General features: G+C 51.4%; 56 protein-coding genes (2 of these 56 cut by a window edge). 35 read left to right on the forward strand and 21 right to left on the reverse strand.

Annotated elements, in window-relative coordinates:
* The 3 genes from dgcJ to yeaG all read right to left on the reverse strand — a co-directional run.
* On the reverse strand, positions 1 to 537 hold the beginning of the coding sequence (gene dgcJ, locus OGY33_RS19915; protein WP_103014578.1) for a diguanylate cyclase DgcJ. Its footprint begins 954 nt before the window's first position; 537 of the gene's 1,491 nt are visible here — the first part of the coding sequence; it begins with the start codon at positions 535 to 537; its stop codon lies off the left edge, out of view.
* A gap of 154 nt (positions 538 to 691) precedes the next feature.
* Complete coding sequence (locus OGY33_RS19920) at positions 692 to 1,975, reverse strand: YeaH/YhbH family protein (protein ID WP_048214373.1); 1,284 nt, start codon at positions 1,973 to 1,975, stop codon at positions 692 to 694.
* A gap of 121 nt (positions 1,976 to 2,096) precedes the next feature.
* Positions 2,097 to 4,031 carry a protein kinase YeaG gene (gene yeaG / locus OGY33_RS19925; protein WP_003030707.1) on the reverse strand — a complete coding sequence of 645 codons (1,935 nt, stop codon included), beginning with the start codon at positions 4,029 to 4,031 and terminating at the stop codon, positions 2,097 to 2,099.
* A 433-nt stretch (positions 4,032 to 4,464) separates the two neighbouring features.
* Here yeaG and OGY33_RS19930 point away from each other — a divergent pair, with 433 nt between their 5' ends.
* From OGY33_RS19930 to OGY33_RS19945, 4 genes are all read left to right on the forward strand, one after another.
* Entirely contained in the window at positions 4,465 to 5,211 is a 747-nt protein-coding gene (locus tag OGY33_RS19930; protein ID WP_149608241.1) for a MipA/OmpV family protein, read from the forward strand.
* Positions 5,212 to 5,781: 570 nt separating this feature from the next.
* Positions 5,782 to 6,024, forward strand: coding sequence for a hypothetical protein (locus OGY33_RS19935; RefSeq protein ID WP_149608242.1), 243 nt, complete (start codon positions 5,782 to 5,784; stop codon positions 6,022 to 6,024).
* 10 nt (positions 6,025 to 6,034) lie between these two features.
* The gene (locus OGY33_RS19940) at positions 6,035 to 6,385 is read left to right on the forward strand and encodes a hypothetical protein (RefSeq protein ID WP_103014579.1); all 351 of its coding nucleotides are present in this window, start codon (positions 6,035 to 6,037) and stop codon (positions 6,383 to 6,385) included.
* A gap of 179 nt (positions 6,386 to 6,564) precedes the next feature.
* Entirely contained in the window at positions 6,565 to 7,419 is an 855-nt protein-coding gene (locus OGY33_RS19945; RefSeq protein WP_048214369.1) for an aldo/keto reductase, read from the forward strand.
* 747 nt (positions 7,420 to 8,166) lie between these two features.
* On the opposite strand, the gene OGY33_RS19950 is transcribed toward OGY33_RS19945, so the two are convergent.
* Both OGY33_RS19950 and gapA read right to left on the reverse strand, forming a co-directional pair.
* A complete protein-coding gene (locus tag OGY33_RS19950; protein ID WP_191238597.1) occupies positions 8,167 to 9,051 on the reverse strand; it encodes a D-hexose-6-phosphate mutarotase in 885 nt (294 codons plus the stop codon).
* A 72-nt stretch (positions 9,052 to 9,123) separates the two neighbouring features.
* Positions 9,124 to 10,119 (reverse strand): glyceraldehyde-3-phosphate dehydrogenase, encoded by a 996-nt coding sequence (gapA, locus tag OGY33_RS19955; RefSeq protein ID WP_003030697.1) that lies wholly within the window; start codon positions 10,117 to 10,119, stop codon positions 9,124 to 9,126.
* A 341-nt stretch (positions 10,120 to 10,460) separates the two neighbouring features.
* Between gapA and msrB the strand changes: the two genes are divergently transcribed.
* Together msrB and OGY33_RS19965 are read left to right on the forward strand one after the other, a co-directional pair.
* Positions 10,461 to 10,874 carry a peptide-methionine (R)-S-oxide reductase MsrB gene (gene msrB, locus OGY33_RS19960; protein ID WP_003832475.1) on the forward strand — a complete coding sequence of 138 codons (414 nt, stop codon included), beginning with the start codon at positions 10,461 to 10,463 and terminating at the stop codon, positions 10,872 to 10,874.
* A 42-nt stretch (positions 10,875 to 10,916) separates the two neighbouring features.
* A complete protein-coding gene (locus OGY33_RS19965; RefSeq protein ID WP_003030693.1) occupies positions 10,917 to 11,192 on the forward strand; it encodes a YeaC family protein in 276 nt (91 codons plus the stop codon).
* A gap of 44 nt (positions 11,193 to 11,236) precedes the next feature.
* Here the strand turns inward: OGY33_RS19965 and yajD are convergent, their stop codons facing one another.
* Together yajD and chiD are read right to left on the reverse strand one after the other, a co-directional pair.
* Positions 11,237 to 11,581, reverse strand: coding sequence for an HNH nuclease YajD (yajD, locus tag OGY33_RS19970; protein ID WP_191238596.1), 345 nt, complete (start codon positions 11,579 to 11,581; stop codon positions 11,237 to 11,239).
* Between the two features lie 92 nt (positions 11,582 to 11,673).
* Positions 11,674 to 12,927, reverse strand: a complete 1,254-nt coding sequence (chiD, locus tag OGY33_RS19975; protein WP_191238595.1) for a chitinase ChiD — start codon at positions 12,925 to 12,927, stop codon at positions 11,674 to 11,676.
* Positions 12,928 to 13,223: 296 nt separating this feature from the next.
* Between chiD and OGY33_RS19980 the strand changes: the two genes are divergently transcribed.
* From OGY33_RS19980 to OGY33_RS20015, 8 genes are all read left to right on the forward strand, one after another.
* Entirely contained in the window at positions 13,224 to 14,300 is a 1,077-nt protein-coding gene (locus OGY33_RS19980) for a zinc-binding dehydrogenase (RefSeq protein WP_048214366.1), read from the forward strand.
* 27 nt (positions 14,301 to 14,327) lie between these two features.
* On the forward strand, positions 14,328 to 15,707 hold the full coding sequence (locus OGY33_RS19985) for an MFS transporter (RefSeq protein WP_191238594.1): 1,380 nt from the start codon (positions 14,328 to 14,330) through the stop codon (positions 15,705 to 15,707).
* 18 nt (positions 15,708 to 15,725) lie between these two features.
* Positions 15,726 to 16,769: an NAD(P)-dependent alcohol dehydrogenase gene (locus OGY33_RS19990; protein ID WP_149608243.1), complete on the forward strand. Its 1,044-nt coding sequence runs from the start codon at positions 15,726 to 15,728 to the stop codon at positions 16,767 to 16,769.
* A gap of 24 nt (positions 16,770 to 16,793) precedes the next feature.
* On the forward strand, positions 16,794 to 17,630 hold the full coding sequence (locus OGY33_RS19995) for a ketose-bisphosphate aldolase (RefSeq protein WP_003832486.1): 837 nt from the start codon (positions 16,794 to 16,796) through the stop codon (positions 17,628 to 17,630).
* A gap of 4 nt (positions 17,631 to 17,634) precedes the next feature.
* Positions 17,635 to 18,582: a carbohydrate kinase family protein gene (locus tag OGY33_RS20000; RefSeq protein WP_008784533.1), complete on the forward strand. Its 948-nt coding sequence runs from the start codon at positions 17,635 to 17,637 to the stop codon at positions 18,580 to 18,582.
* Positions 18,583 to 18,591: 9 nt separating this feature from the next.
* Positions 18,592 to 19,575, forward strand: coding sequence for an NADH-dependent methylglyoxal reductase (ydjG, locus tag OGY33_RS20005; RefSeq protein ID WP_032943118.1), 984 nt, complete (start codon positions 18,592 to 18,594; stop codon positions 19,573 to 19,575).
* A gap of 136 nt (positions 19,576 to 19,711) precedes the next feature.
* A complete protein-coding gene (locus OGY33_RS20010; protein WP_032943120.1) occupies positions 19,712 to 20,470 on the forward strand; it encodes a DeoR/GlpR family DNA-binding transcription regulator in 759 nt (252 codons plus the stop codon).
* Between the two features lie 141 nt (positions 20,471 to 20,611).
* Entirely contained in the window at positions 20,612 to 21,970 is a 1,359-nt protein-coding gene (locus tag OGY33_RS20015; RefSeq protein WP_191238593.1) for an MFS transporter, read from the forward strand.
* Positions 21,971 to 22,007: 37 nt separating this feature from the next.
* Here the strand turns inward: OGY33_RS20015 and pncA are convergent, their stop codons facing one another.
* The gene (pncA, locus tag OGY33_RS20020; protein WP_410739377.1) at positions 22,008 to 22,646 is read right to left on the reverse strand and encodes a bifunctional nicotinamidase/pyrazinamidase; all 639 of its coding nucleotides are present in this window, start codon (positions 22,644 to 22,646) and stop codon (positions 22,008 to 22,010) included.
* 14 nt (positions 22,647 to 22,660) lie between these two features.
* Entirely contained in the window at positions 22,661 to 23,677 is a 1,017-nt protein-coding gene (gene ansA / locus OGY33_RS20025) for an asparaginase (protein WP_003832492.1), read from the reverse strand.
* Positions 23,678 to 23,878: 201 nt separating this feature from the next.
* Here ansA and OGY33_RS20030 point away from each other — a divergent pair, with 201 nt between their 5' ends.
* On the forward strand, positions 23,879 to 24,799 hold the full coding sequence (locus tag OGY33_RS20030; RefSeq protein WP_048214359.1) for a DMT family transporter: 921 nt from the start codon (positions 23,879 to 23,881) through the stop codon (positions 24,797 to 24,799).
* Between the two features lie 12 nt (positions 24,800 to 24,811).
* Positions 24,812 to 25,879, forward strand: a complete 1,068-nt coding sequence (locus OGY33_RS20035; RefSeq protein ID WP_191238591.1) for a GlxA family transcriptional regulator — start codon at positions 24,812 to 24,814, stop codon at positions 25,877 to 25,879.
* A 34-nt stretch (positions 25,880 to 25,913) separates the two neighbouring features.
* Here OGY33_RS20035 and sppA read toward each other — a convergent pair whose 3' ends face one another.
* The gene (gene sppA / locus OGY33_RS20040) at positions 25,914 to 27,770 is read right to left on the reverse strand and encodes a signal peptide peptidase SppA (protein WP_032943122.1); all 1,857 of its coding nucleotides are present in this window, start codon (positions 27,768 to 27,770) and stop codon (positions 25,914 to 25,916) included.
* 175 nt (positions 27,771 to 27,945) lie between these two features.
* On the opposite strand from sppA, the gene OGY33_RS20045 reads away from it, so the two are divergent.
* The 3 genes from OGY33_RS20045 (at position 27,946) to topB (ending at position 31,608) form a co-directional block, all read left to right on the forward strand.
* A complete protein-coding gene (locus OGY33_RS20045; protein WP_048226791.1) occupies positions 27,946 to 28,497 on the forward strand; it encodes an NAD(P)H nitroreductase in 552 nt (183 codons plus the stop codon).
* Positions 28,498 to 28,613: 116 nt separating this feature from the next.
* Positions 28,614 to 29,657, forward strand: coding sequence for a selenide, water dikinase SelD (gene selD / locus OGY33_RS20050; RefSeq protein WP_003832497.1), 1,044 nt, complete (start codon positions 28,614 to 28,616; stop codon positions 29,655 to 29,657).
* Between the two features lie 4 nt (positions 29,658 to 29,661).
* Entirely contained in the window at positions 29,662 to 31,608 is a 1,947-nt protein-coding gene (gene topB / locus OGY33_RS20055) for a DNA topoisomerase III (protein ID WP_032934436.1), read from the forward strand.
* An 80-nt stretch (positions 31,609 to 31,688) separates the two neighbouring features.
* Here topB and gdhA read toward each other — a convergent pair whose 3' ends face one another.
* Positions 31,689 to 33,032 carry an NADP-specific glutamate dehydrogenase gene (gene gdhA / locus OGY33_RS20060; protein ID WP_003832501.1) on the reverse strand — a complete coding sequence of 448 codons (1,344 nt, stop codon included), beginning with the start codon at positions 33,030 to 33,032 and terminating at the stop codon, positions 31,689 to 31,691.
* Between the two features lie 252 nt (positions 33,033 to 33,284).
* Here gdhA and OGY33_RS20065 point away from each other — a divergent pair, with 252 nt between their 5' ends.
* Positions 33,285 to 33,545 carry a YnjH family protein gene (locus OGY33_RS20065; protein ID WP_171846094.1) on the forward strand — a complete coding sequence of 87 codons (261 nt, stop codon included), beginning with the start codon at positions 33,285 to 33,287 and terminating at the stop codon, positions 33,543 to 33,545.
* Here OGY33_RS20065 and OGY33_RS20070 read toward each other — a convergent pair.
* Complete coding sequence (locus OGY33_RS20070) at positions 33,505 to 33,918, reverse strand: pyrimidine (deoxy)nucleoside triphosphate diphosphatase (RefSeq protein WP_048216321.1); 414 nt, start codon at positions 33,916 to 33,918, stop codon at positions 33,505 to 33,507. The genes OGY33_RS20065 and OGY33_RS20070 overlap by 41 nt on opposite strands.
* 79 nt (positions 33,919 to 33,997) lie before the next feature.
* Between OGY33_RS20070 and OGY33_RS20075 the strand changes: the two genes are divergently transcribed.
* Both OGY33_RS20075 and OGY33_RS20080 read left to right on the forward strand, forming a co-directional pair.
* The gene (locus OGY33_RS20075) at positions 33,998 to 34,567 is read left to right on the forward strand and encodes a carboxymuconolactone decarboxylase family protein (RefSeq protein WP_136391779.1); all 570 of its coding nucleotides are present in this window, start codon (positions 33,998 to 34,000) and stop codon (positions 34,565 to 34,567) included.
* Positions 34,560 to 35,183, forward strand: a complete 624-nt coding sequence (locus tag OGY33_RS20080; RefSeq protein WP_048214353.1) for a CDP-alcohol phosphatidyltransferase family protein — start codon at positions 34,560 to 34,562, stop codon at positions 35,181 to 35,183. The genes OGY33_RS20075 and OGY33_RS20080 overlap by 8 nt, the downstream gene beginning before the upstream one ends.
* 99 nt (positions 35,184 to 35,282) lie before the next feature.
* Here the strand turns inward: OGY33_RS20080 and OGY33_RS20085 are convergent, their stop codons facing one another.
* The 7 genes from OGY33_RS20085 to xthA form a co-directional block, all read right to left on the reverse strand.
* Positions 35,283 to 36,590, reverse strand: a complete 1,308-nt coding sequence (locus OGY33_RS20085) for a sulfurtransferase (RefSeq protein WP_168978345.1) — start codon at positions 36,588 to 36,590, stop codon at positions 35,283 to 35,285.
* Positions 36,591 to 36,678: 88 nt separating this feature from the next.
* Positions 36,679 to 37,311 carry an ATP-binding cassette domain-containing protein gene (locus tag OGY33_RS20090; protein ID WP_191238590.1) on the reverse strand — a complete coding sequence of 211 codons (633 nt, stop codon included), beginning with the start codon at positions 37,309 to 37,311 and terminating at the stop codon, positions 36,679 to 36,681.
* On the reverse strand, positions 37,311 to 38,846 hold the full coding sequence (locus OGY33_RS20095; protein ID WP_048214350.1) for an ABC transporter permease family protein: 1,536 nt from the start codon (positions 38,844 to 38,846) through the stop codon (positions 37,311 to 37,313). Before OGY33_RS20095 ends, OGY33_RS20090 begins: the two co-directional genes overlap by 1 nt.
* The gene (locus OGY33_RS20100; RefSeq protein WP_286572210.1) at positions 38,819 to 39,988 is read right to left on the reverse strand and encodes an ABC transporter substrate-binding protein; all 1,170 of its coding nucleotides are present in this window, start codon (positions 39,986 to 39,988) and stop codon (positions 38,819 to 38,821) included. Before OGY33_RS20100 ends, OGY33_RS20095 begins: the two co-directional genes overlap by 28 nt.
* A gap of 32 nt (positions 39,989 to 40,020) precedes the next feature.
* Positions 40,021 to 40,731, reverse strand: coding sequence for a TVP38/TMEM64 family protein (locus OGY33_RS20105; protein ID WP_191238588.1), 711 nt, complete (start codon positions 40,729 to 40,731; stop codon positions 40,021 to 40,023).
* Complete coding sequence (locus OGY33_RS20110) at positions 40,728 to 41,384, reverse strand: TVP38/TMEM64 family protein (RefSeq protein ID WP_191239024.1); 657 nt, start codon at positions 41,382 to 41,384, stop codon at positions 40,728 to 40,730. Before OGY33_RS20110 ends, OGY33_RS20105 begins: the two co-directional genes overlap by 4 nt.
* Before the next feature lie 223 nt (positions 41,385 to 41,607).
* Entirely contained in the window at positions 41,608 to 42,414 is an 807-nt protein-coding gene (gene xthA / locus OGY33_RS20115) for an exodeoxyribonuclease III (RefSeq protein ID WP_048214346.1), read from the reverse strand.
* Positions 42,415 to 42,858: 444 nt separating this feature from the next.
* Between xthA and astC the strand changes: the two genes are divergently transcribed.
* The 7 genes from astC (at position 42,859) to ves (ending at position 50,647) form a co-directional block, all read left to right on the forward strand.
* The gene (astC, locus tag OGY33_RS20120) at positions 42,859 to 44,079 is read left to right on the forward strand and encodes a succinylornithine/acetylornithine transaminase (protein ID WP_048214345.1); all 1,221 of its coding nucleotides are present in this window, start codon (positions 42,859 to 42,861) and stop codon (positions 44,077 to 44,079) included.
* A complete protein-coding gene (gene astA / locus OGY33_RS20125) occupies positions 44,076 to 45,110 on the forward strand; it encodes an arginine N-succinyltransferase (RefSeq protein ID WP_048214344.1) in 1,035 nt (344 codons plus the stop codon). The genes astC and astA overlap by 4 nt, the downstream gene beginning before the upstream one ends.
* Positions 45,107 to 46,585, forward strand: a complete 1,479-nt coding sequence (gene astD / locus OGY33_RS20130) for a succinylglutamate-semialdehyde dehydrogenase (RefSeq protein ID WP_103014595.1) — start codon at positions 45,107 to 45,109, stop codon at positions 46,583 to 46,585. Before astA ends, astD begins: the two co-directional genes overlap by 4 nt.
* The gene (gene astB, locus OGY33_RS20135; RefSeq protein WP_149607148.1) at positions 46,582 to 47,925 is read left to right on the forward strand and encodes an N-succinylarginine dihydrolase; all 1,344 of its coding nucleotides are present in this window, start codon (positions 46,582 to 46,584) and stop codon (positions 47,923 to 47,925) included. The genes astD and astB overlap by 4 nt, the downstream gene beginning before the upstream one ends.
* A complete protein-coding gene (gene astE / locus OGY33_RS20140) occupies positions 47,918 to 48,883 on the forward strand; it encodes a succinylglutamate desuccinylase (RefSeq protein WP_149607149.1) in 966 nt (321 codons plus the stop codon). Before astB ends, astE begins: the two co-directional genes overlap by 8 nt.
* 349 nt (positions 48,884 to 49,232) lie before the next feature.
* Positions 49,233 to 49,718 (forward strand): ATP-independent periplasmic protein-refolding chaperone Spy, encoded by a 486-nt coding sequence (gene spy, locus OGY33_RS20145; RefSeq protein ID WP_003832537.1) that lies wholly within the window; start codon positions 49,233 to 49,235, stop codon positions 49,716 to 49,718.
* A 353-nt stretch (positions 49,719 to 50,071) separates the two neighbouring features.
* Complete coding sequence (gene ves / locus OGY33_RS20150) at positions 50,072 to 50,647, forward strand: environmental stress-induced protein Ves (RefSeq protein ID WP_032943147.1); 576 nt, start codon at positions 50,072 to 50,074, stop codon at positions 50,645 to 50,647.
* Here the strand turns inward: ves and cho are convergent.
* Together cho and nadE are read right to left on the reverse strand one after the other, a co-directional pair.
* On the reverse strand, positions 50,607 to 51,494 hold the full coding sequence (gene cho, locus OGY33_RS20155) for an excinuclease Cho (protein ID WP_048226765.1): 888 nt from the start codon (positions 51,492 to 51,494) through the stop codon (positions 50,607 to 50,609). The genes ves and cho overlap by 41 nt on opposite strands.
* A 131-nt stretch (positions 51,495 to 51,625) precedes the next feature.
* Positions 51,626 to 52,456 (reverse strand): NAD(+) synthase, encoded by an 831-nt coding sequence (nadE, locus tag OGY33_RS20160; protein ID WP_032943150.1) that lies wholly within the window; start codon positions 52,454 to 52,456, stop codon positions 51,626 to 51,628.
* A 210-nt stretch (positions 52,457 to 52,666) separates the two neighbouring features.
* Between nadE and osmE the strand changes: the two genes are divergently transcribed.
* The 6 genes from osmE to OGY33_RS20190 all read left to right on the forward strand — a co-directional run.
* Entirely contained in the window at positions 52,667 to 53,008 is a 342-nt protein-coding gene (osmE, locus tag OGY33_RS20165) for an osmotically-inducible lipoprotein OsmE (protein ID WP_003030621.1), read from the forward strand.
* 298 nt (positions 53,009 to 53,306) lie between these two features.
* Entirely contained in the window at positions 53,307 to 53,627 is a 321-nt protein-coding gene (chbB, locus tag OGY33_RS20170) for a PTS N,N'-diacetylchitobiose transporter subunit IIB (protein ID WP_003832547.1), read from the forward strand.
* Between the two features lie 87 nt (positions 53,628 to 53,714).
* The gene (gene chbC, locus OGY33_RS20175; protein WP_006684840.1) at positions 53,715 to 55,073 is read left to right on the forward strand and encodes a PTS N,N'-diacetylchitobiose transporter subunit IIC; all 1,359 of its coding nucleotides are present in this window, start codon (positions 53,715 to 53,717) and stop codon (positions 55,071 to 55,073) included.
* A 54-nt stretch (positions 55,074 to 55,127) separates the two neighbouring features.
* Positions 55,128 to 55,475 (forward strand): PTS N,N'-diacetylchitobiose transporter subunit IIA, encoded by a 348-nt coding sequence (gene chbA, locus OGY33_RS20180; protein ID WP_048214339.1) that lies wholly within the window; start codon positions 55,128 to 55,130, stop codon positions 55,473 to 55,475.
* A 10-nt stretch (positions 55,476 to 55,485) separates the two neighbouring features.
* The gene (gene chbR, locus OGY33_RS20185) at positions 55,486 to 56,328 is read left to right on the forward strand and encodes a transcriptional regulator ChbR (protein ID WP_085951046.1); all 843 of its coding nucleotides are present in this window, start codon (positions 55,486 to 55,488) and stop codon (positions 56,326 to 56,328) included.
* 124 nt (positions 56,329 to 56,452) lie between these two features.
* Positions 56,453 to 57,671 carry the 5' portion of a 6-phospho-beta-glucosidase gene (locus OGY33_RS20190; RefSeq protein ID WP_048214338.1) on the forward strand. The gene runs 137 nt beyond the window's last position, so only the first 1,219 of its 1,356 coding nucleotides appear in the window; the start codon lies at positions 56,453 to 56,455; its stop codon lies beyond the right edge, outside the window.

The following is a 57,671-nucleotide window of genomic DNA, read 5'->3' on the forward strand; positions in this document are numbered from 1 at the left end:
GTGTATCGCAAATTTCCGTGAATCGATCAGATTATAAAAATAGACGTAGTTATTCTTGAGATCGACGTAGTAGCGAAATTTATACTCCAGCGTTCCTAATCCCTGCCCGTAATCTTTTTGCAGGCGATTGACGTTCACCGCCCGGTCAAAAGAGGGTAACAGGAATACGTCTTCGAGTTGCCCGCTGCATTTGGTTGAGGTGGTCTGCAGCGTACCGTGTAATGGCAGGTAATTATGCGTTGTGAGATTGAGCCCATGTGTACCGTTAACGCTATCGAAAGCATCGCAGAACGCTTTTTGTTGTTCGACAGATGCGGGCTCCTTAGGGGATGAAAAGGTGCGCATCAGATGGGCTGCAATACTCTGATTGGTGTACTTATCATAGAGAAAGGAGGAGTCGGCTTTCTCATTGATATAGCGCATATAGGCATTCATTGCCTTATCACTGGCAATGAGTTCATAAACCAAAAAAGAAGATGTCAAAACAATAACGCTGACTGAGATAAAGAGCCTGAGCGCTTTATGATGCAACTTCATAATGAATTACAGCCCATAGGTTAGAGATGCGATTTTACCACATGCTCCACATTCGCTCTAACGAAGCGGCGGGATAAACCATTGCAAAATGTCACGATCATGATACAGGGTAATGTAATCAGCCGAAGCCGAAGCCTCGGCCGAAAGTGGTCGCTTAATTATTGCTGGTCGTACTTTGTTTATGAAACAGTTCGCGGAATACCGGGTAAATATCATCCTGGTCGCGAATATGTTGCATCGCAAAGTTATCAAAAGTTGATTGCAGATGTTCGTATTCACGCCACAAGGTTTGGTGAGCGCGGCGAGTGATTTCGATATAGCTGTAATAGCGGACCACTGGCAGCAGTTTTTTCGCCAAAATCTCATGACACAGTGGTGAGTCATCCGCCCAGTTATCACCGTCCGATGCCTGTGCAGCATAGATGTTCCACTGGGCAGGGTTGTAGCGCTCTTTCACCACTTCATCCATTAACTTCAGCGCACTGGAGACAATGGTTCCCCCGGTTTCCTGAGAGTAGAAGAACTCATGCTCATCCACTTCTTTCGCCTGGGTATGGTGGCGAATATAAACCACCTCCACGTTCTTATAGGTCCGGCTTAAGAACAGATACAGCAGGATATAAAAACGTTTAGCCATATCTTTGGTCGACTGATCCATTGAACCAGAAACGTCCATCAGGCAGAACATTACCGCCTGGCTGGAAGGGTCGGGGCGTTTTTCATAATTCTTGTAGCGTAAATCAAAGGTGTCGATAAATGGCACGCGTTCGATTTTTGCCCGTAGTTCGGCAATCTCTTTGCGTAACCGTTCCTCTTCCAGCAACTGTGCTGGTTCGCTTTTCGCGATGGTTTCCAGATCCGCTTCGAGAGCATGCAGTTCGCGACGCTTACCCGCTGTCATCGCCGTGCGGCGCGCCAGTGAGTTTTGCAGGGATCGCACCACGCTGATGTTGGCAGGCACACCGTTAGAGGTAAAACCTGCCCGGTGCGTTTTGTACTCCGTTAGCTGACGCTGCTGATTCTGCTTCAGGTTAGGAAGTGCTAAATCTTCGAACAACAGATCGAGATATTCATCTTTAGAGATCTGAAAGACGAACTCATCCTGACCCTCACCATCCTGGCTGGCCTGGCCTTGTCCGCTTCCTGAACCGCCACCGCCGCCCTGTGGGCGTTCAATGCGGTCATTCTGCACAAAATGGTCATTACCCGGATGCACGCGATGGCGCAGGCCACCACGTCCCTGATGAAACATTGGTTCGCTAATATCATCAGTCGGAATAGAGACAGATTCGCCGCTATCCACATCAGTCACCGAACGCTTGTTAATGGCCTCGGAGATCGACTGTTTAATTTGCGATTTATAACGGCGTAAGAAGCGCTGGCGGTTTACCGTGCTCTTGTTTTTGCCGTTAAGACGCCGGTCAATAAACCAGGTCATAAGCCCCCCGTACTGCCAACTGTTCGCCATGTCTGTAAGTGCCGGATGGCGCTGGCGCTATCCGGCCTACGGAACATTGTTTTGCAAGCCCGGTAAGCGCATGCGCTACCGGGCACTTATGTTAAGACGATTTACGTACGCGCAAATACCATTCGCACAGTAAACGCACCTGTTTACGCGTGTAGCCTTTTTCCATCATACGGTCGACAAAATCGTCGTGTTTTTTCTGCTCGTCAGTCGAGGTTTTAGCATTGAACGAAATGACCGGCAGCAACTCCTCGGTATTGGAGAACATTTTCTTCTCAATAACCGTGCGCAGTTTTTCGTAACTGGTCCAGTTTGGATTGCGACCGCTGTTATTCGCTCTGGCACGCAGAACAAAGTTGACGATTTCGTTACGGAAATCTTTCGGGTTACTGATACCCGCCGGCTTCTCAATTTTCTCCAGTTCTGAGTTCAGTGACTCGCGGTCAAACAGCTGACCGGTATCCGGGTCGCGATACTCCTGATCCTGAATCCAGAAATCCGCATAAGTGACATAACGGTCGAAAATGTTCTGTCCGTATTCGGAATAGGATTCGAGATAAGCCGTCTGGATCTCTTTGCCGATGAATTCAGCATATTTCGGGATCAAATAGCCTTTCAGGAACTCAAGATAACGCTCAGCTTGCTCCTGCGGGAACTGTTCACGTTCGATTTGCTGCTCCAGTACGTAAAACAGATGTACCGGGTTAGCAGCTACTTCGGCATGGTCAAAGTTAAAGACGCGAGAGAGGATCTTAAACGCGAAACGCGTGGACAGACCGTTCATTCCCTCATCAACCCCGGCGTAATCCCGATACTCCTGATAGGATTTCGCTTTCGGATCGGTATCTTTCAGGCTTTCGCCATCGTAAACGCGCATCTTCGAGTAAATGCTCGAGTTCTCAGGTTCTTTCAGGCGAGAAAGAATAGTGAAACGAGAGAGCGTTTCCAGCGTGCCCGGTGCGCAAGGCGCATGGGTCAGCTCACTGTGGTTAAGCAGTTTTTCGTAAATTTTGATCTCTTCAGAGATACGCAGGCAATAAGGCACTTTGACGATGTAAACACGGTCAAGGAACGCCTCATTATTTTTGTTATTACGGAACGTTACCCATTCGGACTCGTTCGAGTGGGCAAGAATAATCCCGTTAAACGGCAGGGCAGAGATACCTTCTGTCCCGTTGTAGTTTCCTTCCTGGGTGGCGGTCAGCAGAGGATGCAGCACTTTAATCGGTGCTTTAAACATCTCAACGAATTCCATAATCCCCTGGTTTGAGCGGCACAGTGCCCCCGAATAACCGTAGGCATCAGGATCGTTCTGGGCGTGGTGTTCGAGTTTACGAATATCCACTTTCCCGACCAGCGCAGAAATATCCTGGTTGTTTTCATCACCAGGCTCCGTTTTGGCGATTGCGATCTGCTCCAGAATAGACGGCCAGACTTTGACGACGCGGAATTTTGTAATGTCCCCGCCAAAATCGTGCAGACGTTTCGCAGCCCAGGGCGACATGATCGTACCGAGATAGCGACGCGGGATCCCATACTCTTTTTCCAGGATCTGCGCGTCTTCCTGCGGATTAAACAGGCATAACGGATGATCGTTGACCGGGCTACGTTCGCCATTGGCACTCAGGACATAAATCGGTACTCTCTGCATCAGCGACTTCAGCCGCTCAGCAAGAGATGATTTCCCCCCTCCCACAGGCCCCAGCAGATACAGAATCTGCTTCTTCTCTTCCAGACCCTGAGCCGCATGTTTCAAATAAGAAACAATTTGCTCAATGGCGTCTTCCATGCCGTAAAACTCTTCAAAGGCGGGATAGCGTGCAATTACCCGATTCGAAAAGAGTCGAGATAGTCGAGGTTCGTGGGCAGTGTCGACCATGACAGGCTCACCAATAGCCATTAATAGCCGCTCTGCCGCGTTGGCATAAGCACTGCGATCTTGCCGACAAGTGGTAAGAAACTCCTGCAGCGTGAACTCTTCGTCCTTGGCAGCTTCATAACGCTGGCGATAGTGATCGAATATATTCATGGTATGCCGTCCTTTCGTTTTTTAGCACATGTTAAGAGCCGTTCATATGAATAGTAGAGGCCCCTGAAGAGGTAAACTGAACGACGTTTCTGCTGAAGAAATAAGCAACTCTCATGCCATTTTAGTGGTCAGGAGATCAACGTATTCGGTGATACACCTTCTAAAATTAAGCGTAGATGGCATTTGCAAAACTTGCCTGTGTGCGCAAATGAATTTCAATGGCATATCAATAACTCATCAGCAAAAAAAGCACATCTTATGTAAAGAATTGGAGCGGGATTCATGCGGTGTTCATCGTCCTGCAAGCAAAATGTCATCACTCGCTGAGAAATTAGGGGGTTACATTCTGGGGCGAATACGTAAAATAGTTGGGCTGAAGCGTATTGGCGGTTACACTTTGACCGCTACACATTTGAATAAGGAATTATGGATTGTGACCAAACTCAAACTTCTGGCACTTGGCATCCTTGCCGCAACCGCAGTTAGCACCGCACAGGCTGAAAGCCAGTGGACTGTTGGCGCGGGTGTCGGCGTGATTAACAGCCCATACAAACAGTATGACCGCGATGTTTACCCTGTTCCGGTTGTCACCTATGAAGGCGATAATGTCTGGTTCCACGGCTTGGGTGGCGGCTACTATCTGTGGAATGACACGGCAGATAAGCTTTCCATCATGGCGTACTATGATCCGACACACTTCAAGCCGGGTGATAGCGATAGCCATGCTTTGCGCCAACTCGACAAGCGTAAAAGCAGCTTGATGGCTGGCCTCTCGTATGTACATAACACCCAGTATGGTTTCCTGCGTACTGCACTGGCGGGTGATACTCTGGATAACAGCAACGGCTTTATCTGGGATCTGGCCTGGCTCTACCGTTACACCAATGGTGGGCTGACTCTGACACCGGGTATCGGTGTGCAGTACAGCAGCGAAAACTACAACGACTATTATTATGGCGTGTCCAATCACGAGTCTCGCCGCAGTGGTCTGAAAAGCTACAACGCTGACGATGGATGGGATCCGTACCTGGAGTTGACCGCGAGCTATAACTTCATTGGAAACTGGAACGTATACGGAACTGGCCGTTATGTGCGCTTGAGTGATGAAGTGAAGGACAGTCCGATGGTCGATAAGTCCTGGTCTGGCATCTTCTCAGTGGGTGTGACCTACAAGTTCTGATGACATTCAGTGTTGAACACAAGCCCGCAGACATGCGGGCTTTTTTGTGCGCTACCGATATGAATATTGATCTAAAACATGAGATTTCATCTTTTGTGCTGATTTGACATTCTGTCAGGCTACAACGAATTTTTAACGTATTATTCCTGTCGCTGTTACTAAAAATAAACCTCTCATTTTACTAGCCTGGTATCTATTCTTTTTTGCATGAGGTAATATCGCCATGCCTTAATGATTTATTGTTCTGGGCTGTCGTTTTCTGGGGTCATAATTTATTGATAATACTGTATTTTATTGTGTCACGATGCGCGAGCTATTTATTCTCAAGTGGCGTAAAGATAACTGATAACTATTTTGGCTTATTTTGAATGTTAACTTTCAGGTGAAAAAATAAAAATTAATTATTTGTTTTTATTTTACATCCTTTAGGTATTTGTCTGAAAAAATTAAAATTGACATTAAATATCCTATTGCCGATATTCATTAAACTTTAAAAGTAGTGATAGCAACTCTCGTGGTAAGGCCTTAAATATGCCATGGGGATATCTTGAGTAAAACCTGGTATAAATAATGAAAAAGTTAATCATGATAACTGTGATGGGCGGGATCCTGGCTGGATGCACCAGCGAGGCTTCACGCATGAGTGCATGCGAAAGTAAAGGGTTCAGCCGCGATGCCTGCTACATCGCCGAACAAAACCGTCAGGCGACAATCAATGCCGCGGCTGAAAAACAGGCCCTGGAAAACGCGCAAAATCTGTATAGCTCTGATGGCACCCATTCCGACCATCACCACAAACACGATAAATACTAAGGTTTAACTCATGAAGAAATTGATTATTATCGCTGCGCTGGTGGCTTCATCTGCTGCGCCTGCTTATGCTATCAGCGAAGCATATCGTCAGCAATTACAGCATGAACACAAAACTCAGGTCAGCGATGCTAATGCCCCGGTGCACGCCAGCAAAACCACACCCGTGCATGTGAATAAACTGGGCGTGGACTTTAAACGTGGTGCTGATGGCATTGCTTATATTAATGGCAAGCCTGCGGCAAATGATGAGAATAGTGCAGAAGCTCAGTCTTATAGCGCAGGTTTGATTTCCGTTATCGTCTATAAAAACGGAAAAATCAACGCTATGAAAGAGGGAAAATATTTAGGTCGGTTGAAATAACCACTTCGTAGATAAGATTTTATATTTTTTCGGCGCGGGAACATCTGCTGTTCCCGGGCTTTTTATTTCGCTCGCCTTAACGATTGGTTTCCAATCCATAATGGTGCAATTTGTGCACCCTAACAGGACACATGCACGTTGTTTTGCTTTACTGTGGTGCATTAACACAGGAGGGTGCGATGACAGCGAAACAGGTGACGTTTACAAACCAGGTATCGCTTCCTGCTATTGGGCAGGGAACATGGTACATGGGCGAGGATCCAAGCCGACGCCGGGATGAAGTGTCTGCGCTGCAGGCCGGACTGGATCTCGGCCTGCGATTGATTGATACCGCAGAAATGTACGCTGATGGTGCAGCGGAAGAGGTGGTGGGTGAAGCATTAACGGGACGGCGTGATAGCGCTTTTTTAGTCTCGAAAGTTTACCCATGGAATGCTGGTGGACAGAACGCCATTGCCGCCTGCGAAGCGAGCCTGCGTCGACTGAAAACTGATTATCTGGATCTCTATTTGCTGCACTGGATGGGCGATTTTTCATTTGCAGAGACCATCGATGCCATGGAAACACTGATTGCGCAGGGGAAAATCCGCCGTTGGGGCGTCTCAAATCTCGATTATGATGATATGCAGGCGTTATGGCAGGTACCCGGTGGACGAGAGTGTGCGACTAACCAGGTGCTTTATCATTTAGCCTCGCGCGGTATTGAATATGATTTACTGCCGTGGTGCCAGCAGCAGCAGATGCCGGTCATGGCATACAGTCCGCTGGCCCAGGCGGGACGACTGCGTGGCGATTTGCTTTCTAACTCTGTGGTGAATGACATCGCGCACGCGCACAATGTTAGCGCTGCGCAGATTTTGCTGGCATGGGTGATTCATCAGTCGGGTGTAATAGCCATTCCGAAAGCCGCAAGCGTAGCGCATGTCGAACAAAATGCCGCCGCGCTGGAGATAACGCTCTCTGTAGATGAGTTGAAGCAGTTAGATAAGGCGTATCCGGCGCCAAAAGGTAAAACCGCGCTGGATATGGCCTGATTTGCCAAATGCCGATGTTCCCGCAGCTTATCAGACCTACGGCTGTATGTAGTTTGTAGGCCGGATAAGGCGTCAGCCGCATCCGGCATGGTGCGCGGAACTGCCTGATGCGCTGTGCTTATCAGGCCTACGGCTGTATGTAGTTTGTCGGCCGGATAAGGCGTTAGCCGCATCCGGCATGGTGCGTGGAACTGCCTGATGCGCTGTGCTTATCAGGCCTGCGGCTGTATGTAGTTTGTAGGCCGGATAAGGCGTCAGCTGCATCCGGCATGGTGCGCGGAACTGCCTGATGGCGCAGCGCTTATCAGACCTACGGCTGTATGTAGTTTGTAGGCCGGATAAGGCGTCAGCCGCATCCGGCACGGTGCGCGGAACTGCCTGATGGCGCTGTGCTTATCAGGCCTGCGGCTGTATGTAGTTTGTAGGCCGGATAAGGCGTTGGCCGCATCCAGGCTCGGTGCGCGGAACTGCCTGATGCGCTGAGCTTATCAGGCCTGCGGCTGCGTGTAGCTTGTAGGCCGGATAAGGCGTCAGCCGCATCCGGCATGGTGCGCGGAACTGCCTGATGGCGCTGTGCTTATCAGGCCTGCGGCTGTATGTAGTTTGTAGGCCGGATAAGGCATTAGCCGCATCCGGCATGGTGCGTGGAACTGCCTGATGGCGCTGTGCTTATCAGACCTGCGGCTGCGTGTAGTTTGTAGGCCGGATAAGGCGTTAGCCGCATCCGGCATGGTGCGCAGAGCTGTGTTAGCGTTTAGCTACACGAATAGTCTGCGCGAGGCGGGATGGTTTTTCTTCGGTGGTTTTCTGCGGAGCGGTCGCGTAAGCCGTTTCTACACAAACAAACGTTTTGTAGCCATCATCCGGCATGTCGCCCATGCTGACGGACAGCGCCGGGCCAGGGTTCCAGCCCACGACATTCAGATGGTGGTGGTGGACAACATCTATATTGCGATTCAACGCATCATCATGAATCACGCTGCACGCTTCCGGATTCAGATAGACACGATCGGTGCGGTCCGGGAAGGTCTGGATACCATCAGCCAGCACATCTTCTTTAGCATCATTCACTTTATCGATCAGGCGATCGCCAAGACCACTGACTTTCACTGCCGCAATGTCACCAATGTTGAAATAGGTATGCAGTGCCGAGGTGGTTTCAAACTCACCATGAGCTTCCAGCTCCATTTCACAGGTGGCTCCCACTTTGAAGCGAGACAGCAGACAGAACTCGTGCGGCCAAAGCTGACGCGTTTCAGCGTTGCTCTGCAGTTCAAACGTCAGCACCACGCCATTGTCGTCTTCGTTGTACGCTTTCAGCGTCCATGGCAGGTTGCGGGCAAAACCATGCGAGGGCAGGCCCTCCTTAGCAGCCGGACCAAACCACGGCCAGCAAATTGGTACGCCGCCACGCAGCGCTACGCCGGTTTTAAACGGGGTATTATTACTTAACCACAGGACTTCCTCTTCACCATTTGGTTTCCAGGAAAGAAGATGTGCGCCCTGCAGCGCGAAAGAAGCTTTAACCTGTGGGTGATCGACAACAAGAACCTCAAGCTCATCAAGCTGACGGCGGGAGAGGACAGGGGTAATTTGTTCGATTACCGGAAGTGCAAAAATTTTATTAATCATTACGCAATCCTTTCTTCAGGCAAAAAAAAGAGCGACCTGAGTCGCTCTTACAGATTACTGTTTCATCTCAACTTATTTGGAGATGTGAGCAATCAGGTCCAGAACTTTGTTGGAGTAGCCGGTTTCGTTGTCGTACCAGGATACCAGTTTCACGAAGTTGTCGTTCAGTGCGATACCTGCTTTAGCATCGAACACGGAAGTGCAAACTTCACCGTTGAAATCGGTAGATACTACGTCGTCTTCGGTGTAACCCAGAACGCCTTTCATCGGGCCTTCGGAAGCAGCTTTGATTGCTTTCTTAATTTCTTCGTAAGAAGCAGCTTTTTCCAGACGAACAGTCAGGTCAACAACGGATACGTTCGGGGTAGGAACGCGGAACGCCATACCAGTCAGTTTGCCGTTCAGTTCTGGCAGTACTTTACCTACTGCTTTAGCTGCACCGGTAGAGGACGGGATGATGTTCTGGGATGCGCCGCGGCCGCCGCGCCAGTCTTTGTGAGACGGGCCATCAACGGTTTTCTGAGTAGCGGTGGTCGCGTGAACAGTAGTCATCAGACCTTCGATGATGCCGAAGTTGTCGTTGATAACTTTAGCCAGCGGAGCCAGGCAGTTAGTGGTGCAGGAAGCGTTAGAAACGATGTCCTGACCTTCGTATTTGTCAAAGTTAGCGCCTTTAACAAACATCGGAGTGTTATCTTTGGACGGACCAGTCAGAACCACTTTTTTCGCGCCAGCAGTGATGTGCTTACGAGCGGTTTCATCTGTCAGGAACAGGCCAGTAGCTTCAGCTACTACGTCAACACCAACTTCGTCCCATTTCAGGTTAGCCGGATCACGTTCAGCGGTAACACGGATTTTTTTACCGTTTACGATCAGATGACCGTCTTTCACTTCAACGGTACCGTTGAAACGGCCGTGAGTGGAGTCATATTTCAGCATGTAAGCCATGTAGTCAGCGTCTAACAGGTCGTTGATTGCAACGATCTCGATGTCAGAGCGTTCTTGAGCAGCACGGAAAACAATGCGACCGATACGGCCAAAACCGTTGATACCTACTTTGATAGTCATATATTCCACCAGCTATTTGTTAGTGAATAAAAGGTTGCCTGTAAAATTACAAAAACCTTACGCAGCGTCAAGCGGAATCGTGTCAATCATTGCGACAAATCAATCTGCTGCCTAAGCTTTGCGCAACTGACTCGCCTCACTCTTCCTTTGGGCTTGAAACCACATGGGGTCGGCGGCCCGAATTTTAAAGGGCAATCAAGATAAAAACGTGATTCTGATCACGAATTGCAGGCTGCCATTTCGCAAGGATCAAGTTTAGAACAAAAGTTCGCACTCCGGTGTTAATGTTTTGTTAGAATCTGTCTCGCGATGTGAGTTTAGATAAAGCGAGATGTGAGCAAATGGCTAATCAACCTTCTCCAGAAGAACTGAAAAAAAATTTAACCGAAATGCAGTTCTACGTAACGCAGAATCACGGGACAGAACCGCCATTTACCGGACGTTTGCTACATAACAAACGTGACGGCATCTACCACTGTTTGATCTGCGACAATCCGCTATTTCGTTCCGAGACAAAATATGACTCTGGCTGCGGCTGGCCCAGCTTTTACGAGCCTGTCAGCGATGAGGCTATCCGTTACATAAAAGATACGTCACACGGCATGCAGCGCATTGAAATCCGCTGCGGAAACTGTGATGCACACCTGGGACACGTCTTCCCGGATGGTCCGAAACCTACCGGTGAACGGTACTGCGTTAACTCAGCGTCTTTGAACTTCACCGATGGTGAAAACGGTGAGCAAACCAAGGGTTGAAGAAACGATTCAGCAAATTATTCTACGGAGAGTGGATTTAACATGAATCTTGATGAGATGATCAACAGCATGACGCCGGAAGTTTATCAGCGCTTATCGACTGCCGTTGAACTCGGAAAATGGCCGGATGGCGTAGCGCTAACGGCAGAACAAAAAGAGAATAGCTTACAGCTGGTGATGTTATGGCAGGCGCGAAACAATATTGACGCGCAGCATATGACGATTGATACCAACGGTGAGATGGTGATGAAGAGCAAGCAGCAGTTGAAGGTTGAGTTTGGTATTACACCAGAACCGATTGCGACGTTTAAATCCTGATTACCCAGGCCCGGCAAACATCTGTGTCGGGCCTGCAGTTGATGTTATTTCTTGTTCATCATCGCCTTCAGATCGGCGAACGGGTTGTATTTCGCTTCGCCTACGGCCTTTTGCGCATCTTCTCCTGCAACCACCGTTGAACCATACTGGTCCGCTTCCGTATATTTGGAATGCTCGTGATCGTGGCAGTACAGGCACAACATTTCCCAGTTGCTACCATCTTCCGGGTTATTCGAGTGATCGTGATCGATATGGTGTACCGTCAACTCGCGCAAATTTGAATACACGAACTCACGGGAACAGCGTCCGCAGACCCAGGGAAAGAGTTTAAGCGCCTTTTCCCGGTAACCGACTTCCAGACGGGAGTAATTTTTAGGGATAAAAGCCATAAAGCTCATGCCTCCAGTAGAAATGAAGAGCTGCGCCAAAAGCTGGCGCAGCAGAATGCGCTAATCATAACCTATTGTGTCAGGCGTTGGGATCAGTGTTTGATGCCTAACGAATCGGCTAACTGCTTCGCCAACTGATTATTGTCATCCGCGCCATACTCCCAGAACATCGCGCCTCCCAGCCCCTTGCTCTTGATATAGTCGGCCTTGATAGCCACCGAACGCGGGTTTTCATAGGAGAGGGCAAAGATTTTTTTTCCATCCGCAGACTGTACCGACAGCCACGGCACTTTCGCTTCATCATCCCAATGTTGGCTAAAGCGTTTTTGCGGATCGTTGATCAACTTCGCCACGATATCGTTGTACTTCACGTAGGTGTCTTTGCTCAGGTCGACGCCCAGTGATTTGAACAACTCAATTTGAGCTGACTCGAAATAGGGCTGGGTAGCCGGGTTTTTCTGCGCGTCAGGTTTGCTCCAGTCAATACCTGGCTCAACGGCGCGTTTTGGTACGCGTCCATAAAAGCCAATGCCCAGATTCATTTGACTCGGTTTCAGACCGGCGGCGAGATAGTTATTGACCACAAAATCGGCGCTGTACTTATCCGCCGCGGCGACCGTTGGCCATTGCGTCGAATCATACAGGTTCGAGTTGAAATACTGGGTGCCGTAAGCCATGTCGTAGGTCATCAGGTTGATGTAGTCGAGCGATGGTGCAATGGCTTTTACATCCACCCAGCTTTTCGGACTTTCTGCATTTGCGCCCACGGCGATGGTCAGCAGTTTTTTATGCCCCAATGCGGCGCGCAGTTCTGTTAGCAGCGCGGTGAAGTTAGCGCGGTCAGTCGGTTGGCTTTCGACCAGTCCCCAGGCACCGTTAACTGGATATTCCCAGTCGAGGTCGATGCCATCCAGACCATATTTCGCAATTATCTCCTGTGCAGATTGAATAAACACTGCGCGTGTTTCCTTCGTTGCTGCCGCGCCAGAGAATCCACGCGCTCCCCAACCGCCGACGGAAAGCAAAACTTTCAGGTTTGGATTTTGTTTACGCAGCTGTGGAATTTTCAGCAAATCATCCTGCACTTTCTGTGAAAGCCAAATCTGATGCAGTTTGCTGGCGTCTTTTAAGGCGTCATTGGTCTCGTCTTTTTCGTTGTTGTAGACAAGGCCAAACGAATAGTTGAGATGGGTTATCTGGCGAACATCCAGTTTATTGATGTCGCCACCGGGACCGGCAGTGACGTCGCCGCCACCATTAAAGTAGCCAACTGACATCAGTGAACTGGCGGAAACAACGCTGGCGCAGAGCAGGGGTAATGCTGCCAACAAAGGTAATAGTTTCATCGGTGTTCCTCTTTGACATTTAAACAAGCAAACACGCCACGGAAATGGCGTGGCGAAAAAAACAGCACCCGCAGGTTAACAGTTTCATAACAGGAAAAATGCGAAGGGGTTCACGCCATTTTAGTGAAGCGGCAGCCACGTTCACTTGGGTTTCAGTTCATCTTTGCATTTATTTGTGATCTTGGTTGTGAAATACAGATCAAAATCTGTGTTTTAAAGATTTGGTGTTGACCTCAAAAATTATATGGATAAGTATGATGGTCACTGATGCAAAACTAAACACAAAGGAAAATTCCATGAAAGCACTGGCGAGATTTGGCAAGGCCTTTGGCGGCTACAAGATGATTGATGTTCCGGAACCGGTATGTGGTCCGGATGACGTTGTGATTGAAATTAAGGCTGCTGCTATCTGCGGCGCTGACATGAAACACTACAATGTCGACAGTGGATCCGAGCAGTTTAATTCGATTCGTGGTCATGAATTTGCGGGTCAAATTGTGCAGGTTGGCGACAAGGTTAAGGACTGGAAGGTGGGACAGCGAGTTGTGTCTGACAACAGCGGGCACGTATGCGGCGTTTGTCCGGCCTGTGAACAGGGCGATTTTCTTTGTTGTACAGAAAAGGTGAATTTAGGTCTGGACAACAATACTTGGGGCGGTGGGTTTTCTAAATATTGTCTGGTCCCTGGGGAAATCCTCAAAATTCACCGCCATGCTCTGTGGGAAATCCCGGCAGGGGTAGATTATGAAGAGGCGGCTGTACTGGATCCTATCTGCAATGCCTACAAATCTATCGCTCAGCAATCCAAATTTCTTCCAGGCCAGGATGTGGTGGTCTTTGGTACCGGTCCGTTAGGACTCTTTTCTGTTCAAATGGCGCGCATTATGGGGGCCGTTAATATTGTGATGGTCGGGCTGGAAGAGGATGTTGCCGTACGCTTCCCGATCGCCAAAGAGCTGGGCGCGACAGCTGTCGTTAACGGTTCGACCGAAGATGTGGTTGCACGCTGCCAGGAAATCTGCGGTAAAGACAATCTGGGGCTGGTCATCGAATGCTCTGGTGCCAATATCGCCCTTAAACAATCAATCGAAATGCTGCGCCCGAATGGTGAAGTCGTTCGCGTCGGTATGGGCTTTAAACCTCTCGATTTCTCCATCAACGACATCACCGCGTGGAATAAAAGCATCATTGGCCATATGGCCTACGATTCCACATCCTGGCGCAACGCTATACGCCTGCTGGCCAGCGGCGCGATCAAAGTTAAACCGATGATTACTCACCGTATCGGCTTGTCGCAATGGCGCGAAGGGTTTGACGCCATGGTCGATAAAACCGCGATTAAGGTCATCATGACCTATGACTTTGATGAATAATCCCATTTATTAAAGGAAGGTTCCCGGATGGAACAGATAGCGAAACCGCACTGCGGCGCCAGGCTGGACAGGCTGCCTGACTGTCGCTGGCACTCATCGATGTTTGCCATGGTCGCCTTTGGATTACTGGTCTGCTGGAGTAATGCCGTCGGCGGATTAATTCTCGCGCAGTTAAAAGAACTTGGCTGGACCGATAATTCCACCACCGCCACGTTTTCCGCCATTACGACGGCGGGAATGTTTCTCGGCGCGCTCGGCGGCGGAATCATAGGCGATAAAATCGGGCGTAAAAATGCGTTTATCCTGTATGAAGCGATTCATATTATTGCCATGGTCATTGGGGCATTCTCACCGAATATGACCTTCCTGATCGCCTGCCGTTTTGTCATGGGGGTTGGATTAGGCGCGCTGCTGGTGACTCTGTTTGCCGGGTTCACCGAATATATGCCCGGCAGGAATCGCGGCACCTGGTCAAGCCGGGTCTCGTTTATCGGTAACTGGTCTTATCCGCTCTGTTCGCTGATCGCGATGGGTTTGACGCCGTTAATCAGCGCCGAATGGAACTGGCGCGTGCAGTTGCTGATCCCGGCCATACTGTCGCTGGTGGCGACCGTTATTGCCTGGCGTAGTTTCCCGGAGTCGCCCCGCTGGCTGGAATCCCGCGGACGCTACGCCGAAGCTGAAAAGGTGATGCGGGCCATTGAAGAAGGGGTTGTTCAGCAGACCGGCAAGCCGCTGCCGCCTGTGGTAATTGAAGATGACGGCAAAGCCCCGCGCACGGTTCCTTATTCGGCCTTATTAACGGGTGTGTTACTGAAGCGCGTTATTTTAGGTTCCTTTGTCCTGATTGCCATGAACGTTGTGCAGTACACCTTAATTAACTGGCTGCCGACCATATTTATGACTCAGGGGATTAACCTGAAAGAATCGATTGTCTTAAATACCATGAGCATGTTCGGTGCGCCGTTTGGGATTTTTATCGCCATGCTGGTGATGGATAAAATTCACAGAAAGACCATGGGGGTGGGCTTATTAGTATTAATCGCCGTGCTGGGATATATCTATTCACTGCAAACCAGCATGCTGCTGATTACGCTAATTGGCTTCTTCCTGATTACCTTTGTCTATATGTATGTTTGTTATGCCTCTGCGGTATATGTCCCGGAAATATGGCCGACCGAAGCAAAACTTCGCGGTTCTGGTCTGGCGAATGCGGTAGGGCGTATCAGCGGTATCGCCGCGCCTTATGCGGTGGCGGTGTTGCTTAACGGTTATGGCGTAACGGGGGTGTTTGTCCTGCTGGGTGCGGTCTCCATTATTGTCGCTGTCGCCATTGCTACCATCGGAATTGAAACCAAAGGCGTCTCTGTCGAAAGTCTCGGTATTGATGCAGTTACCAGCAAATAATATTGATGGGGAAATAAAATGAAAAATTCAAAAGCGATATTAAAAACGCCGGGCACGATGAAAATTATTGCCGCCGATATCCCGGTACCCAAAGAGCATGAAGTACTGATCAAAATTGAATACGTAGGTATTTGCGGTTCAGATGTTCACGGTTTCGAATCAGGTCCCTTTATTCCGCCAAAAGACCCAAACCAGGAAATTGGCCTCGGACATGAATGTGCCGGTACGGTGGTGGCGGTAGGAAATCGCGTCAGTAAATTTAAACCGGGCGATCGGGTGAACATTGAACCCGGCGTGCCGTGTGGTCACTGCCGCTACTGTCTGGAGGGCAAATACAACATCTGTCCTGATGTCGACTTTATGGCCACGCAGCCTAATTATCGCGGCGCGCTAACCCACTATCTGTGCCATCCGGAGAGCTTCACTTACAAGCTGCCCGATAACATGGACACCATGGAAGGCGCGCTGGTAGAGCCTGCGGCGGTAGGGATGCATGCCGCAATGCTGGCAGACGTTAAACCGGGCAAGAAAATCGTCATTCTGGGGGCGGGCTGTATTGGTTTAATGACCCTGCAAGCCTGTAAATGTTTGGGGGCTACCGACATCGCCGTTGTTGATGTTCTGGAAAAACGTCTGGCCATGGCCGAGCAGCTTGGTGCGACGACGGTGATCAACGGAGCGAAAGAGGACACCGTTGCCCGCTGTCAGCAGTTCTCCGGCGATATGGGAGCTGACATTGTTTTTGAAACTGCCGGCTCGGCGATCACCGTTAAGCAGGCTCCGTACCTGGTGATGCGCGGCGGGAAAATCATGATCGTTGGGACGGTTCCCGGTGATTCGGCGATTAATTTCCTCAAAATTAACCGTGAAGTCTCCATTCAGACCGTTTTCCGCTACGCCAACCGCTATCCGGTCACTATTGAAGCCATTTCCTCCGGGCGTTTCGATGTCAAGTCGATGGTGACGCATATTTATGATTATGAAGATGTTCAGCGCGCGTTTGATGAGTCAGTTAACAACAAATGCGAAATTATCAAAGGTGTTATTAAAGTTAACCATTAATTTATTGAAAAGGGAGAGACAACCATGCTGGCAGATATTAAATATTGGGAAAATGATGCCCAGAATAAACATTATGCGATTGCCCACTTTAACGTGTGGAATGCGGAAATGTTAATGGGGGTGATGGATGCGGCGGAAGAGTCTAAATCGCCGGTAATTATTTCATTCGGCACTGGCTTTGTGGGTAATACATCGTTTGAAGATTTTTCGCATATGATGGTTTCGATGGCGAAAAAAGCCTCAGTGCCGGTTATTACCCATTGGGACCACGGGCGCAGTATGGAAATTATCCATAACGCCTGGACTCACGGCATGAATTCACTGATGCGCGATGCCTCCGCTTTTGATTTCGAAGAGAATATTCGCCTGACTAAAGAGGCGGTGGACTTCTTCCATCCGTTGGGTATTCCGGTTGAGGCGGAGCTGGGCCACGTGGGGAATGAAACGGTTTATGAAGAAGCGCTGGCGGGCTATCACTATACCGACCCGAGCCAGGCGGCGGAATTTGTCGAGCGTACCGGCTGCGATTCTCTGGCGGTAGCGATTGGTAACCAGCACGGTGTCTATACTTCTGAGCCGAAACTGAATTTCGACGTGGTCAAACGCGTGCGCGAAGCGGTATCCGTTCCGCTGGTGCTGCACGGCGCGTCCGGCATTAGCGATGCGGATATCAAAAAAGCCATTTCATTAGGTATTTCGAAAATCAATATTCATACCGAACTGTGCCAGGCGGCAATGGCGGCGGTGCAGGAGAACCAGAATCAGCCGTTCCTGCACGTTGAGCGTGAAGTTCGCAAAGCGGTAAAAGAGCGCGCGCTGGAGAAAATCAAACTGTTTGGCTCTGACGGTAAAGCGGAATGACAATATGGATAATATCGAGGTTATTTGTATAGGGGCGGCAATTGTTGATATTCCCTTGCAACCAGTGAGTAAAAATATCTTTGATGTTGACTCTTATCCATTAGAACGAATAGCAATGACCACGGGAGGTGACGCTATTAATGAGGCGACGATTATTTCTCGCCTTGGCCATCGCACGGCGTTAATGAGTCGGATAGGTAATGATGCAGCCGGTTATTTTATTGTCGACCACTGCCATCGGGAGAATATTGATATTAAAAGCCTGAAGCAGGATGCTGATATTGATACTTCCATTAACGTAGGTTTAGTCACCGCTGATGGTGAACGCACATTTGTGACTAACCGTAACGGCAGTTTATGGAAACTGAATATAAACGATGTTGATTTTGACCGATTCTCGCAGGCAAAGCTGCTGTCGCTGGCGAGTATTTTTAATAGTCCGCTGCTTGATGGCCAGGCGTTAACGGATATTTTCACTCAGGCCAAAGTGCATGGATTAATTATCTGCGCCGACATGATTAAACCACGGCTTAACGAAACGCTGGACGACATCCGTGAAGCGTTGAGCTACGTGGATTATCTGTTTCCCAATTTTGAAGAGGCAAAACTGCTCACCGGGAAAGATACGCTGGATGAGATTGCCGACAGTTTCCTGAACTGTGGTGTGAAAACCGTCGTGATTAAGACCGGTAAAAGAGGCTGCTTTATCAAACGTGTCGATATGAAAATGGTAGTCCCGGCCGTGTCGGGGATTACCGCCATCGACACCATCGGCGCGGGGGATAACTTTGCTTCAGGATTTATCTCCGCGCTGCTTGAAGGTAAGCCGCTTCGCGACTGCGCGCTGTTTGCTAATGCAACGGCGGCAATATCGGTACTGAGCGTGGGTGCGACAACGGGTGTGAAGAACAGAAAGCTGGTTGAACAACTTCTTGACGAATACGAAGGGTAATAGCGGCAGATGAAAATGATTCCTTTAGGCAGTACGGATATTACGCTTTCCCGCATGGGATTAGGTACATGGGCCATTGGCGGCGGTCCGGCATGGAATGGCGATCTCGATTTGCAGATTTGTATTGATACCATTGTTGAGGCGCATCGCTGCGGTATTAATCTGATTGATACCGCGCCAGGATACAACTTTGGCAACAGTGAAGTGATAGTCGGTCAGGCGCTGAAAAAGTTACCGCGCAGCGAGGTAGTGGTTGAAACCAAATGCGGCATCGTCTGGGAGCGAACAGGCAGCCTGTTTAACAAAGTGGGCGATCGCCAGCTGTATAAAAACCTCACGCCTGAGTCGATTCGTGAGGAGGTTGATGCCAGCCTGCAAAGATTGGGTATCGACAGTATTGATATTTATATGACCCACTGGCAGTCGGTTGAACCCTGTTTTACGCCGATTGCGGAAACCGTAGACACGCTGAACACACTGAAAAAAGAGGGAAAAATCCGTTCGATTGGTGCGGCGAACGTCGATGCCGGGCATATAAGGGAGTATCTCAAACACGGTGAGCTGGATATCATCCAGGCCAAGTACAGCATTCTTGACCGGGCGCTGGAAGCTGATCTGCTGCCGCTATGCCAGCAGAATGGCATCATCGTGCAGGTATATTCACCGCTTGAGCAGGGGTTGTTGACTGGTACTATCGCCCGAGATTATGTTCCTGGCGGCGCACGGGCTAACAAGGTTTGGTTTCAGCGGGAAAATATGCTGCGGGTGATTGATATGCTAGAGCAGTGGCAGCCACTGTGTGAAAAATACCGCTGCACAATCCCCGCATTAGCTCTGGCGTGGATTTTAAAGCAAAGCGATTTGATCACCTTACTGAGTGGTGCAACCGCACCTGAACAGGTTCGCGAGAACGTCGAGGCGTTAACCATTCCCCTGACAGATGATGATTCATTATTGATGAGGCGAATGGCGGAAGCGTTGGATATAAATTAAGTCGGATAGAATTGACCTCTGTTTCTGCGTAAAAAAGTATTGAAATCTGTGATTCAGACATGTTCTTTTGAAAATAAACATAGCCTGTGAGATACTAGGGTCTTATTATTACTTTGCAGGAAACAGAGGTGTCATCGTGGCGGCAAAAGACAGGATTCAAGCCATTAAGCAAATGGTGGCTAACGATAAGAAAGTGGCGGTATCTAATTTAAGTTCAATCTTTCAGGTGACTGAGGAAACGATTCGCCGCGATCTTGAAAAACTGGAAGATGAAGGTTTTTTGACCCGAACATATGGCGGTGCAGTGCTCAATACCACCGCGTTGTCCGACAATATTCATTTTTATAAGCGTGCAAAATCTTTCTTCGAAGAAAAGCAGATTATTGCCCGTAATGCATTACCGTTTATTAAAAATAAGACCACAATGGCTGCCGACTCCAGCAGTACCGCGATGGAATTATTAAAGCTGTTGAAGGAAAGAAACGATCTGACGTTGCTTACCAATTCGGCTGAAGCATTTCATGAGTTGGCGCAGTCAGAAATTAACGTGGTTTCTACCGGCGGTGAGTTGAATAAGAATACGCTGTCGCTGCAGGGAAGAATCACCAAGGAGATTATCAGCCGTTATCATGTTGATATCATGGTGATGAGCTGCAAAGGTTTGGATATGCAGAGTGGGGCGCTTGATTCTAATGAAGCGGAAGCGGAAATCAAAAAAACCATGATCCGCCAGGCGACTGAGGTGGCCCTGTTAGTTGATCACTCAAAGTTTGACCGTAAAGCTTTCGTTCAGCTCGTGGACTTTAGCCATATTAATTACCTAATAACCAATAAGGCACCGGGTGCAGAGTGGATTGCATTTTGCAAAGAGAATAATATTCAACTCGTTTATTAGCTATAACGAGGGTTGTGTCGATATTATTTTAAGTTTGCACCTGGTAAATGCCATAAGAATCTAATGATGATGGATGGCGCGGCAAAAATTTTTCTGCCGCGATCGCCATACTTTCTATTTAGCTGAATTTGAGGCATCCAGATGGAACAATGTGACCCTATCGGCGCAAGATTAGATCGCTTACCTTTATCTCGATTTCATTTTCGTATTTTTGGAATTATTAGTTTTAGTTTGTTAATAACTGGTTTTCTCAGCTATTCCGGGAATGTGGTATTAGCAAAACTAGTCAGCACAGGCTGGTCAAACAATTATCTCAATGCCGCGTTTACCTCAGCGCTGATGTTCGGTTACTTTATCGGTTCGCTAGCCGGTGGCTTTATTGGTGATTATCTCGGTCGACGCAAAGCGTTCCGCGTCAATTTGTTAATCGTCGGGGCCTCAGCCTGCGCTGCAACGTTTGTGCCCAACATGTACTGGCTTATTTTCTTCCGCTGTCTGATGGGGATTGGAATGGGGGCGCTAATTATGGTGGGCTATGCCTCATTTACAGAATTCATTCCACCCGCGGTTCGTGGGAAATGGTCTGCCCGTCTGTCATTTGTCGGCAACTGGGCACCAATGCTATCTGCGGCAATTGGCGTCGTGATTATTGCACTTTTAAGCTGGCGGGTGATGTTTCTGCTCGGCGGCATGGCAATGCTGTTGGCTTGGTATCTGTCGGGAAAATACTATATTGAATCCCCGCGTTGGCTGGCTGGCAAAGGGCAGAGAAGCGAAGCTGAAAAACATCTTATGCAGGTGGAATCGCAAATTGAGAAAGAAAAAAACATCACTTTACCATCCTGCCGGAACGAATGCTCGTCGGCGGAATTAAGCACGATAAGTGGTTCATTTTGGCTCTTGTTTAAGGGGCCAATGTTGCGCTGTACACTGGTGGCGATCACGGTGCTTATTGCAATGAATATTTCGCTCTATACCATTACGGTATGGATCCCGACGATATTTGTTAATTCGGGAATCGATGTAACGAAATCCATATTTATGACCGCGATAATTATGATTGGCGCGCCGGTTGGGATATTTATTGCCGCGTTAATTATCGATCGCTTTCCTCGGCGATTGTTTGGCTCATTCTTGTTGATTATTATTGCCTTGCTTGGGTATTTCTATTCGCTTCAAACTGAAGAGTGGGCAATTCTGAGCTACGGGCTGGTGATGATTTTTTTTCTGTATATGTATGTCTGCTTTGCCTCTGCAGTTTATGTCCCGGAACTATGGCCCACGCATCTTAGATTGAGAGGATCGGGTTTTGTGAATGCGGTGGGGAGGATTGTCGCTGTGTTTACGCCTTATGGCGTCGCTATTTTGTTGACCCGCTATGGCTCGGTTACGGTCTTTATCGTGCTAGGAGCAATGTTGATGCTATGCGCGCTGATTCTTTTTTGTTTTGGCATCGAAACACGCAAAGTATCGCTGGAAGAGATTTCAGCGCTGGCCTGAGATAACGCGCCGACAGGAGTGACCCTGTCGGCATCGCTTACGGCTGGGTTTCCAGCCAGTCGTCCAACGTATACAGCGTTGCGCCCGCAGCAGCCATTTCCATAAAGGCGTTTGCACTGTCCTGGGGTTGAATATTAACGCCACGGCAGCCGTCGGTTATAACGCTGACGGTGTAGCCAAGATCGAGCGCATCCAGAACGGTGAATTTAACGCAATAGTCGGTAGCCAGACCCATGATGATGAGCTCGGCAATGCGGTGTTCGAGTAGCCATGCATTCAGCGCGGTAGCCTGACGACGACCGTTATCAAAAAAAGCACTGTAGCTGTCGACCAGCTGGTTCTCACCTTTAGTGAACGTTTGAGTTATCGCACGCTGGTTCAGCAGCGGATGCAGGGCAGCACCTTCGCTGTTTTGTACGCAATGATCGGGCCAGAACGTCTGCGCCAGACCATCAAGTTGTCCCTGGCTGTAGGGCTCGACCTGATGCTGGCTGGCAAAACTACCGTGATTAGCCGGGTGCCAGTCCAGACTGGCAACGACCGTGTCGCCGCGTATGGCACACCAGTCAATCAGGCGGTTGGCGATATCGATTGTGCTGTCACCTTGTGGGACCGCGAGGGCACCACCGGCACAAAAGTCGTTTTGTAAATCGACCAACAGTAAGGCTCGGGCCATGGGCATAGACTCCTTTAATCGTCGGGCGTGAGCTCACCACGCAGATTTTGCGTCATTGCTTCACGAATTGTCTGCGTATCCAGTCCCTGACTCAGCAAATAGTGCAGTTTGGTGAGAGTGGCTTCGACGGTCATATCCGCGCCGCCAATCACGCCAGCATGCGCCAGCGCATTCCCTGTCGCATAGCCCCCCATGTTCACCTTGCCGGACATACACTGCGTAAGGTTCACCACCACAATGCCACGCGAGCTCGCATCTTCAAGTTCTTTCAGGAACTCTTTATTCTGCGGCGCATTGCCCACGCCGTAGGAGCGCAAAATTAATGCTTTTACCGGCTGGCGCAGGAAGTTGCGTACTACATCAGCGGAGATCCCTGGATAAATAGTGACCACGCCAATCGGTTGCGGAGTGATAGGATGGACAATCAACTCACCTGTGCCGTGAGGTGCGGGCGGTGTTCCCAGCCGACGAATGTGGATCCCGGCTTCCAGCAGTGGTGCAAGGTTGGGTGAGGCAAACGCGTCAAAACCATCAGCATGCGCTTTAGTGGTCCGGTTACCGCGAAACAGTCGGTTGTTGAAAAACAGGGTCACTTCATTGATAGGATAATTTGCTGCAACGTACAACGCATTCAGCAAATTGATTTGTCCGTCAGAACGTAGCTCTGCTAATGGGATTTGTGACCCTGTCACAATGACTGGCTTGCCCAGATTCTCCAGCATAAATGAGAGCGCCGAAGCCGTAAACGCCATGGTGTCAGTGCCGTGCAGAATGACAAAACCATCGTAATCGTCGTAGTGCGCTTTAATGTCTTCAGCAATATGCTGCCAGTCTTCTGGCGTCATGTCTGAGGAATCCATCAGCGGGACGTATTCGTGGATGGTGAAGTCTGGCATCTCTGGGCGGTGGAATTCAGGCATCAGTGCCAGCTGACGCTGGAGATGACCGGAAACAGGAATATAACCCTGTTCTGAGCGCTGCATACCAATGGTACCGCCGGTATAGGCAACGTAAATCGATTTCTTTTGCATGGGCGTCACAGGTTAAGTTGTGCATAAACAGGCGCAGTATAAAGTTCCCCCCGAAAAAATACAGTGCAAATGACGCATACCTGCCATCCGATCAATATGTCATTTATGTTCAGTGCCTTGTCCCGTTTGTTCAGTGTGGTTTTGCACCCTCGGCCCTACAGTAGCAGCCTTCTATGGTGTGTGTTGTTGTCGAGTGCAGAAATGATCAGAAAGAGAATTGATAATGCGGCTATTTTGCTGATGGTGGTGATTTGCGGTGTCTGGGGCAGTCAGCAGGTGGCAATTAAAGCGGCTGCTGATGATATGTCACCTTTTTTACAGGTCGGTTTGCGTTCCGCAATCGCCGCGCTGTTTATTGGATTGTTGTTTCAGCGACGAGATAATATTTTTGGCCTTCTGCGTGACCGTAATATCGCCAAAATGGGCGCAATCGTTGGATTACTATTTGCGCTTGAATTTGTGCTGGTTTCCGTAGGGATCACGTTAACGACGGCCTCCCATATGGCGCTTTATCTGTATACTGCGCCTTTGTTTTCGGCCATTGGATTACATTTTCTTTTACCTGAAGAGCGACTGAGTCGTCTGCAATGGTGTGGGCTTGCGATCGCCTTTTTGGGCATCGCCATCGCCGTTACGATGGTTCCTCAAAATGGCAACACACAATGGAGCCTGACGGGCGATCTGTGCGGGCTTTTCGCCGGTATGGCGTGGGGGGCGTCCAGTGTGGCGATCCGCTGTAGCCGACTCGCCACTATTCCCTCGTCCTGCACACTGTTTTATCAACTGGCGACTACCGCGCTGATTTTATTGCTTATCGGACTGATGCTGGGAGAAACGACGGTACAACTGACGACTGTGTTGGTGATGAGTCTGACTTTTCAGACGGTGATTGTCGCCTTTTTAAGTTACCTGATCTGGTTTACCCTGCTGCGTTATTATCATGTCGCATCTTTGGGAACCCTGATTTTAATGACGCCAGCGATGGGAATCATTGCCGGGGTACTCTTTCTTGGTGAATCCCTGCAGCCTGCGTTTATCGCAGGCGCTCTCTTGATATTGATTGGATTGCTTTGTGTTTCATTACCCCCCAGCGCGAATTTACGCCGCCTTTCACGTTTATAACGGGAGCCTGAAGTGAAGAAAGACCTGAGAATTTTTCAGCCAGGCGAGTGGGCGGATGGAGACATCATTACGGCTATCGATGCGAGTCAGACAGAGACACCGCGCAGACCACAGTTGAATGTCGGCATTCTTCTGTGGCCGGAATTTCCTCTGCTGGCGCTGGCGGGGTTAACCGATGCGTTACGTCATGCGGCGGATATGGGGGATGATAGCCAGAAAATTCGCTGCTCCTGGCGTCTGATGAGCGCTACACCAGACCGACCAGTTCTAAGCAGTTCAGGAATGGCGATGATGCCGGATAGCGCATTCGTTGCACCGGAACAATTTGATTATGTGGTGGTGATTGGCGGCTTGCTGCGCAGTATGGCGAAAGCCGATCGGGCCGCGCGACGTTACCTGCATCTTGCGCATCAGCTCAACATTCCGCTGGTAGGTATCTGCACGGGGAGCTTTGTTCTGGCGCAAGAAGGTTTCCTCAATGGGCTGATGGCGGCGATCCATCCCTGGCATCTGAATGATTTTAAAACGCAATTTCCTCAGCTGGCTGCCCGTAGCGGGGTCGATTTTGTTGAGGAAAAAGGGATTCTGACTTGTCCGGGGGGCATTTCGACGATAGGGCTGGCAACAGAGCTTATTCGCCGCCACTGTGGTCCCGACAGGGCGACAAAAGCCATCTTCCAGATGTCCGTCCCCAACCGCATAGACAGCACGTCAGTGGCGGTCTCCAGAGCGATAGGTTTTACCCACGTGAGCGACAGTCGGTTACGCAAAGCGGTCTTTTTAATTGAGCAAGGACTGGTAAAGCCCATTTCGACCCGCTGGCTGGCCACTGAAGTCAACCTGAGTCCGCGACAGCTTACCCGGTTGTTTAACGCCGAGTTCGCCCAGTCGCCGGGAGAGTTTATCCGACGTGCGCGTTTGCGTTATGCCCACTGGCTGTTGATGAATTCTGGAGAGAGTGTCACGGAGATTGCGCTGCGTCTGGGATTTAGCGACTGTGCGCACTTTATTCGTTTGTTTAGTCGGGAGTTTGGCTCTACGCCTGGAGATTTTCGCAGTACGCGACATCAGAATGCGTAAAAAATGCTGCCCCGACAGGGGCAGCATTGGCAGATTAGCGAACGTTGGCGCAGGTCAGGCAAAACGCATAGCGGTTTTGCGGATCGTTAAACGCTGCCAGCTTATCGCTCTCCGCTTTAACCGTACTCGCCGCAGAAGCGAGCGGCGCCGGGAGCATCGCCTGGATCGCTTCAGGCAGCATGGCACGAACGGAACCGGACATGCTGTCCATCACCATATCAACGAATGTCGGTTCGTCCTGATAATACTCAATGTGCCATTGCTTCAGTTTGGCCAGCTCAGCCGCTTTCGCCACGGCGTCATCAAAATCACCCAGACTGTCTACCAGACCGTTGGCTTTCGCATCCTGGCCGGTCCAGACGTGGCCCTGCGCGATTTTGTCAATCTGCTCAGGCGTTGTCTTACGCGCATCTGCGACCAGCGTGATAAAGCGCTTATAGCCGTTCTCGATGCTCAGTTGCATCATTTGCTGCACTTCAGGTGGTAACGCTTTGGTGATGGAGATATCCGCCAGTGGGGATGTCGCCACGCCGTCGGTGTGTACACCAATGGAATCCAGACTGTTTTCCACAGTGTTGATCACGCCAAAGATCCCGATTGAACCGGTCAGCGTGCTGGGGTTCGCCACAATGTAGCTTGCTGGGGTGGAGATCCAGTACCCGCCGGATGCCGCCATGCCGCCCATTGACACGACAACCGGCTTGCCTGCCGCTTTTGCCGCAGCCAGCTCAGCGCGAATGACTTCGGAAGCGCTGACGCTGCCGCCAGGGCTGTTCACGCGCAGGACAATTGCTTTCACTTTCGGATCAAGACGCGCTTCGCGGATCTGCGCGGCAGTCGTGTCACCGCCCACATTCCCAGGGGTTTCTTCACCGTCCATAATTGCGCCATTCGCGAAGACGACGCCAATGCTGTCCCCAGTATCCGCTGGCGTTTTCAGCGAGTAATCGTAATAGCTGACGGCGCGATAATTTTTATCTGCTTTGCTCCAGCCAAACTGTTTGGTCAGCATTTTTTCGACTTCGGCGCTGGAGGCCAGTGCATCCACCAGTTTGTTGTCGAGCGCATATTTCGCGGTATCACCATCGACTTTTGTCAAACCGTCCAGCATGGCCTGTGCGCCCGGGAACACCTGCTGAGCAGGGATCTGGCGGTTGGCAGCGACCGTGTCGAGATAGTTCTGCCACAGCTCGCCGATCCAGCGGCTGTCGGCCTCGCGCGCGGCAGGAGACATATCATCACGAATGAACGGTTCTACGGCAGACTTATAAGTCCCGACACGGAACACGTGCGTGGAAACTTTCAGCTTGTCGAGCAGGGACTTGTAGTACAAACCGTTGGTGGCAAAGCCGTGCAGATCAACGGAACCCTGCGGAGAGAGATAAATTTTATTGGCGAAACTGGCGAGGTAGTACTGCCCCTGGCTGAAGTTATCGCCCACGGCAAAGACCGGTTTGCCGCTGTCGCGGAATTCCCGCAGCGCTTTACCGATATACTGCATGGAAGGCTGGTCGGCCCCGGCAAAATTTTTCAGATCCATCACAATGCCGGTGATGTTGCGATCATCTTTTGCCTGGCGAATAGTATTCACGATATCGAACAGGGAGTTTTCCTGCAGACGATCGGAACTGGCGCCAAACAGCTGACGACCAATAACGCTTAAGCGACTGGTGCTCGAAGGCTTATCGACAATCACCCCCGAGATATCCAGCAGCAGTGCGCCTCGCTCAGCGTGTTCACTGGTATTGCTGCTGCTGACCTGCATCCAGATGCCCACGCCCACCAGCACCAACAAGATGAAGAACAGGTTAAGCACAAATTCACGGACGAAATTCAGTAATCGCCATGTCCATTTAAAAAATCCGGCAATAAATCGCCACAGGGTTCGCATGTATTCTCCCTACCGATTAACAACACGCCATCCCGAAATTCCGGAGAAAGGCGATAAGATGAGGCTATCGTAATGACCCGACAGGCACTTGTCAGCAGGAATCACCGCCTGTGCTGTAACAAAATCCGCTCACGTGTTAATTTTGTGAACAAATCTCATTGTTGGAGTTAAGCAAATGGATGCACTCGAATTACTGATTACCCGTCGTAGCGCCTCTCGTCTCGTCGAGCCGGCCCCGACAGGAGAGCAACTGCAAAACATTCTGCGGGCGGGTATGCGCGCGCCAGACCACAAAACGCTGCAACCGTGGCAATTCTTTGTCATTGAGGGCGAAGGGCGTGAGCGTTTTAGCGCGGTGCTTGAAAAAGGGGCGATTGCCGCAGGCAGTGACGCGAAAGCCCAGGAAAAAGCGCGCAGCGCACCGTTTCGCGCACCGCTGATTATTACCGTGGTGGCGAAATGTGAAGAAAACGACAAGGTTCCTCTGTGGGAACAAGAAATGTCTGCCGGTTGTGCGGTGATGGCTATGCAGATGGCCGCAATTGCCCAGGGCTTTGGCGGTATCTGGCGCAGTGGTGCATTAACCGAAAGTGCGGTCGTGCGCGAAGCATTCGACTGTCGCCCGCAAGATAAAATCGTCGGTTTCCTCTATCTGGGCACACCGCAGCTAAAAGCATCCACGACGATTAACCTTGCCGATCCGAGCGCATTCGTCCGTTATTTCTGATATCAACGGCAAAACTGTCTGGATTCTGAGCAAAGACACCCGAATTCAGACAGTCACTCTTACCACATCATGGAATGAGCGCTACCATATCCGGATTGCAATGACAGGAGATGTCCATGAGCGAGCAAGCTATTCGTTTAACGCAATACAGCCACGGAGCCGGTTGCGGTTGTAAAATTTCCCCAAAAGTGCTGGAAACCATCCTGCACAGCGAGCAGGCGAAGTTTGTTGATCCGAACTTACTGGTGGGTAATGAAACCCGCGACGACGCGGCCGTATACGATCTGGGAAACGGCACCAGCGTTATCAGCACCACCGATTTCTTTATGCCGATTGTCGATAATCCGTTTGATTTTGGACGCATCGCCGCGACTAACGCCATCAGCGATATTTTCGCCATGGGCGGCAAACCGATTATGGCAATTGCTATTCTGGGCTGGCCGCTGGATAAGCTGGCACCGGAAATCGCCCGCGAAGTCACCGAAGGCGGACGCTTTGCCTGCCGTCAGGCGGGTATTGCGCTGGCGGGCGGCCACTCTATTGATGCCCCAGAGCCTATCTTCGGCCTTGCGGTAACCGGCGTTGTGCCGACCGAACGCGTGAAGAAAAACAGCACCGCTGAGGCAGGGTGTAAGTTGTTCCTGACCAAGCCTCTGGGCATAGGTGTTCTGACAACCGCAGAGAAAAAATCACTACTGAAGGAAGAACATAAAGGACTGGCGACAGAAGTGATGTGCCGGATGAACATTGCCGGTGCGGCATTCGCCGATATTGACGGCGTGAAAGCCATGACCGATGTTACCGGTTTTGGTCTGCTGGGGCATCTGAGTGAGATGTGCCAGGGCGCAGGCGTTCAGGCACAGATCGTCTACCAGGATATTCCTAAGCTGCCTGGCGTTGAAGAATACATCGCGCAGGGCGCGGTGCCGGGGGGTACCCAACGTAACTTTGCCAGCTACGGACACCTGATGGGTGAAATGCCGCAATCGGTACGCGATCTGCTGTGCGATCCGCAAACTTCAGGTGGTCTACTGCTGGCGGTAACGCCGGAAGCTGAAGCCGAAGTGAAAGCGGCAGCGGCGCAGTTCGGTATCGATCTCACCGCCATTGGTGAGTTAGTGGAAGCTCGTGGCGGTCGCGCCATGGTTGAGATTCGTTAACTCGATGCGGTTGTTTATTGCCGAAAAACCAAGTCTGGCACGTGCTATCGCCGATGTGCTGCCGAAGCCGCATCGCAAAGGCGATGGTTTTATTGAATGCGGAAATGGACAAGTGGTGACCTGGTGTATTGGTCACCTGCTTGAACAGGCGCAGCCGGATGCCTACGACAGTCGTTACGCTCGCTGGAGTCTGGTCGATCTGCCGATTGTCCCGGAAAAGTGGCAACTGCAACCGCGCCCCTCGGTGACCAAACAGCTCAACGTCATTAAGCGCTTTTTGCATGAAGCCAGCGAAGTTATTCACGCCGGTGACCCCGATCGTGAAGGGCAACTGCTGGTGGATGAAGTGCTGGATTACCTGCAACTGGCACCTGAAAAGCGCCAGAAGGTGCAGCGTTGCCTGATTAACGACCTCAACCCACAGGCCGTTGAGCGGGCTATTGAGCGGCTGCGCGCCAACAGTGAGTTTATCCCGCTGTGCGTGTCGGCACTGGCGCGAGCGCGTGCGGACTGGTTGTACGGTATCAATATGACGCGCGCTTACACCATTCTTGGACGTAACGCGGGCTATCAGGGCGTACTTTCGGTCGGGCGCGTACAAACGCCGGTGCTCGGGCTGGTTGTGCGTCGCGATGAAGAGATAGAGAACTTCGTCGCCAAAGACTTCTTCGAAGTGAAAGCGCATATCGTAACGCCCGCCGATGAGCGGTTTACCGCTATCTGGCAGCCGAGCGAAGCGTGTGAGCCGTATCAGGATGAAGAAGGGCGCTTGCTGAATCGCACGCTGGCTGAACACGTGGTGAACCGCATTAACGGTCAACCGGCGATAGTCACCAGTTATAACGATAAACGGGAATCAGAATCCGCGCCGTTGCCGTTCTCGCTGTCGGCGTTGCAGATTGAAGCGGCGAAGCGCTTCGGTTTAAGTGCGCAAAACGTTCTGGATATCTGCCAGAAGCTGTATGAAACCCATAAGTTGATTACCTATCCGCGTTCGGATAGCCGTTATCTGCCGGAAGAACACTTTGCCGGACGTCACGCGGTACTGAACGCGATTAGCGTCCATGCGCCGGATCTGCTCCCGCAGCCGGCGGTCAATCCCGATACGCGAAATCGCTGTTGGGACGACAAAAAAGTGGATGCGCACCACGCCATCATTCCTACCGCACGCAGTTCGTCCATTAACCTGAACGACAACGAAGCGAAAATTTACAACCTGATTGCCCGTCAGTATCTGATGCAATTTTGCGCAGATGCGGTATTCAGGAAGTGCGTTATTGAGCTGGATATCGCCAAAGGTAAGTTTGTCGCCAAAGCGCGTTTTCTGGCGGAAGCCGGATGGCGCACGCTCCTCGGTAACAAAGAGCGCGACGAAGATAACGACGGAACGCCGCTGCCGGTGGTGGCAAAAGATGACGAACTGCTGTGCGAAAAAGGCGAAGTGGTTGAACGTCAGACCCAGCCCCCGCGGCACTTTACCGATGCCACGCTGCTGTCAGCGATGACCGGGATTGCGCGATTCGTGCAGGATAAAGATCTGAAGAAGATCCTGCGCGCAACGGATGGTTTAGGTACGGAAGCGACGCGCGCCGGAATTATCGAGCTGCTGTTTAAGCGCGGGTTCCTGGTGAAAAAAGGACGTTATATCCATTCGACCGATGCGGGAAAAGCGCTGTTCCACTCGCTGCCAGAAATGGCGACGCGCCCGGACATGACCGCGCACTGGGAATCTATCCTGACCCAAATCAGCGAAAAGCAGTGCCGCTATCAGGATTTCATGCAACCGCTGGTGGGGACGCTGTATCAGCTTATCGATCAGGCGCGCAGCACACCGGTACGACGCTTTCGTGGAATTGCTGCACCTGGCGGTAGTGGTAGCGATAAGAAAAAAAGCGCGCCGCGTAAACGTCCGGCGAAAAAAAGCCCGCCATCTGAAGAGGCGGGCCTGTAAGTTTGTAGGCCTGATAAGCATAGCGCATCAGGCTTAGCCGGATGCGGCACCCGTGCCTAATCCGGCCTGCAGAGACAATGTTAAATCACGCCCTGACCCAGCATCGCGTCGGCAACCTTCACGAAGCCCGCGATGTTGGCGCCACGTACGTAGTTGGTCTGCTTGCTTTCGCCGCCGTATTCAACGCAGGCATGGTGAATATCCAGCATGATGTGGTGCAGGCGCGCATCCACTTTCTCCGCTTTCCAGCCCAGACGAGCGGCGTTTTGCGCCATTTCCAGACCGGATGTCGCTACGCCACCGGCGTTGGCGGCTTTACCCGGTGCGAACAGTACGCCCGCTTCGAGGAACAGATCGGTGGCCTCGATAGTGGTCGGCATGTTTGCCCCTTCGGCGACAGCTTTCACGCCGTTGGCGATCAGTACGCGCGCTGCATCGACATCCAGTTCGTTCTGAGTGGCGCACGGCAGGGCGATATCGACCGGAACCGACCACGGCTGTTTTCCTTCCAGATAGGTCAGGCCAAACTCACGGGCGTAATCCGCCACGCGACCGTCACGGCTGTCTTTGATCGCGCACAGACGCGCCAGTTTTTCTTTGGTAAATCCGCTTTCGTCAACTACGGTACCACTGGAATCGGAGGCGGTAACTACTCGCGCGCCAAACTCCATGGCTTTCTCTATGGCGAATTGCGCTACGTTGCCGGAGCCAGAAACCGCCACGCGCATGCCTTCAAAGCCCAGACCATGGCGTTTGAGCATTGCTTCGGTGAAGTACACCAGACCGTAGCCGGTGGCTTCCGGGCGGATCAGGCTGCCGCCAAAAGAGAGACCTTTACCGGTAAAGACGCAGGCGCTGTTGTTGGACAGTTTTTTCATCATCCCGGCCATAAAGCCGACTTCACGACCACCCACGCCGATATCGCCCGCCGGAACGTCGGTATCAGGACCTAAATGGCGGAACAGTTCGGTCATCAGTGCCTGGCAGAAACGCATGATTTCGCCTTCGCTTTTACCTTTCGGATCGAAATCGCTCCCGCCTTTACCTCCGCCCATTGGCAGCGTGGTGAGGGCGTTCTTAAAGGTCTGCTCGAAACCCAGGAATTTCAGGATAGACAGGTTCACGGAAGGGTGAAAACGCATACCGCCTTTGTACGGGCCAATGGCAGAGCTAAACTGTACGCGCCACGCGCGGTTGACCTGTACCTGATTGCGATCGTCCAGCCAAACTACGCGGAACTGGATCACGCGCTCCGGTTCAACCAGACGTTCCAGCAACGACATCTGACGATAACGCGGGTTTTGCTCGAGAAAGGGCCACAGCGTCGTCATTACCTCACGAACGGCTTGCGCGAACTCGGTTTGATTCGGGTCGCGCTTTTGCACATGGTTGAGAAATGACTCCAGAGAACATGTCTGATCCATAGATATAAGAACCTCTTATGTATTGATATGGTTATATTTTTGATATTTATGTTATGTGTTGTGCAGTTTTTGACTATACCATCAGCAGTGTGACGGGACGCAAGAAAAAATTAATCCCGCTAAGTAAATTAATATTGCGCCGTGGGTCATAACCAAAAGCGATGATGGAAGGGACTAAAGTTTCTGCCGATTTATACCGTTATACTGAGCATAAATGTCAGTTAAAAAGGAAAGACAATGCGCCGTTTAATCATGGCAGGAGCGTTGGTACTGGTGTCCTGCGCGACGCTGGCAAATCAGCTTTATCGCCCGGACGTGCAGGTGAATGTACCGCCGGAAGTGTTCAGTTCCAGCGGTCAGCGGGCGCAGCCCTGTAGCCAGTGCTGTATTTATCAGGATCAAAACTACTCTGAAGGGGCGGTGATTAAAGCCGATGGCGTTCTGTTGCAGTGCCAGCGCGATGATAAAACGATCAGCACGAATCCGCTGGTCTGGCGGCGCGTAAAAGGATAAACGTCTCTAACAGCGGGATATCGGCGGGCGCCAGCGGATAACGCAGCGCCTCTTCGGGTGAGCACCAGACGATATCCTGATGTTCAAACGCTCTCAATTCCCCCTGAAAAGACGGTACATGCCAGGCGTGTAGGTGAATCAATCGGCCTGAAACCTCGCGTTGATGACTGGCAATGTAGCGCCCCACGACCGCCTCAATGCCCAACTCTTCACGCAGTTCACGGATCAGCGCCTCGGGCTGACTTTCGCCAGATTCAACCTTACCGCCGGCAAACTCCCACATGCCTGACTGATCCGCATGCAGCGGACGCTGAGCCAGTAAAATTTTGCCATCACGTTCAATGATAGCGGCGACCACGTCGAGGGTTTTCATCATATTCATCAAGATCTAACAGCAGAAAATGACATACTATCGCTATCTTTGTTTTATCTAAAGTATTCAGGAGCCACCGTTGAACGAACCTCAGTCGTGGGTAAAGCCGTTAACGCGTATCCCTTCCAGTTTAAAACCGCTCGTTGCCACGCAGAAAAAACATTATGGCGATGTGCTGCATCCCACGCGTTGGTGGGGGCGGATGCCGTTTCTGTTCTGGCTGGTGGCGCTGTTTGTCGGGTTTCTGGAGCGTAAAAAGGCGCGCTTAACGCCGGTGATGCGTGCGCTGTTGATGACCCGCGTTTCTCAGGTTTGCCACTGTGCTTTCTGTGTTGATGCGAATAGTTTACGGCTGGCAGAACGCTGTGGCGCGCTGGATAAAGTCATGCAGGTTGCCACCTGGCAAGATTCGACGCTGTTCAGTGCAGAAGAGCGCGTAGCGCTGGCCTATGCCGATGCGGTTACCGCAACGCCTCCACAGGTTGACGATGCGCTGAAAGTGCAGATGAAGCAGTATTTTACCGATACCGCGATTACTGAAATGACCGCGCTGATTGCGTTTCAAAATCTCTCGGCGCGTTTTAATGCCGCTCTCGATATTCCCTCGCAGGGACTGTGCGACAGTTTTAAAGGACGCCCGCATGCTTGACCGCCATCTTCATCCACGATTAAAACCGCTGTTGCATCGGTGCGTAGGTATTATCGATAAACCGGCGATTACCCCGGACGGACTTACGTTGGTCGGATTTGCCATTGGCGTGCTGGCGTTGCCATTTCTGGCGTTAGGCTGGTATCTGGCTGCGCTGGTGGCCATTGTGCTCAATCGGTTGTTTGACGGACTGGATGGGGCGCTGGCACGGCGCAGAGGGCTATCCGACGCGGGGGGATTTCTCGATATCTCGCTCGATTTTCTGTTTTACGCCCTTGTGCCGTTTGGCTTTATTCTTGCCGCTCCGGCGCAAAATGCGCTGGCAGGCAGTTGGCTGTTGTTCGCGTTTATTGGCACCGGTAGCAGCTTTCTGGCCTTCGCCGCACTGGCAGCGAAACATCAGATTGATAACCCCGGTTATGCGCATAAATCGTTTTATTATCTGGGCGGGTTGACCGAAGGAACTGAGACAATTTTGCTGTTTGTGTTGGGGTGTCTGTTCCCGGACTATTTTGCCGTGCTGGCGTGGGTCTTTGGCGCGTTGTGCTGGATGACAACGTTCACCCGGATCTGGAGCGGATATCTGACGCTGAAAACCGTTCAGCGTCAGATGTAATGTAATGCGTTGCCGGATGCGCTTCGCTTATCCGGCCTACAACAATGATATAGGTAGCTGGGTAAAGCGTTCTCGCCGCATCCGGCAATAATGCCTGTCTTACTTGCTGGCGTCCGGACCCCGTTCACCGCTGGCGACCGGGTTTTTCGGATTGCTGCTCCACTCGTACCAGCCACCATCGTAAACAGAGACGTTTTTCCAGCCCATTGCACGGGCATACATAAACGTTTCTGAAGCACGCCAGCCGGTACCGCAATAGAAAGAGACCTGTTGATTCGGCAGGATATTCCATTGCTTCCACATGGCGGCGATGTCATCCGCGCTGCGCATGGTGCCATCCGGGTTATGGAAATCTTCCATGTGGGTGGAGTCGCTGCCCGCGTGGCCCCAACGCGCGCCTGCGATCTCACCTTTTGGCTTAATGTAGCTGTAACCGCTGGTGGTACCGACAAATTCTGGCCATGAACGAATGCTCACCAAAGACGCATCCTGGCGATGCAGCAGACCGCGAGCCTGTTCCGTATCGAGCATCAGCTGCGGCTGGGCAGGGATTTTTACGCCGAAATCAGGTTCTGGTTTCACCGTTGGCGGAGTACCACGTTCGACCGGTAAACCTGAGTCGGACCAGGTTTGCCAGCCGCCGTCGAGCAGACGAACATCTTTCACGCCTGCGTACAGCATAATTTGCGCCACGCGCGCGGCGGCATAAACATCGCGGCCATATAAAATCACCGTGGTGTCGTGGCGGATACCGTGTTTCGCCAGCATCGCTTTAAGCTGCTCATCGGAAACTTTATTCCACAGCGGTTCGCTTTCAACTTCATTGGTATCAATGTAGCCCGCGCCGGGGATGTGGCTGAGCAGATACAACTTCGGCGCGCCCCAGGCGGCTTCAATCACTTTCCAGTCACCCGCCGGTTTGGCAGTCACGTCTTTACCCTGCTGAAGATTGTGCAGCCACTGTGGGTAGACCAACTGTTCGAAGTGCGGCAGACGTTGCAGACGCGCAGGATCTGTCAGCGCATCGCTGAGGGTTGAAATCTGGTTAAAGCCAACTTTTTGCAGACGGGATTTAACGGCCTGCATGTCGTTATCACTGCCATACAGCGCCACCGGAGCGTCGGTCTTAAGTTGATGTGACTTAACCCAGGCGCTGAGTTGTTCATCATTCATCTTGTCGAGCCAGGCGGCAGACAGGTTCAGTGCGGAAGGTTCGTGTCCTGAAGGACCATTGAGCGATTGTGGCCAGCCGTTGTAAAAAGCGCTCTGACGGGTATCGATCGCCGCGCCTTGCTTTTGCTGTAACTGGTTGAGGGTGAGCGTCTGTGCTGTTTCAGCAGCCCAGGAAGAAGCGCAAGCGAGCCCTAAAGCCAGTGCCAGCGCGGTCATTTGAGAAACACGTTTCATCGAATAGCCCGACGTTGAAAAAAAGAAGACGACATTCTGTGCCGCCAGTTACGTAAAAACCTTGCGTTAACGCAGCATATCGCCACATTCACGCCCAGTTTTCCATCTGAAATACGCGGCCTGCAGGCGGTACGTCCTGCGCGTCATGTGTCACCTGTACCACCGGGATCCCCAATTTACGCACCTCGGTGAAGACCCATTGGCGAAAGTTATCGCGTAGCGACGCATCCAGCCTGCTAAAGGGTTCATCAAGTAACAGCGCCTGGGGCTGCGCCAGCAGCGCGCGGAGCAGGGCGACCCGCGAACGCTGCCCACCGGAGAGCGAAGCCGGATCGCGTGAATAAAATCCTGCCAGGTCCGCGCGTGCGAGGGCGCTTTCTACCTCATGACGCCTGGCAGGACCTTGCAGTCTGGCGGGTAAGGCTAGCAGTAAATTCTGCCCAACGCTGAAATGGTCAAACAGCAGCGCATCCTGGAACAAAATGCCAATCTGGCGCTGCGCGGTAGGTAACGTATCGATGCGTCGTTCATTAAGCCACAGTTCGCCTGAGGACTGGAACTGGGGAGATAACGCCCCGATCATCCATGAAAAAAGCGAAGATTTCCCGCTGCCGGAAGGTCCCATAATTGTGACAATGTCACTTTTGTTAACCTGAAAATTAACGTCTTTCACCAGCGCTTTCGCGCCCTGGTACAACGAAACGCCTCGTACGGTAAGCATTAGCGGAGTCCTTGTCGAAAGCGGCCGATCCACGCGGCGAGAAAGGCTGCAAGTGCGAAAACGAGCAGTGGTAAAAGCAGCTGCCACAACGCTTGTGTTGCCAGAATGGCACTGCTACCGCCGCTGCTTAATGCCACCGCTTCGGTGGTTAACGTGGGATAGCGTCCGGCACCTAGCCACAGCGTTGGCATATACTGGGCGATACTAACCGAGAAGCCAACCGCGAAGGCAATCAATGCCGGGCGCGCCAGCTGCGGGCATTTCACCAGCCAGAATATCCGCCCCCGCGTCCAGCCTAGAGTTTGCGCAATCAAAATTAATCGTGGGTCAATGCGCTGCCACGCCGGTTTAAGCACAAATAGCATCCAGGGCATCACCCACAGCAGGTGGCCCCAGATAATGGTCGTCATCAGTCCATCTTGTTCGGCATATAACGCCAGCAGATATTGTCCGGTTACCAGCGGTAGCGCAGGCAAAATGAGCGGTAGCCAGACCCAGCGGTGTCCGGTTTGTGGACCCCATTCCAGCCAGGCAAAAAGTATCAGAAGCGCCAGCACGCTGGAAAGGAGCCCCAGTTGCAGGCTATTGCTGAGCGCCTCGTTGTTTAGCGAGGAATAGCTGGCGATAAGCGCCAGTACCAGCGCGCATACCACACCGCTGACGGGCAAAATCTGTACCAGCGGGCGTACGATTGTCATAGATGAAAAATGCTGGCGTTCACCGTTTACTGCCGGAATAGTATGTCGCCAGGTACGCCAGAGCAGATAACCCACCAGCGCGATAACAAGGAGTAACAGCACCAGCAACAGACTGGCAAGTGCGCCTTTCGCCTGCTGTTCGACGTCGCCCTGACTGAGCCACTGCCAGCTCAATACGGCAAGCGTTGGCGGATTGCCGGGGCCAAGAACGATTGCCACATCAACAACGGAGAGTGACCAGGCCACGACTGCCAGCATAGCTTTACCTAATGCCGGGCCGATAGCGGGCAGAACCAGCCAGTTCAGGCATTGCAGTCGGCTGTAACCCAGCGAATCCAGCACGATAACCTGCTGAGAAAGTTGTTTTTCACTCAGCAGGGCCGAGAGAATCCATAACAAAAAAGCGCTCTCTTTCACCGCCAGCGTTACGCCAAGTCCAATGCCGTAGCGGTCCGGCTGTGGGCTGAAGAACGCAAGCCATTGCCAGAGCAGGCCGCCTTCAGCAAAAACCAACAGCACGCTGGTGGCGAAGGCAACGTGCGGAATTGCCAGCAGCCACGGAAGACGCGTATACAGACGTACCCAGCCTGCGCCGGGCCACAAGGCGAGGATCGCCAGCAGCGCGATAATCAGCGCGCCCCCAGCCGCGAGGCCGACGGAAACCAGCGTTGCCAGTAACGCCTGCGGGAGTTGAGGATCGGCAAAGAGCGCCAGCCAGTGTGTGGTACTAAGCGCCGGTGTTATCAGAGACCATGCCGCTGGCGCCAACGGCAGATAAACTGCCGCCATGATGGCCCAGAGTAGCAGAATTAATGCGTACCGTAGCGGCGTAGCCATTCTTGTTCCAGAGCGTTTACCCAGGCTGCATGCGGTTCTGGCAACACGGCAGGGAGCCCCTGTGGGATCCGCGCCAGCAGCGCATCACGCTGTTCGTCAGGCAATTTTTGTGGATCAAGCACCGAAGGATCTCCCCAGATAGCCGGGTCAGCTTTGCGCAGTTGTGCTTCAGGAGAAAGCAGGAAGTTTGCCACGACTTTTGCTCCGGCACTGGCGTGGGCATTCGCCGGAATGGCAACAAAGTGCACGTTGCCGAGCATGCCCTGTGAGAAACCAAAACTGTAGCTGCTTTTAGGCAATTCGCCGCTCGCCACTTTTTGCTGCGCGTGGGCAGGGTTAAAGGTCAATGATAAACGCAGGGTGCCGCTATTGAGCAGTGCATCTATTCGTGCTGGCGTGGGAGGAAAATCTTTGCCTTCACGCCAAAGTACAGGATGCAAGGTATCAAGATACTGCCACAATGGCGCGGTAACTTCGGCGAATGTCGCTGCATCTGGCGCAACTTTCAATGCCTGTGGTTTGGTGGTGAGCGAAATTAGCAACTGCTCAAGAAAAGCCGTTCCGGTAAAGTCTGGCGGGCGTGGATAGGTCACCGTGCCAGGGTGCGTCTGCGCGAATTTAAACAGTGCCTGCGGAGATTGCGGCGGCTGCGCGGTAAGATCGCGCCGGGCAATAAAGGTGAGTTGGGCACCGCCCCACGGTGATTCAGCCCCCTCTGTTGGAACGGAGAAATCTTCGGTCACCGGTTTTTGTGTATCAACATAGCGCCAGTTAGGCAGCGTTTGCGCCCACTGGGTTTGCAGCAGCCCGGCTTCTTTTAGCGTACGGAAGTTTTCGCCGTTAACCCACAGTAAATCGACAGAGCCGCCGGTTTTTCGCCCGGATGCCGCTTCCGTCTGGATGCGTTTTACGGCATCGGCGGCGTCCGCCAGGCGCACGATTTTCAGGTTAATGTCGTAGTGCGTTTTCATCTCGCCGCTAACCCAGTCGAGATACTGGTTAACTGCATTGTCGCCACCCCAGGCGTTGAACCACACCGTTTGACCACGGGCGTCATTTTTGATTTGTTGCCAGCTGGTGTCCTGGGCAAACGTCGCCAGCGGGCAGAGCAACAAACTCAGACACAATAAGCAGTAACGCATAATATCTCCATGGTTAAAAATGGGGGAAGGTCTCAGCTTTTTTTCCGTTGGCGCTCAAGATAAAGGCTTCTCGCTATCGATATCACCACGCTTAGGGCAAACAGGACAAACAGACCCGTCACAAACCAAAATGTGCCGCCGGTTAACAGGCTTCCCGCCCATGAGTAGACGATAGTGGCGGGTAACTGTCCGATGCCGGTGGCGATGAAAAAATGGCGAAAACGAATTGAGGTCAGGCCAGCCGCGTAGCTTACCGGGTCGAACGGCACAAAAGGTAACAGGCGGCAGACCAGAATAGTGTGCTTACCATAGCGCTCGAAAAAAGCGTCCATATTGCTCAGCACCGTTTTTCCGGTCAGCTTTTCCACCGCACCGCGACCTAAAATGCGGGCAATAAAAAAGCACAGCGCCGCACCTGCCATTGCGCTGCTCCAGGATAGTACGCCGCCCCAAAATGCGCCAAACAGCGAGGCATTGGCAAACGTGATCACAAACGCAGGAAGCGGTGCAACGATGGCCTGTAAGATCATCAGGAAGAACGACACCACTGCCGCCTGGGTTCCATAAGAACGAATAAAGTTCTCAAGAGCATGCTGATCGAGTGTGGTAAATGCTGCCAGGCTGCCGTGGAGAAAATCACTCACGCCAGGTATCCATGCCCATGCCATTAGCCCGAGCAGTAGCAGAGCAATCAAACCCGCCCGGTAATAGCGAGTCAGCCGCGCTTTATTCCGTTTTATCATTTACCCGTACACTCATGGTTGGCTGACGGATCGATATGCTTATATCGGGCCCAGGCTTTGGCTGCCTGAACGAGGGTGAATAACGCCAGCCCTGCCACGCTAAGCTTACCGATGAATACCAGGGTAATGCCTTCGCTGGCGAGTTCATGCGACATCAGCGTATAGATAAAGATGCCGGGTAAGGTAGTAAGTGCCGATATTACGGTAAATGACCAGAACGGAATGGCCGTCAGCCCATAGGCGTAATTTTGAATATTATAGGGGAACAGCGGCACGAGCCGGGTCAGGATTAGAAAGTCTACTCCGTTATGGGCAATGCCTTTTTCGATATCCTGAAACGTAGCCGTGTGCCCAACGTATTTCAGTAGTAGATCCCGTCCAAGCCATCGAGCCAGCAAAAACGACAGCGCTGAGGCCACGGTTGCTGCCACTAACGAGATAAGCGTCCCAGCCACGGGGCCAAACAGCACACCGCCGACGATCACCAGGATGCTGCCTGGGATCAGACACAGCGCAGCAACAATAAACAGCAGGATATAAAGCGTATAGCCGAACATACCGCTTTGGCGGATGACGTCTTGTAAATGATGGAAATTGGTTATCAGGTCGCTCAGACCATAATGATGGAAAACTCCCGCCAGAACGCAGAACAGGACCGCGACAATCAGCAGCCGGTATTCTGCCTTATGCGAACTTCTTTTTCATGGGGGTTCTCCTGTAAAACCGAGTGCAATGGAGCATTTTCGTCAGCGAAAAGCGCGCGCGAAGATATAATAAATTCCCGGCCGTAACAATGTATTACCGTCACTTTATTGATTTTGCACAGAATAAACAGACTCTCCAGGCCGGGCCTGGAGAGTAAAAAGACGCAGAAGGTCAGACGCGGAATTTAGCCCATACAGGCGCATGGTCGGACGGTTTTTCCATGCTGCGAATTTCATAGTCGATGCCGGTTTCTTCGCAGCGTTCCGCCAGCGGGTTGCTCGCCAGCAGCAGATCGATACGCAGGCCACGGTTATCGTCAAAGCCTTTTGAGCGATAATCAAACCATGAGAACTGGTCATTCTTTTCAGGATTTGCGTGACGGAAGGTATCCACCAGACCCCAGCCCAGCAGGCGTTCCATCCACTCACGCTCCTCCGGCAGGAAGGAACATTTACCGGTACGCAGCCAGCGTTTACGGTTTTCTTCGCCGATGCCGATATCGAGATCGGTTGGGCTGATATTCATATCGCCCATAATCAATACCGGATTGTCGCGTTTCAGTTCAGTCTCCAGATAGTTTTGCAGGTTCTGATAAAACGCGGCCTTGGCCGGGAATTTGGTTTCATGGTCACGGCTTTCTCCTTGCGGGAAGTAGCCGTTGATCACCGTGATGCTGCCCAGAGGGGACGGAATTTCTGCCATGATGATCCGACGCTGCGCTTCTTCGTCATCGCCTGGGAAGCCACGACGTACCGCAATTGGCGTTTCTTTCGTTAACAGCGCCACGCCGTAATGACCTTTCTGGCCGTGATAAAAGACGTTGTAACCGAGCTTTGCTACCTCTTCGAGAGGGAACATATCGTCGTGGACTTTTGTCTCCTGTAAGCCAATAACATCCGGTTGGTGTTTTTCGACAATGGCTGCCAGTTGATGGGGACGGGCACGCAGGCCGTTGATATTAAAAGAGACAAATTTCATAGTCGCTGCCACTTTGCAAGATGAATAGTGCAAGGATGGTAGCAGAATTTCTGCAGGCTGACTGCTTCTTGTCACCTGATTCCAACAATGATTGCTAATGGTGTTAACGATGGAGCAAAAACTGCACCGTTTTGGCGCGAAGCGCGTCGGAATGGAGCAATAATTTCCGAAAAATTTCGTATACGATCACAATTCCAGAATTATATTTGGCGACTGAATAAAACTGCGTTTTTTCCTCTGTTTAGTCGCCTGATGCGCAAACATATTCACTTTATATGCACATGCAGTGAATATCGCCACGTTGTAACCTGTTGATATTTCGTCATCGACCTCCGTTTATGCACTTTTTTCGCTGGCTGGCACGAACCCTGCAATCTACATTTACACCGCAAACACTATATTTATTAACATATAAATAACCTTTTATTTACCGTTGAGGTCGCTATGTCTCTGTCAATTACGCGTGAAAATTTTGATGAATGGATGATGCCCGTATATGCTCCGGCCCCTTTTATTCCGGTGCGGGGTGAAGGTTCACGTCTGTGGGATCAGCAGGGTAAAGAGTATATCGATTTCGCGGGAGGCATTGCGGTTAACGCGCTGGGTCACGCCCACCCGGCATTGCGCGAGGCATTAAACGACCAGGCGAGCAAATTCTGGCATACGGGAAATGGCTACACCAACGAGCCGGTACTGCGTCTGGCGAAAAAGCTGATTGACGCCACCTTCGCCGAGCGCATTTTCTTCTGTAACTCCGGTGCAGAAGCCAACGAAGCGGCACTAAAACTGGCGCGTAAATATGCCCACGATCGTTTTGGCAGTCAGAAGAGCGGGATTGTAGCGTTTAAAAATGCTTTCCATGGACGCACGCTGTTTACCGTCAGCGCCGGAGGACAGCCTGCCTACTCACAGGATTTCGCGCCGCTGCCGCCGGATATCCGTCATGCCGTATACAACGATCTCGATTCTGCCAGCCAACTGATTGATGACACCACCTGTGCGGTTATCGTGGAGCCTGTGCAGGGTGAAGGCGGTGTGGTACCGGCAACAAAAGCCTTTTTGCAGGGGCTACGTGAGTTATGCGATCGCCATAATGCGCTGCTGATTTTTGATGAAGTTCAGACCGGCGTTGGCCGTACCGGGGAACTGTATGCCTATATGCACTACGGCGTGACGCCGGATCTTCTGACGACAGCAAAAGCGCTGGGCGGTGGTTTCCCCATCGGCGCACTGCTGGCGACAGAGCGTTGCGCCAGCGTGATGACGGTTGGCACACACGGTACAACGTACGGCGGAAACCCGCTGGCTACGGCGGTGGCAGGTAAATTGCTGGAAATTGTGAATACACCGGAAGTGCTCAATGGAGTAAAACAGCGCCACGACTGGTTTGTGGAGCGTATAAACGCCATTAACGAACGTTTTGGACTGTTTAGTGAAATTCGTGGACTCGGACTGCTGATCGGCTGCGTGCTGAACGCGGAATTTGCCGGGAAAGCGAAACTCATCTCGCAAGAAGCGGCTGTTGCCGGGGTGATGGTACTGATCGCTGGCGCTAACGTGGTGCGTTTTGCGCCAGCGCTCAACGTCAGCGAAGAAGAAGTCGCTACCGGACTGGATCGCTTTGCGCTGGCCTGCGAACGCATTAAAGCAGGAGGTTCATCATGATGGTGATTCGTCCCATTGAACGCGCGGATATCACCGCGTTGATGCAGCTTGCCAGTAAGACCGGCGGCGGATTGACCTCGCTACCGGCGAATGAAGCTACGCTGATGGCGCGTATCGAACGTTCACTCCAAACCTGGCGCGGTGAGTTGCCAAAAAGTGAGCAGGGATATGTGTTTGTGCTGGAAGACAGCGCCAGCGGAACCGTGGCGGGAATTTGCGCCATCGAGGTGGCGGTGGGGCTTAACGACCCCTGGTACAACTACCGGGTCGGTACTCTGGTGCACGCGTCGAAAGAGCTGAACGTGTACAACGCGCTGCCGACGCTGTTTCTGAGTAACGATCATACGGGCAGTAGCGAACTTTGCACTCTGTTTCTCGATCCGGACTGGCGTAAAGAGGGCAACGGTTATTTGCTGTCGAAGTCGCGTTTTATGTTTATGGCGGCCTTTCGCGATCGATTCAATGAGAAGGTCGTGGCCGAGATGCGCGGCGTGATCGATGAGCATGGCTACTCTCCGTTCTGGCAAAGCCTCGGCAAACGATTTTTCTCGATGGAGTTTAGCCGGGCGGATTTTCTCTGCGGAACAGGACAGAAAGCCTTTATTGCTGAACTGATGCCCAAGCATCCTATTTATACCCATTTTCTGTCTGATGAAGCGCAAGGCGTGATTGGTCAGGTGCATCCGCAAACGGCCCCGGCGCGGGCGGTGCTGGAGAAAGAAGGATTTCGCTACCGCAACTATGTCGATATTTTCGACGGCGGGCCAACGCTGGAATGCGATATCGACCGGGTTCGGGCTATTCGTAAAAGCAGGCTGGTGGAAGTGGCGGAAGGTCAGCCAGCAACCGGCGATTATCCGGCCTGTCTGGTTGCCAATGAAAACTATCAAAATTTCCGCGTCATGCTGGTTCGCGCAGACCCGGATACCCAACGTCTGGTACTGACGGCGGCGCAACTGGATGCCCTGAAATGCCACGCGGGCGACCATGTACGTTTTGTACGTCTTTGTGCAGAGGAGAAAACAGCATGACACTATGGATAAACGGTGACTGGGTGACGGGTCTGGGCGAGCGTCGGGTGAAAACCAACCCGGTAAGCGGTGATGTGCTGTGGCACGGTAATGATGCAGATGCAATGCAGGTGACGCAAGCGTGCCAGGCCGCACGCGCAGCCTTTGCCGGTTGGGCTAAACAGCCTTTCAGCGCACGCCAGACTATTGTTGAAAAGTTTGCTTTATTGCTGGAAAGCAATAAAGCCGAGCTAACTCAGATTATCGCCAAGGAAACCGGAAAACCTCATTGGGAAGCCGCGACTGAACTGACGGCGATGATCAATAAAATCGCCATCTCCGTCAAAGCTTATCACGCCCGTACCGGTGAGCAGCACAGCGAACTACCGGATGGTGCGGCAACGTTGCGCCATCGCCCACACGGCGTGCTGGCGGTTTTTGGTCCGTATAACTTCCCCGGTCATTTACCCAATGGTCATATTGTTCCGGCATTGCTGGCAGGCAATACGTTGATTTTCAAACCCAGCGAGTTGACGCCGTGGACCGGTGAAGCAGTAACAAAACTGTGGGAGCAGGCGGGGTTGCCGCCGGGCGTGCTGAATCTGGTGCAGGGCGGACGTGAAACGGGGCAGGCGTTGAGTGCGCTGGAAGACCTCGATGGCCTGCTGTTTACCGGCAGTGCGAATACCGGTTATCAGCTGCATAAGCAGTTATCCGGCCAGCCGGAAAAAATCCTTGCCCTGGAGATGGGGGGCAACAACCCGCTGATTATTGAAAATCCGGAGGATATTGATGCCGCGGTGCATCTGACTATTCAATCCGCATTTGTCACCGCCGGACAGCGCTGTACCTGTGCCCGCCGCCTGCTCGTAAAAAAAGGCGCGCAGGGTGATGCGTTCCTGACGCGTCTGGTGGAGGTTAGTCAGCGTTTAGTGCCCGGCAACTGGGATGCACAACCGCAGCCATTTATGGGTGGACTGATTTCCGAACAGGCCGCGCAGCACGTCTATGATGCCTGGCAGCGTCTGGCGTCGTTGGGCGGCCGTACGTTGTTAGCGCCACGTCTGGTAAATGCCGGAACGTCACTGCTGACCCCTGGAATCATCGAACTGACCGGGGCGGGGAACGTACCTGATGAAGAGGTTTTCGGTCCGCTGCTCGGCGTCTGGCGTTATGACAGCTTTGATGATGCGATTCGTCTGGCGAACAATACCCGCTTTGGATTGTCGTGTGGGTTAGTTTCGCCCGATCGCGGCCAGTTTGAACAGCTACTGTTGGAGGCGCGGGCAGGGATCGTCAACTGGAATAAGCCGTTAACCGGCGCTGCGAGTACCGCACCGTTTGGCGGTGTAGGCGCTTCCGGGAACCATCGCGCCAGCGCGTGGTATGCCGCAGATTATTGCGCCTGGCCGATGGCAAGTCTGGAATCCCCGGCCTTAACGCTGCCATCGGCGCTTAGCCCCGGACTGGATTTTTCTCGCGAGGATAAGCTATGAAAGCCCGTGAGGTAAATTTTGATGGTCTGGTGGGGCTAACTCACCACTATGCTGGATTGTCATTTGGTAATGAGGCCTCAACCAAACATCGATTTCAGGTGTCGAACCCGCGTCTGGCGGCAAAGCAAGGTCTGCTAAAGATGAAAGCGCTGGCGGATGCGGGATTTCCTCAGGCGGTGATCCCGCCCCACGAGCGGCCTTATATTCCGGTTCTGCGTCAGTTGGGTTTTAGCGGCAGTGACGAACAGGTGCTGGATAAAGTGGCGCGTCAGGCGCCTCACTGGCTCTCCAGTGCCAGCTCCGCATCGCCTATGTGGGTAGCGAATGCGGCGACGGTTTGCCCTTCGGCAGACTCGCTGGACGGGAAAGTGCATCTGACGGTGGCGAATCTGAATAATAAGTTCCACCGTTCACTGGAAGCGCCTACTACCGAAGCATTGTTACGGGCGATTTTCCGTGATGAGAATAGCTTTGCGGTCCACGGTGCGTTACCCCAGGTTGCGCTATTTGGCGATGAAGGGGCGGCAAACCATAACCGCCTGGGTGGAGATTACGGTGACCCCGGCGTACAGCTATTTGTTTACGGTCGTGAAGAAGGCAATGCATCCCAACCGAAGCGCTATCCGGCAAGGCAATCCCGTGAGGCCAGCGAGGCGGTCGCGCGACTGAATCAGGTCAACCCGCATCAGCGCATTTTTGCTCAGCAAAACCCGGACGTTATCGATCTTGGCGTGTTCCATAACGATGTGATTGCGGTGTCGAATCGCCAGGTGCTGTTTTGTCATCAGCAGGCGTTTGTCAGACAGCAGGCATTGTTAGAGCAGTTGCGCAGTCAGGTGGCAGGTTTTACCCCGCTGGAAGTCCCGACAGCGGAAGTGTCGGTGCAGGATGCCGTGACCACTTATCTGTTTAACAGTCAGTTGCTGAGTCGTAGTGACGGTTCGATGATGCTGGTCCTGCCGCAGGAGTGTCGGGAGCATGCTGGCGTGTGGCGGTATTTGAACCGGCTTCTCGAGGAAGACAATCCGATCGATGACCTGCGGGTATTCGATCTGCGTGAAAGTATGTCCAACGGCGGTGGTCCGGCATGCTTGCGCCTGAGAGTGGTGCTCACTCTGCAGGAACAGCAGGCGGTGAATCCGGCGGTTATCATGAACGACACGCTGTTTAACACGTTGAATAACTGGGTTGACCGTTACTATCGCGATCGTCTTACCGCTGCCGACCTTGCCGACCCACAGCTGTTGCGCGAGGGGCGTGAAGCGCTGGATACGCTGACCCAATTGCTCAACCTCGGCTCAGTGTATCCTTTCCAGCAGGAGGGGATGCGCCATGGATAACTTTCTGGCTATTACGCTCGCAGGCACCACTCCAGAGAAAACGCAAGGAGCCACTCATGGTTTTGACTGGCAGTGGATCGGTCACGGAATTCTGGAACTGACGCCGCTTGCACCCGTTGAACATTCTCTGGTGCTGTCTGCGGGGATCCATGGCAATGAAACAGCGCCGGTAGAGATACTCGATTCATTGCTTTCCAGGCTGTTTAGCGGCGAGCTGACACTGACATGGCGGCTGCTGGTGATTCTGGGAAACCCGCAGGCGCTGGCTGCGGGAAAACGGTATTGTCATAGCGACCTGAATCGTATGTTTGGCGGTCGGTGGCAGATTTTTACCGCAAGTGAAGAAACGCACCGAGCCCATGGGCTTGAGCTGTGTCTGGAAGATTTTTATTCGCGCGCAAAGGAGCCTGTGCGCTGGCATCTGGATCTGCATACCGCGATTCGCGGTTCACAGCATCTGCGCTTTGGCGTATTGCCACAACGCAACGTTGCCTGGGACGAGGATTTCCTTGAATGGCTGGGAGACGCGGGACTGGAAGCGCTGGTTTTCCATCAGACGCCTGGCGGCACGTTCACCCATTTTAGCGGGGAACATTTTGGTGCGTTGGCCTGTACGTTGGAACTGGGTAAAGCGCTGCCGTTTGGACAAAACGATCTCACCCAGTTTGCACAAACGGCAGACGCACTGGAAAAACTGCTGCGGGGTGAACGGGTGTCGACGAGAGAAATATCCCCGCTGCGTTATCGCGTGGTGTCGCAAATCACGCGTCGTAGCAATGATTTCATTCTCCACATGGATAACCAGACGCTAAACTTTACCCCCTTTAAAGAAGGCACCTTGCTGGCGCAGGACGGAGATGAACGTTTTATCGTCACCCATGATGTTGAATACGTTCTCTTTCCCAACCCTAACGTGGCCTGTGGTTTACGTGCCGGATTGATGCTCGAAAAGTTGTGATAAATATATTCGCCCTGCAGGTTTATCCTTTAGGGCTTATTTTTGCGTGCTGTTTTTATTTATTACGGATTATTCCTGGTGAATTGCTTTCTTAATAATCAGGGTTCAGGTATAGTTCTCCATAATCCTTTCAAAATCATCCGGTTGTAATTTTTTATTGCAACTCTGCGCAATTTATTCTTTTTTTCTTCATAATTGATGAAAGTTTGTTTTTTACACTTTCACTGTTTTACCGTTGCTCTGATTAATTGACGCTTAAGCCGGTAAAGTTAATCTCGTCAACACGACATCACATTGCATAAGAGTCGCATGAGTGTCGTAAAAATAACTGAAAGAAAGGATAGAAATTATGCGTAAACTGACTGCTCTGTTTGTTGCCTCTACTCTGGCGCTGGGTGCTGCGAACCTGGCTCATGCTGCTGACACTACAACAGCTGCACCAGCGGATGCTAAACCGATGATGCATCACAACGGCAAATTTGCCCCGCATCACGACATGATGTTTAAAGACCTGAACCTGACTGACGCACAGAAACAGCAGATCCGCGAAATCATGAAAGGCCAGCGCGATCAGATGAAACGTCCGCCGCTGGAAGAACGCCGTGCAATGCACGATATCATCGCCAGCGATAGCTTCGATAAAGCGAAAGCCGAAGCGCAGATTGCGAAGATGGAAGAACAGCGCAAAGCCAACATGCTGGCGCATATGGAAACCCAGAACAAAATTTACAACATTCTTACCCCGGAACAGAAAAAGCAGTTTAATGCCAATTTTGAGAAGCGTCTGACAGAACGTGCAGCGCAGAAAGGTAAAATGCCAGAAGCTGCTGAGTAATCGATCAGCGTCTACACTAAATCATTCACACTGTGTCGCGCTGATTGCCGCACAGTGTGAAACCAAACTCAAGACCGCCGCTCTTGTCCACAACACGTATAACGATGTGGGCAGGATCGGCGGTTTTTTCATTTCTGCCTATTGCACCGGACGCACGACACGCTATTCTCCTGAAGCCCGCGAAAATTCTACCTGGATCAGCGCGTTATTCTTTTTTGCAAAATGCCGGGTTCATCGCTAAGGCAAATCAACTCTGCTGCCGATAACAATAATCTGCAGGGTGAACATAATAATGATGATTTATGGCTGTCTGTTTACGGCAGGCTGCCATGCTGCTCCTTTCTGGAGGGATGATGGAATACTTTGATATCCGCAAAATGCCGGTTAATCTCTGGCGGAATGGTGCGGGAGAAACGCGTGAGATTTGCTGTTTTCCGCCAGCAACACGAGATTTTCACTGGCGGGCGAGTATCGCCTCCATTGCAGCAAACGGTGAATTTTCACTTTTCCCGGGTGTAGAGCGCGTGATTACGCTGCTGGAGGGAGGGGAAGTCACTCTGGAAGAAGCGAACATCTTTACGCATACCCTGAAACAGCATCAACCTTTTACCTTTGCCGGTGACAAGGTGGTAAAAGCAAAGCTGACGGAAGGGCAGATGTCGATGGATTTTAATATCATGACCCGACGAGATGTTTGCCAGGCAAAAGTCAGAGTGGCCGATCGCACCTTTACGACCTTTGGTTCACGCGGCGGCGTGGTGTTTGTTATCAGTGGTGCATGGCAACTGGGCGATAAACTGCTGACGGCCGACCAGGGTGCGAGCTGGCATGACGGCAAACACACATTACGACTGCTGGAACGCGAGGGAAAATTGCTGTTCAGCGAGATTAACTGGATGCCGGGGCATTCTCCGGATGCAGTTCAATAATGTCATATTGACCAGACAGAACAGGCCGGCAGAGAATTTTGTAGCCATCATGGTCAAAGCCTGCTGGCATACGCGCCAGGGTAGTCGCTTCATCCAGCGTTGAAACGGCTCCCAGCCACAGCCAGTTGTTGATGATATGGTACTGTGTCATTTCGGCACCGGTTTCTTGCAAGGCAATGGCATTGCTCCATGGCCAGCAAATCACTTTCACTCTTTCCAGCGCCTCTAGCAGACGCGAGTGATGCGCTTCATGACTCTCTTTCCCGCAGCACGCCCCGGCGCAGCGTTTAAGCGCGGAGCGAAAACAGGCACGCCCGCGACTCAGGGGTTCCAGCCCCAACAGGCCGTAGCACAGCTGCTGTTCATCCGCGAGGTTTTGCAACGCTTGTAGCGCTGCGCGACGATGGGCAAACAGGCCAAACAGATTGGGTGCATGGGAGAAATCAATATCTCGTGCGTAGACAACCTGAACAGTTCGGTCGGTAAGCTGCAAGGCGCAAAGCTGACGATTGCGCCGCAGTCGTTTATTAAACAACGGCTGTTGTTCTTTGATCAACCGCGCTTCCAGCAGCAGGGCACCAATTTCTCCCGCCGTACAAATCCAGCTAATGCGTTTGGCCTGACGCAGCATTGCCGCTTCGTCCGCGGTACGCAGGTGTGCCAGCACGCGGCTGCGAATATTGACGCTTTTACCAATGTAGAGAGGCATAGTGTCGCTTTCACTGTGAAACAGATAGACGCCTGGTGCGGTGGGAAGCGCACTCAAAAATGGGCGCAGGTGTTCTGGATATTCATAGATTGCTGCTGCCTCAAATGTCAGGCGTGGGGCTGATTGACGCCGTACCACTTCTCACTCCGGATGCTGGTTATTCATCCAGTGTAGCAGTTTGAAACCGATTAAAAAAGCGGCATCAGACCAGGGGGAGGGGCCGGACAGCGGTGATCCCAGTGCTATCCGGCGATATGTGATTAAAAAAATTACGCTTTTTTCCAGAAGTCATCAAACACCGTGATCGGTGTGCGACGTTTGTGCTCGGTCTTCAGATACCAGCCTTCAATTTTTTTCGCGATGTCGGCAGCCAGCGTTTTTCCTTCCAGATAATCGTCGATGTTGTCATAGGTGACGCCTAATGCGGCTTCATCCGGCAGAGAAGGGCGATCGTCTTCGAGGTCGGCGGTTGGCGCTTTCTTATATAAATGTTCCGGGCAACCCAGCGCGGCAAGCAGCTGCTTACCCTGACGCTTGTTCAGGCGGAAAATAGGGTTAATGTCAGTACCGCCATCGCCGTATTTGGTGAAAAATCCGGTGATGGCTTCTGCTGCATGATCGGTACCCACGACAACACCGCTGGTCATTCCGGCGATACTGTACTGGGCCTTCATACGTTCACGGGCTTTTTCATTGCCACGGACAAAATCGCTCAGTTCAATACCCGCTTCACGCAGGGCCTGTTCACTGGCCAGTACCGCACCCTTAATATTTACTGTGAGCACGCGGTCAGGTTGGATAAAGGCGATGGCATCCTGACAGTCCTGTTCATCAGCCTGAACGCCATACGGCAGACGTACGGCAATAAACTGCAGCGCGTCATTCCCCGTTTCTTCGCGAAGCTCGGAAATAGCCATCTGGCAAAGTTTTCCCGCGAGCGTTGAGTCCTGTCCGCCGCTTATCCCTAATACCAGTGATTTCAGAAAAGGGTAGGTTTGCAGGTAGGATTTCAAGAAATCCACGCTGCGGCGAATTTCCTCTTCTGCATTAATTTGCGGTTTTGCGCCAAGCGCCTGGATTATCTCTTGCTGCAGAGTCATTTAACCCCCTCCGAAAAATGAAATGATCAAAAAAATGATGTGTTAAAGCTAACGCGTTGGGACCCAAACGACAAGGGATGCAGGCCTGATCTAACATCATTTTGTTTTAATAGAATTTTCCGAAACGACCTAAGTATCATCTGATTGCTTGAAAAATGTGTTGTTGTGCTCCAGGCTTATATAACACGCTGAAATACAAGAGGACGGAATATGAACAAGAACCTAACAGGAATTCTAAGCGCAGCGGCTGTTTTGACTATGCTGGCAGGATGTACGGCCTACGATCGCACCAAAGACCAATTTGTTCAGCCCGTGGTGAAAGATGTGAAGAAAGGGATGAGCCGGGCGCAGGTGGCGCAGATTGCCGGTAAACCTTCTTCTGAAGTCAGCATGATTCATGCGCGAGGGACATGCCAGACCTACATCTTGGGTCAACGAGATGGTAAAGCTGAAACCTATTTTGTTGCTTTAGACGACACCGGACATGTGATTAACTCCGGTTACCAGACCTGCGCAGAGTACGACACTGACCCGCAGGCGGCGAAGAAGTAACAACTGCTTATTGCCTGAGCTCTCTGGAAAACCGGCCATCGTGCCGGTTTTTTTGTGCCGAACGATCTTATTTATTGCTGCGAATTATTTGCCCGAAATGTGAGGGGGGTCATAACGATAGGTCAAGGAGAGACAATTTAGTTGGTCAAGGAAATACCATCCACCGGTGCAATCCCGTATACTCATTTCAGCCACCTAAAAAAGTAATTTAGCTGACGCAAGTTACCCAGAGCATGGATGCAGGTTATGGCTTGCGGAGTGTCTGGTTGACAGATAATCGCACATGAGGATCGTTTTAATGGAAAAGAAACACATTTATCTGTTTTGTTCTGCGGGCATGTCGACTTCATTGTTGGTTTCGAAGATGCGTGCTCAGGCCGAAAAATACGAAGTACCGGTTATTATTGAAGCATTTCCTGAAACGCTGGCCGGAGAAAAAGGTCCTGTCGCCGATGTCGTGTTATTAGGTCCACAAATTGCTTATATGTTGCCCGAAATTCAGCGTTTGTTACCCAACAAGCCTGTGGAAGTGATTGACTCGCTGCTGTATGGCAAAGTCGATGGTTTAGGCGTGCTTAAGGCTGCTGTTGCAGCAATTAAAAAAGCCGCAGCAAATTAATTATTTTATTTTAATTTTTCCCGTCAAAGAGTTATTTCATTAACATTCACCGCAATTTTTAATTGCGGTATTTAAGGGTATTTTTCTATGAGTAACGCTATTGCTTCACTTGAAAAGGTACTCCTTCCTTTTGCTGTAAAAATTGGAAAGCAGCCACACGTTAATGCAATCAAGAACGGCTTTATTCGTTTAATGCCGTTAACCCTCGCAGGGGCCATGTTTGTATTAATCAATAACGTTTTCCTGAGCTTTGGGGAGGGGTCGTTTTTTTATTCAATGGGCATTCGACTTGATGCTTCAACTATTGAAACTTTGAATAGCTTGAAAGGCATTGGTGGAAACGTCTATAACGGTACGCTGGGTATCATGTCATTGATGGCACCGTTCTTTATCGGCATGGCGCTGGCAGAAGAACGTAAAGTCGACTCACTGGCTGCCGGGCTGTTATCCGTCGCCGCGTTTATGACCGTAACGCCTTATAGCGTGGGTGAAGCCTATGCCGTTGGCGCGAACTGGCTCGGCGGTGCCAATATTATTTCCGGTATTATTATCGGCCTGGTGGTCGCGGAAATGTTCACTTTTGTGGTCCATCGTAATTGGGTGATTAAATTACCTGATAGCGTACCGACGTCCGTATCGCGTTCCTTCTCTGCGTTGATTCCTGGCTTCCTTATTCTCTCCATTATGGGGATCATCGCCTGGGCGCTGAACACCTGGGGTACCAACTTCCACCAGATCATTATGGATTCCATTTCAACGCCGCTGGCATCGTTGGGCAGCGTGGTGGGCTGGGCCTACGTGATTTTTGTTCCGCTGCTGTGGTTCTTCGGTATTCACGGTTCACTGGCGCTGACTGCGCTGGACAGCGGTATCATGACGCCATGGGCGCTGGAAAACATCTCTATCTACCAACAGTTTGGTTCCGTAGACGCCGCGCTGGAAGCCGGTAAGACGTTCCACGTCTGGGCGAAGCCGATGCTCGACTCCTATATTTTCCTTGGGGGTAGTGGGGCAACGCTGGGTCTGATTATCGCTATCTTCCTGGCATCGCGTCGTCCTGACTATCGTCAGGTTGCTAAACTGGCACTGCCGTCAGGTCTGTTCCAGATTAACGAACCTATCCTGTTCGGTCTGCCGATCATCATGAACCCGGTGATGTTTATCCCGTTCATTCTGGTGCAACCGATTCTGGCGGCGATTACGCTGGCAGCTTACTACTCAGGCATTATTCCACCGATTACCAACATTGCACCGTGGACTATGCCAACCGGTTTGGGCGCGTTCTTTAACACCAACGGTAGCGTCGCTGCTCTGCTGGTCGCGCTGTTCAACCTCGGTATCGCAACGCTGGTTTACCTGCCGTTCGTAGTGGTAGCCAACAAAGCGCAGAATGTTATTGACCAAGAAGAAAGCGAAGAAGATATCGCTAACGCATTAAAATTCTAAATTTAATCCGGCATGGCTTTACGGTCATGCCGGACTGAACCAGAGGAAAAAAGTATGTTGGATATCGAGAATATCGTCGACACGCAGTCAGAAGCAGAAGAACTTGAAGAAGTGGTGATGGGCCTCATCATCAACTCAGGTCAGGCGCGTAGCCTGGCGTACGGGGCACTCAAAATGGCCAAGCAAGGTGATTTTGAGTCGGCCAGGGCCATGATGGACCAGTCTCGTCTGGCGCTGAACGAAGCGCACCTCGTGCAAACGAAATTGATTGAAGGCGATCAGGGCGAAGGTAAAATGAAAGTTAGCCTGGTGCTGGTCCACGCGCAGGACCATCTGATGACATCAATGCTGGCGCGTGAGCTGGTGACTGAACTGATTGAGCTTCACGAAAAGCTGAAATAGCGAGGAGTGCATAATGCAGCTACAGATTAACGCACCGGAAATCAAAACCGTTTATGAACAGCAGCTGTTTAATGGCAAAAATTTCCATGTGTTCATCTATAACAAAACTGAGAGCATCAGCGGGCTGCATCAGCATGACTACTATGAGTTTACCCTGGTTTTAACCGGGCGCTATTATCAGGAAATCAACGGTAAACGCGTACTGCTCGAGCGTGGAGACTTTGTCTTTATCCCGTTGGGATCGCACCACCAGAGTTTTTATGATTTTGGTGCGACAAGGATCCTTAACGTCGGCATCAGTAAACGTTTTTTTGAACAGCACTATCACCCGCTGCTGCCATTTTGTTTCGTTGCATCGCAGGTCTACCGGGCGAATAACTCGTTTCTTACCTACATTGAAACGGTTATTGCATCACTGAACTTTCGTGAGAGCGGGCTGGATGAATTTGTAGAAGTGGTCACCTTCTATATTATTAATCGGTTACGCCATCATCGCGAAGAGCAGGTGCTGGATGATATTCCGCAGTGGCTTAAAACCACCGTCGAGACCATGCACGACAAACGGCAGTTTAGCGAGAATGCGCTGGAAAATATGGTACACCTGTCCGCGAAATCCCAGGAGTATCTGACCCGCGCTACCCAGCGTTATTACAGCAAAACGCCGATGCAGATTATTAATGAAATCCGCATTAACTTTGCTAAAAAACAGCTGGAAATGACGAACTATTCTGTAACGGATATTGCTTACGAGTCTGGCTACAGTAGTCCAAGCCTGTTTATTAAAACGTTTAAAAAGCTGACGTCGTTTACACCGAATAGCTACCGTAAGAAATTAACTGAATTTAATCAGTAGATATTATTTGCCAATAACCCATTTTTTATAGCTTGCCCAAAATAGCGTCGGGACAGCCACGCTATACCTGACAAACGGGTTGAGCATAATACACGTCAGTGTTTTTACACTGAAGGGAGAAAGTATGAGCCAGAAATTAAAAGTCGTCACTATCGGTGGCGGGAGCAGCTACACCCCTGAATTACTTGAAGGCTTTATTAAGCGCTATCATGAATTACCGGTTTCTGAGTTGTGGCTGGTTGATGTCGACGGTGGAAAAGAGAAGCTGGACATTATTTTTGACCTTTGCCAGCGCATGATCGACAAAGCCGGCGTACCGATGAAGTTGTTTAAAACGCTGGACCGCCGTGAAGCACTGAAAGATGCTGATTTCGTTACCACCCAACTGCGCGTAGGGCAACTGAAAGCCCGTGAAAAGGATGAACGCATTCCGCTGAGCCACGGTTATCTGGGACAGGAAACCAACGGTGCGGGTGGGCTGTTCAAAGGTCTGCGTACCATTCCGGTTATCTTTGATATTATTAAAGATGTGGAAGAACTGTGCCCGAATGCCTGGGTGATTAACTTTACTAACCCGGCAGGGATGGTGACTGAAGCGGTTTATCGCCACACGAATTTTAAGAAATTCATCGGTGTGTGTAATATTCCTGTCGGCATGAAAATGTTTATTAGCGATGTGCTGGCGCTGAAAGAGAGCGATGATTTATCCATCGATCTGTTCGGTCTGAACCACATGGTCTTTATTAAAGACGTGCTGGTGAATGGTACATCGCGCTTTGATGAACTGTTGGATGGCGTAGCTTCTGGACAACTGAAAGCTTCCACCGTGAAGAACATTTTTGACCTGCCGTTCAGCGAAGGGTTGATTCGTTCGCTGAAGCTGCTGCCGTGCTCGTATTTGCTGTACTACTTCAAGCCAAAAGAGATGCTGGCGATTGAAATGGGCGAGTACTATAAGGGCGGCGCACGTGCCCAGGTAGTACAAAAAGTAGAAAAACAATTGTTTGACCTCTACAAAAATCCTGAGTTAAACGTTAAGCCGAAAGAGCTGGAGCAGCGCGGTGGCGCGTATTACTCCGATGCGGCCTGTGAAGTGATCAACGCCATCTACAACGACAAACAGACCGAGCACTACGTCAACATTCCACATCATGGACATGTTGATAACATTCCTGCGGACTGGGCGGTTGAGATGACCTGCACGCTGGGACGTAACGGTGCTACGCCGCACCCACGTATTACCCATTTTGATGAGAAAGTACTTGGCTTTATCTACACCATTAAAGGCTTTGAGGTTGCGGCGAGCAATGCGGCATTGAGCGGCGAGCTGAATGATGTGCTGC

It is taken from the genome of Citrobacter sp. Cpo032, assembly GCF_030332975.1.
Taxonomy (GTDB): Bacteria; Pseudomonadota; Gammaproteobacteria; order Enterobacterales; family Enterobacteriaceae; genus Citrobacter; species Citrobacter portucalensis.

Bases quoted from the DNA above. Each gene is read 5' to 3' on its own strand.
- OGY33_RS19920 (WP_048214373.1), bottom strand. From the start codon at position 1,975: ATGACCTGGTTTATTGACCGGCGTCTTAACGGCAAAAACAAGAGCACG.
- yeaG (WP_003030707.1), bottom strand. From the start codon at position 4,031: ATGAATATATTCGATCACTATCGCCAGCGTTATGAAGCTGCCAAGGAC.
- OGY33_RS19935 (WP_149608242.1), top strand. From the start codon at position 5,782: ATGAAAAAGTTAATCATGATAACTGTGATGGGCGGGATCCTGGCTGGA.
- OGY33_RS19940 (WP_103014579.1), top strand. From the start codon at position 6,035: ATGAAGAAATTGATTATTATCGCTGCGCTGGTGGCTTCATCTGCTGCG.
- OGY33_RS19945 (WP_048214369.1), top strand. From the start codon at position 6,565: ATGACAGCGAAACAGGTGACGTTTACAAACCAGGTATCGCTTCCTGCT.
- OGY33_RS19950 (WP_191238597.1), bottom strand. From the start codon at position 9,051: ATGATTAATAAAATTTTTGCACTTCCGGTAATCGAACAAATTACCCCT.
- gapA (WP_003030697.1), bottom strand. From the start codon at position 10,119: ATGACTATCAAAGTAGGTATCAACGGTTTTGGCCGTATCGGTCGCATT.
- msrB (WP_003832475.1), top strand. From the start codon at position 10,461: ATGGCTAATCAACCTTCTCCAGAAGAACTGAAAAAAAATTTAACCGAA.
- OGY33_RS19965 (WP_003030693.1), top strand. From the start codon at position 10,917: ATGAATCTTGATGAGATGATCAACAGCATGACGCCGGAAGTTTATCAG.
- yajD (WP_191238596.1), bottom strand. From the start codon at position 11,581: ATGGCTTTTATCCCTAAAAATTACTCCCGTCTGGAAGTCGGTTACCGG.
- chiD (WP_191238595.1), bottom strand. From the start codon at position 12,927: ATGAAACTATTACCTTTGTTGGCAGCATTACCCCTGCTCTGCGCCAGC.
- OGY33_RS19980 (WP_048214366.1), top strand. From the start codon at position 13,224: ATGAAAGCACTGGCGAGATTTGGCAAGGCCTTTGGCGGCTACAAGATG.
- OGY33_RS19985 (WP_191238594.1), top strand. From the start codon at position 14,328: ATGGAACAGATAGCGAAACCGCACTGCGGCGCCAGGCTGGACAGGCTG.
- OGY33_RS19990 (WP_149608243.1), top strand. From the start codon at position 15,726: ATGAAAAATTCAAAAGCGATATTAAAAACGCCGGGCACGATGAAAATT.
- OGY33_RS19995 (WP_003832486.1), top strand. From the start codon at position 16,794: ATGCTGGCAGATATTAAATATTGGGAAAATGATGCCCAGAATAAACAT.
- OGY33_RS20000 (WP_008784533.1), top strand. From the start codon at position 17,635: ATGGATAATATCGAGGTTATTTGTATAGGGGCGGCAATTGTTGATATT.
- ydjG (WP_032943118.1), top strand. From the start codon at position 18,592: ATGAAAATGATTCCTTTAGGCAGTACGGATATTACGCTTTCCCGCATG.
- OGY33_RS20015 (WP_191238593.1), top strand. From the start codon at position 20,612: ATGGAACAATGTGACCCTATCGGCGCAAGATTAGATCGCTTACCTTTA.
- pncA (WP_410739377.1), bottom strand. From the start codon at position 22,646: ATGGCCCGAGCCTTACTGTTGGTCGATTTACAAAACGACTTTTGTGCC.
- ansA (WP_003832492.1), bottom strand. From the start codon at position 23,677: ATGCAAAAGAAATCGATTTACGTTGCCTATACCGGCGGTACCATTGGT.
- OGY33_RS20030 (WP_048214359.1), top strand. From the start codon at position 23,879: ATGATCAGAAAGAGAATTGATAATGCGGCTATTTTGCTGATGGTGGTG.
- sppA (WP_032943122.1), bottom strand. From the start codon at position 27,770: ATGCGAACCCTGTGGCGATTTATTGCCGGATTTTTTAAATGGACATGG.
- OGY33_RS20045 (WP_048226791.1), top strand. From the start codon at position 27,946: ATGGATGCACTCGAATTACTGATTACCCGTCGTAGCGCCTCTCGTCTC.
- selD (WP_003832497.1), top strand. From the start codon at position 28,614: ATGAGCGAGCAAGCTATTCGTTTAACGCAATACAGCCACGGAGCCGGT.
- topB (WP_032934436.1), top strand. From the start codon at position 29,662: ATGCGGTTGTTTATTGCCGAAAAACCAAGTCTGGCACGTGCTATCGCC.
- gdhA (WP_003832501.1), bottom strand. From the start codon at position 33,032: ATGGATCAGACATGTTCTCTGGAGTCATTTCTCAACCATGTGCAAAAG.
- OGY33_RS20065 (WP_171846094.1), top strand. From the start codon at position 33,285: ATGGCAGGAGCGTTGGTACTGGTGTCCTGCGCGACGCTGGCAAATCAG.
- OGY33_RS20070 (WP_048216321.1), bottom strand. From the start codon at position 33,918: ATGAAAACCCTCGACGTGGTCGCCGCTATCATTGAACGTGATGGCAAA.
- OGY33_RS20080 (WP_048214353.1), top strand. From the start codon at position 34,560: ATGCTTGACCGCCATCTTCATCCACGATTAAAACCGCTGTTGCATCGG.
- OGY33_RS20085 (WP_168978345.1), bottom strand. From the start codon at position 36,590: ATGAAACGTGTTTCTCAAATGACCGCGCTGGCACTGGCTTTAGGGCTC.
- OGY33_RS20090 (WP_191238590.1), bottom strand. From the start codon at position 37,311: ATGCTTACCGTACGAGGCGTTTCGTTGTACCAGGGCGCGAAAGCGCTG.
- OGY33_RS20095 (WP_048214350.1), bottom strand. From the start codon at position 38,846: ATGGCTACGCCGCTACGGTACGCATTAATTCTGCTACTCTGGGCCATC.
- OGY33_RS20100 (WP_286572210.1), bottom strand. From the start codon at position 39,988: ATGCGTTACTGCTTATTGTGTCTGAGTTTGTTGCTCTGCCCGCTGGCG.
- OGY33_RS20105 (WP_191238588.1), bottom strand. From the start codon at position 40,731: ATGATAAAACGGAATAAAGCGCGGCTGACTCGCTATTACCGGGCGGGT.
- xthA (WP_048214346.1), bottom strand. From the start codon at position 42,414: ATGAAATTTGTCTCTTTTAATATCAACGGCCTGCGTGCCCGTCCCCAT.
- astC (WP_048214345.1), top strand. From the start codon at position 42,859: ATGTCTCTGTCAATTACGCGTGAAAATTTTGATGAATGGATGATGCCC.
- astA (WP_048214344.1), top strand. From the start codon at position 44,076: ATGATGGTGATTCGTCCCATTGAACGCGCGGATATCACCGCGTTGATG.
- astD (WP_103014595.1), top strand. From the start codon at position 45,107: ATGACACTATGGATAAACGGTGACTGGGTGACGGGTCTGGGCGAGCGT.
- astB (WP_149607148.1), top strand. From the start codon at position 46,582: ATGAAAGCCCGTGAGGTAAATTTTGATGGTCTGGTGGGGCTAACTCAC.
- astE (WP_149607149.1), top strand. From the start codon at position 47,918: ATGGATAACTTTCTGGCTATTACGCTCGCAGGCACCACTCCAGAGAAA.
- spy (WP_003832537.1), top strand. From the start codon at position 49,233: ATGCGTAAACTGACTGCTCTGTTTGTTGCCTCTACTCTGGCGCTGGGT.
- ves (WP_032943147.1), top strand. From the start codon at position 50,072: ATGGAATACTTTGATATCCGCAAAATGCCGGTTAATCTCTGGCGGAAT.
- nadE (WP_032943150.1), bottom strand. From the start codon at position 52,456: ATGACTCTGCAGCAAGAGATAATCCAGGCGCTTGGCGCAAAACCGCAA.
- osmE (WP_003030621.1), top strand. From the start codon at position 52,667: ATGAACAAGAACCTAACAGGAATTCTAAGCGCAGCGGCTGTTTTGACT.
- chbB (WP_003832547.1), top strand. From the start codon at position 53,307: ATGGAAAAGAAACACATTTATCTGTTTTGTTCTGCGGGCATGTCGACT.
- chbC (WP_006684840.1), top strand. From the start codon at position 53,715: ATGAGTAACGCTATTGCTTCACTTGAAAAGGTACTCCTTCCTTTTGCT.
- chbA (WP_048214339.1), top strand. From the start codon at position 55,128: ATGTTGGATATCGAGAATATCGTCGACACGCAGTCAGAAGCAGAAGAA.